Annotated in this window: 56 protein-coding genes (2 of these 56 only partly in view); 2 read left to right on the forward strand and 54 right to left on the reverse strand. The window is 64.3% G+C overall.

The features are described 5' to 3' along the window. From AzCIB_RS22515 to AzCIB_RS22680, 34 genes are all read right to left on the reverse strand, one after another. Positions 1–281: the start of an acyl-CoA dehydrogenase family protein gene (locus AzCIB_RS22515; RefSeq protein WP_050417946.1), read on the reverse strand. It extends 940 nt beyond the left edge of the window; the window shows 281 of its 1,221 coding nt (coding positions 1–281); the start codon lies at positions 279–281; its stop codon lies beyond the left edge, outside the window. Positions 282–333: 52 nt separating this feature from the next. Then, a complete protein-coding gene (locus AzCIB_RS22520; protein ID WP_232299295.1) occupies positions 334–618 on the reverse strand; it encodes a hypothetical protein in 285 nt (94 codons plus the stop codon). A 79-nt stretch (positions 619–697) separates the two neighbouring features. Then, on the reverse strand, positions 698–1,927 hold the full coding sequence (locus AzCIB_RS22525; RefSeq protein WP_050417947.1) for a CaiB/BaiF CoA transferase family protein: 1,230 nt from the start codon (positions 1,925–1,927) through the stop codon (positions 698–700). Next, entirely contained in the window at positions 1,911–3,143 is a 1,233-nt protein-coding gene (locus AzCIB_RS22530) for a CaiB/BaiF CoA transferase family protein (protein WP_050417948.1), read from the reverse strand. The genes AzCIB_RS22525 and AzCIB_RS22530 overlap by 17 nt, the downstream gene beginning before the upstream one ends. Before the next feature lie 42 nt (positions 3,144–3,185). Next, positions 3,186–3,932, reverse strand: coding sequence for an SDR family NAD(P)-dependent oxidoreductase (locus AzCIB_RS22535; RefSeq protein WP_050418517.1), 747 nt, complete (start codon positions 3,930–3,932; stop codon positions 3,186–3,188). Positions 3,933–3,946: 14 nt separating this feature from the next. Further along, a complete protein-coding gene (locus AzCIB_RS22540) occupies positions 3,947–4,699 on the reverse strand; it encodes an SDR family NAD(P)-dependent oxidoreductase (protein WP_050417949.1) in 753 nt (250 codons plus the stop codon). 13 nt (positions 4,700–4,712) lie between these two features. Further along, positions 4,713–5,882, reverse strand: a complete 1,170-nt coding sequence (gene bbsB / locus AzCIB_RS22545; protein WP_050417950.1) for a benzoylsuccinyl-CoA thiolase subunit BbsB — start codon at positions 5,880–5,882, stop codon at positions 4,713–4,715. Positions 5,883–5,902: 20 nt separating this feature from the next. Next, complete coding sequence (bbsA, locus tag AzCIB_RS22550) at positions 5,903–6,337, reverse strand: benzoylsuccinyl-CoA thiolase subunit BbsA (RefSeq protein WP_050417951.1); 435 nt, start codon at positions 6,335–6,337, stop codon at positions 5,903–5,905. Positions 6,338–6,601: 264 nt separating this feature from the next. Continuing rightward, positions 6,602–7,915, reverse strand: a complete 1,314-nt coding sequence (locus tag AzCIB_RS22555) for a DUF1329 domain-containing protein (protein WP_050417952.1) — start codon at positions 7,913–7,915, stop codon at positions 6,602–6,604. Between the two features lie 27 nt (positions 7,916–7,942). After that, positions 7,943–9,988 carry a DUF1302 family protein gene (locus tag AzCIB_RS22560; RefSeq protein ID WP_050417953.1) on the reverse strand — a complete coding sequence of 682 codons (2,046 nt, stop codon included), beginning with the start codon at positions 9,986–9,988 and terminating at the stop codon, positions 7,943–7,945. A gap of 67 nt (positions 9,989–10,055) precedes the next feature. Then, positions 10,056–12,479 (reverse strand): efflux RND transporter permease subunit, encoded by a 2,424-nt coding sequence (locus AzCIB_RS22565; RefSeq protein WP_050417954.1) that lies wholly within the window; start codon positions 12,477–12,479, stop codon positions 10,056–10,058. 13 nt (positions 12,480–12,492) lie between these two features. Beyond that, positions 12,493–13,473: a WD40/YVTN/BNR-like repeat-containing protein gene (locus AzCIB_RS22570; protein ID WP_050417955.1), complete on the reverse strand. Its 981-nt coding sequence runs from the start codon at positions 13,471–13,473 to the stop codon at positions 12,493–12,495. A 283-nt stretch (positions 13,474–13,756) separates the two neighbouring features. Continuing rightward, entirely contained in the window at positions 13,757–15,115 is a 1,359-nt protein-coding gene (locus tag AzCIB_RS22575; RefSeq protein ID WP_050417858.1) for an IS1182 family transposase, read from the reverse strand. A gap of 212 nt (positions 15,116–15,327) precedes the next feature. After that, positions 15,328–15,531, reverse strand: a complete 204-nt coding sequence (locus AzCIB_RS25030) for a transposase (RefSeq protein ID WP_198149585.1) — start codon at positions 15,529–15,531, stop codon at positions 15,328–15,330. Further along, positions 15,515–15,973 (reverse strand): transposase, encoded by a 459-nt coding sequence (locus AzCIB_RS22580; protein WP_198149586.1) that lies wholly within the window; start codon positions 15,971–15,973, stop codon positions 15,515–15,517. Before AzCIB_RS22580 ends, AzCIB_RS25030 begins: the two co-directional genes overlap by 17 nt. A 291-nt stretch (positions 15,974–16,264) precedes the next feature. Continuing rightward, the gene (locus AzCIB_RS22585; protein ID WP_050417956.1) at positions 16,265–16,483 is read right to left on the reverse strand and encodes a hypothetical protein; all 219 of its coding nucleotides are present in this window, start codon (positions 16,481–16,483) and stop codon (positions 16,265–16,267) included. A 95-nt stretch (positions 16,484–16,578) separates the two neighbouring features. Next, positions 16,579–17,328 carry a TIGR03747 family integrating conjugative element membrane protein gene (locus AzCIB_RS22590; protein ID WP_050417957.1) on the reverse strand — a complete coding sequence of 250 codons (750 nt, stop codon included), beginning with the start codon at positions 17,326–17,328 and terminating at the stop codon, positions 16,579–16,581. Continuing rightward, on the reverse strand, positions 17,325–19,481 hold the full coding sequence (traD, locus tag AzCIB_RS22595) for a type IV conjugative transfer system coupling protein TraD (RefSeq protein WP_050417958.1): 2,157 nt from the start codon (positions 19,479–19,481) through the stop codon (positions 17,325–17,327). Before traD ends, AzCIB_RS22590 begins: the two co-directional genes overlap by 4 nt. Before the next feature lie 24 nt (positions 19,482–19,505). Next, complete coding sequence (locus AzCIB_RS22600) at positions 19,506–20,042, reverse strand: integrating conjugative element protein (RefSeq protein WP_050417959.1); 537 nt, start codon at positions 20,040–20,042, stop codon at positions 19,506–19,508. Continuing rightward, positions 20,039–20,626 carry a lysozyme family protein gene (locus AzCIB_RS22605; RefSeq protein ID WP_050417960.1) on the reverse strand — a complete coding sequence of 196 codons (588 nt, stop codon included), beginning with the start codon at positions 20,624–20,626 and terminating at the stop codon, positions 20,039–20,041. The genes AzCIB_RS22600 and AzCIB_RS22605 overlap by 4 nt, the downstream gene beginning before the upstream one ends. Next, positions 20,611–21,336 carry a TIGR03759 family integrating conjugative element protein gene (locus AzCIB_RS22610; RefSeq protein WP_050417961.1) on the reverse strand — a complete coding sequence of 242 codons (726 nt, stop codon included), beginning with the start codon at positions 21,334–21,336 and terminating at the stop codon, positions 20,611–20,613. Before AzCIB_RS22610 ends, AzCIB_RS22605 begins: the two co-directional genes overlap by 16 nt. Positions 21,337–21,345: 9 nt before the next feature. Continuing rightward, a complete protein-coding gene (locus AzCIB_RS22615; RefSeq protein ID WP_050417962.1) occupies positions 21,346–22,005 on the reverse strand; it encodes a hypothetical protein in 660 nt (219 codons plus the stop codon). Further along, a complete protein-coding gene (gene pilL2 / locus AzCIB_RS22620; RefSeq protein ID WP_444541841.1) occupies positions 22,002–22,421 on the reverse strand; it encodes a PFGI-1 class ICE element type IV pilus protein PilL2 in 420 nt (139 codons plus the stop codon). Before pilL2 ends, AzCIB_RS22615 begins: the two co-directional genes overlap by 4 nt. A 502-nt stretch (positions 22,422–22,923) precedes the next feature. Then, positions 22,924–23,238: an integration host factor subunit beta gene (locus tag AzCIB_RS22625; RefSeq protein WP_050417964.1), complete on the reverse strand. Its 315-nt coding sequence runs from the start codon at positions 23,236–23,238 to the stop codon at positions 22,924–22,926. A 165-nt stretch (positions 23,239–23,403) separates the two neighbouring features. After that, on the reverse strand, positions 23,404–25,677 hold the full coding sequence (locus AzCIB_RS22630) for a helicase-related protein (protein ID WP_050417965.1): 2,274 nt from the start codon (positions 25,675–25,677) through the stop codon (positions 23,404–23,406). 98 nt (positions 25,678–25,775) lie between these two features. After that, positions 25,776–26,081: a hypothetical protein gene (locus tag AzCIB_RS22635; protein ID WP_050417966.1), complete on the reverse strand. Its 306-nt coding sequence runs from the start codon at positions 26,079–26,081 to the stop codon at positions 25,776–25,778. A 101-nt stretch (positions 26,082–26,182) separates the two neighbouring features. Next, positions 26,183–27,292, reverse strand: coding sequence for a DUF6094 domain-containing protein (locus tag AzCIB_RS22640; protein WP_050417967.1), 1,110 nt, complete (start codon positions 27,290–27,292; stop codon positions 26,183–26,185). Between the two features lie 67 nt (positions 27,293–27,359). After that, positions 27,360–28,016, reverse strand: coding sequence for a hypothetical protein (locus tag AzCIB_RS22645; protein ID WP_050417968.1), 657 nt, complete (start codon positions 28,014–28,016; stop codon positions 27,360–27,362). A gap of 665 nt (positions 28,017–28,681) precedes the next feature. Beyond that, the gene (locus tag AzCIB_RS22655) at positions 28,682–29,851 is read right to left on the reverse strand and encodes a patatin-like phospholipase family protein (protein WP_050417970.1); all 1,170 of its coding nucleotides are present in this window, start codon (positions 29,849–29,851) and stop codon (positions 28,682–28,684) included. Beyond that, positions 29,848–32,133 carry an anti-phage 6A-MBL system cap2_3 protein gene (gene cap2-3 / locus AzCIB_RS22660; protein ID WP_050417971.1) on the reverse strand — a complete coding sequence of 762 codons (2,286 nt, stop codon included), beginning with the start codon at positions 32,131–32,133 and terminating at the stop codon, positions 29,848–29,850. Before cap2-3 ends, AzCIB_RS22655 begins: the two co-directional genes overlap by 4 nt. Further along, on the reverse strand, positions 32,121–33,287 hold the full coding sequence (gene mblB / locus AzCIB_RS22665) for an anti-phage 6A-MBL system MBL-fold protein (protein WP_050417972.1): 1,167 nt from the start codon (positions 33,285–33,287) through the stop codon (positions 32,121–32,123). Before mblB ends, cap2-3 begins: the two co-directional genes overlap by 13 nt. 195 nt (positions 33,288–33,482) lie before the next feature. After that, entirely contained in the window at positions 33,483–34,310 is an 828-nt protein-coding gene (locus tag AzCIB_RS22670; protein WP_050417973.1) for a DUF932 domain-containing protein, read from the reverse strand. 89 nt (positions 34,311–34,399) lie between these two features. Further along, entirely contained in the window at positions 34,400–35,005 is a 606-nt protein-coding gene (locus AzCIB_RS22675) for a DUF3275 family protein (RefSeq protein WP_050417974.1), read from the reverse strand. Between the two features lie 54 nt (positions 35,006–35,059). Then, positions 35,060–35,614 carry an STY4534 family ICE replication protein gene (locus AzCIB_RS22680; protein WP_050417975.1) on the reverse strand — a complete coding sequence of 185 codons (555 nt, stop codon included), beginning with the start codon at positions 35,612–35,614 and terminating at the stop codon, positions 35,060–35,062. Positions 35,615–36,165: 551 nt separating this feature from the next. Here AzCIB_RS22680 and AzCIB_RS22685 point away from each other — a divergent pair. Continuing rightward, on the forward strand, positions 36,166–36,624 hold the full coding sequence (locus tag AzCIB_RS22685; RefSeq protein WP_050417976.1) for an H-NS histone family protein: 459 nt from the start codon (positions 36,166–36,168) through the stop codon (positions 36,622–36,624). A gap of 80 nt (positions 36,625–36,704) precedes the next feature. Here AzCIB_RS22685 and AzCIB_RS22690 read toward each other — a convergent pair whose 3' ends face one another. The 17 genes from AzCIB_RS22690 to AzCIB_RS22775 form a co-directional block, all read right to left on the reverse strand. Further along, a complete protein-coding gene (locus AzCIB_RS22690; RefSeq protein ID WP_050417977.1) occupies positions 36,705–37,070 on the reverse strand; it encodes a DUF3085 domain-containing protein in 366 nt (121 codons plus the stop codon). A 65-nt stretch (positions 37,071–37,135) separates the two neighbouring features. Continuing rightward, on the reverse strand, positions 37,136–37,489 hold the full coding sequence (locus AzCIB_RS25100) for a hypothetical protein (RefSeq protein ID WP_444541840.1): 354 nt from the start codon (positions 37,487–37,489) through the stop codon (positions 37,136–37,138). A gap of 560 nt (positions 37,490–38,049) precedes the next feature. Continuing rightward, on the reverse strand, positions 38,050–38,442 hold the full coding sequence (locus tag AzCIB_RS22700; protein ID WP_050417978.1) for a hypothetical protein: 393 nt from the start codon (positions 38,440–38,442) through the stop codon (positions 38,050–38,052). A gap of 1,065 nt (positions 38,443–39,507) precedes the next feature. Next, positions 39,508–41,523, reverse strand: a complete 2,016-nt coding sequence (locus AzCIB_RS22710) for a DNA topoisomerase III (RefSeq protein ID WP_050417980.1) — start codon at positions 41,521–41,523, stop codon at positions 39,508–39,510. Between the two features lie 285 nt (positions 41,524–41,808). Next, entirely contained in the window at positions 41,809–42,192 is a 384-nt protein-coding gene (locus AzCIB_RS22715) for a single-stranded DNA-binding protein (RefSeq protein WP_050417981.1), read from the reverse strand. Continuing rightward, positions 42,189–42,737 carry a DUF3158 family protein gene (locus AzCIB_RS22720; RefSeq protein ID WP_050417982.1) on the reverse strand — a complete coding sequence of 183 codons (549 nt, stop codon included), beginning with the start codon at positions 42,735–42,737 and terminating at the stop codon, positions 42,189–42,191. The genes AzCIB_RS22715 and AzCIB_RS22720 overlap by 4 nt, the downstream gene beginning before the upstream one ends. Further along, a complete protein-coding gene (locus tag AzCIB_RS22725; protein WP_050417983.1) occupies positions 42,734–43,501 on the reverse strand; it encodes a PFL_4669 family integrating conjugative element protein in 768 nt (255 codons plus the stop codon). Before AzCIB_RS22725 ends, AzCIB_RS22720 begins: the two co-directional genes overlap by 4 nt. A 200-nt stretch (positions 43,502–43,701) precedes the next feature. Continuing rightward, on the reverse strand, positions 43,702–44,454 hold the full coding sequence (locus tag AzCIB_RS22730; RefSeq protein WP_050417984.1) for an OST-HTH/LOTUS domain-containing protein: 753 nt from the start codon (positions 44,452–44,454) through the stop codon (positions 43,702–43,704). Positions 44,455–44,737: 283 nt separating this feature from the next. After that, entirely contained in the window at positions 44,738–45,940 is a 1,203-nt protein-coding gene (locus tag AzCIB_RS22735; RefSeq protein ID WP_050417985.1) for an STY4528 family pathogenicity island replication protein, read from the reverse strand. 3 nt (positions 45,941–45,943) lie between these two features. Further along, positions 45,944–46,504 (reverse strand): DUF2857 domain-containing protein, encoded by a 561-nt coding sequence (locus AzCIB_RS22740; protein ID WP_050417986.1) that lies wholly within the window; start codon positions 46,502–46,504, stop codon positions 45,944–45,946. Between the two features lie 15 nt (positions 46,505–46,519). Further along, positions 46,520–48,211 carry a ParB family protein gene (locus tag AzCIB_RS22745; RefSeq protein ID WP_050418518.1) on the reverse strand — a complete coding sequence of 564 codons (1,692 nt, stop codon included), beginning with the start codon at positions 48,209–48,211 and terminating at the stop codon, positions 46,520–46,522. Next, entirely contained in the window at positions 48,204–48,461 is a 258-nt protein-coding gene (locus AzCIB_RS22750; protein ID WP_050417987.1) for a hypothetical protein, read from the reverse strand. The genes AzCIB_RS22745 and AzCIB_RS22750 overlap by 8 nt, the downstream gene beginning before the upstream one ends. Next, positions 48,445–49,323, reverse strand: coding sequence for a ParA family protein (locus tag AzCIB_RS22755; RefSeq protein WP_050417988.1), 879 nt, complete (start codon positions 49,321–49,323; stop codon positions 48,445–48,447). The genes AzCIB_RS22750 and AzCIB_RS22755 overlap by 17 nt, the downstream gene beginning before the upstream one ends. A 41-nt stretch (positions 49,324–49,364) precedes the next feature. Then, complete coding sequence (locus tag AzCIB_RS22760) at positions 49,365–49,580, reverse strand: AlpA family transcriptional regulator (RefSeq protein WP_050417989.1); 216 nt, start codon at positions 49,578–49,580, stop codon at positions 49,365–49,367. Positions 49,581–49,701: 121 nt separating this feature from the next. Beyond that, entirely contained in the window at positions 49,702–50,433 is a 732-nt protein-coding gene (locus AzCIB_RS22765) for a hypothetical protein (RefSeq protein ID WP_050417990.1), read from the reverse strand. A gap of 738 nt (positions 50,434–51,171) precedes the next feature. Further along, positions 51,172–51,702 carry a superoxide dismutase family protein gene (locus tag AzCIB_RS22770; protein ID WP_050417991.1) on the reverse strand — a complete coding sequence of 177 codons (531 nt, stop codon included), beginning with the start codon at positions 51,700–51,702 and terminating at the stop codon, positions 51,172–51,174. Between the two features lie 126 nt (positions 51,703–51,828). Continuing rightward, entirely contained in the window at positions 51,829–52,329 is a 501-nt protein-coding gene (locus AzCIB_RS22775; RefSeq protein WP_050417992.1) for a flavin reductase family protein, read from the reverse strand. Between the two features lie 144 nt (positions 52,330–52,473). Between AzCIB_RS22775 and mutY the strand changes: the two genes are divergently transcribed. Next, positions 52,474–53,568 carry an A/G-specific adenine glycosylase gene (gene mutY, locus AzCIB_RS22780; protein WP_050417993.1) on the forward strand — a complete coding sequence of 365 codons (1,095 nt, stop codon included), beginning with the start codon at positions 52,474–52,476 and terminating at the stop codon, positions 53,566–53,568. A gap of 117 nt (positions 53,569–53,685) precedes the next feature. Here the strand turns inward: mutY and AzCIB_RS22785 are convergent, their stop codons facing one another. The 3 genes in view from AzCIB_RS22785 to AzCIB_RS22795 are tightly spaced (at most 26 nt apart) and all read right to left on the reverse strand, a layout consistent with a single transcriptional unit that may run on beyond the window. After that, positions 53,686–54,318: an LON peptidase substrate-binding domain-containing protein gene (locus AzCIB_RS22785; RefSeq protein WP_198149732.1), complete on the reverse strand. Its 633-nt coding sequence runs from the start codon at positions 54,316–54,318 to the stop codon at positions 53,686–53,688. Then, positions 54,318–54,950 (reverse strand): flavin prenyltransferase UbiX, encoded by a 633-nt coding sequence (locus AzCIB_RS22790; protein WP_050417994.1) that lies wholly within the window; start codon positions 54,948–54,950, stop codon positions 54,318–54,320. Before AzCIB_RS22790 ends, AzCIB_RS22785 begins: the two co-directional genes overlap by 1 nt. Before the next feature lie 26 nt (positions 54,951–54,976). Further along, positions 54,977–56,114 carry the 3' portion of an ABC transporter substrate-binding protein gene (locus tag AzCIB_RS22795; protein WP_050417995.1) on the reverse strand. The gene runs 23 nt beyond the window's last position, so only the last 1,138 of its 1,161 coding nucleotides appear in the window; its start codon lies off the right edge, out of view; the stop codon is at positions 54,977–54,979.

Consider the following 56,114-nt stretch of genomic DNA (forward strand, 5'->3'; position numbering starts at 1 on the left):
ATCAACGACTTCGACATTTCCTCGACAACGAGGGTCTTGGCGAACATGCCGAGCCCCTGTCCACCAAGTTTCTCGTCGACCTCGATGCCCCAGAAGCCCATCTCCCTGGTCATGTTCATCAGCCGAGCATGATCGGCGGCCGGCAGCAGCGTGTACCCGTCGGTCCACATCCGCATCTCCCGCTCCAGCAAGACCTTTTCCAGCGGCATCAGCTCGTTGGCGGTGAACCGCCGGGCCACCTCCTTGAGCATCATCTGTTCTTCGGATAAGGAAAAATCCATTTTTTCGTCTCTTGTCCTGTAGTTATCGGGGCCGATCCGTCGAACTGCTTCTTCATTCGGCGTCGGAGCGCATCAAAGACTCGAACATGTCCGCGATCGACGTGCTGCCGTTGTTGCGGCATTTCTCGGCAGCGGCCTTGACGCCGTCCTCGAAAACAGCCATCAGCGCCTCGCGGATCATCGCCGAGTCGTGACAGCCGCCGACCATGAGGCAGGCCGCATAGGGGTGGTATTCGCCCATGGCCACCGTCATGCCGCACTCGGGGCACTCGTGATGCGAGATACCGGCTGGCGCGGAATTGCCGACGCTGGCTTGTCGCAGTTGTTGCTTGTACATGATTCGTCCTCCTCCTGGCTCGATCCGCGTCCGTCACGCGACTGCCTCGACGGTCGCCCGCATCACTGGTCGTCAACAGTCACACCAACACCTCCTGACTGACCAGATTCTCGATTTCGTCCTGCGAATAGCCGAGCATCTCGCCGAGCACATCGCGGGTGTGCTGCCCGATCGCCGGCGCAGCGGTCTTCATTTCCAGCGGGGTACGCGAGAACACGATCGGTGCGCGGTTGTAGAGCGTGACGCCGACCTCGGGGTGATCGAGATAAGCCCAGAAGCCGCGGCGTCGCATATGCTCATCCTCGATCGCCTCGCGGGCATCCCGCACCTCGCCTGCCGGGATCCCCACCTTCAGCAGCGCCTCCATCAACCAATCGCCGTACTGCTGCGCAGTCCAGCATTCGATGCGCTCGTTCAGCTCGACCTCATACCGGCGTCGCATTGCGGCAGTCGCGAAACGCTCCTCCTCGGCCCACGGCGGATTGCCCATCACGCGCCGCAGCGCCGCCCACTGAAGATCGTCGAAGACCGCGATCGCGATCCATTTGCGGTAGCCCAGGGTCGTATAGATACCGTGCGGGACTGCTTCCGGATCGCCGTAGCCGAGCGGCCCGAGCGCCTCGCCGTTGGCGGCGAAGGCCATTGGCGCGCTCGGCGTCATGCAGATCGCCGATTCGAGCTGCGACAGGCTGACGGTCTGGCCGCGCCCGCTGACCTCCCGCTCAAGCAGCGCCCCCATGATCCCAAACAAGGTATGTGTCGGTACCATCACGTGATCCGTATAGTTCGTGCCGGTGCCGAAGGGCAACTCGCCGGGGAAGCCGGCACGCGCCGTCAGCCCGCACAGCGCGTTGAGGTTCACGCCGTAGCCCATGTAGCGGCTGTGCGGGCCATCGGTGCCCTGCATGCTCATCGTCACGTAGATCGCGCGCGGATTGATCTTCTGCACGTCCTCCCAGCCGAGCTTCCATTTCTCCATCTGGCCGACGCGGAAGTTATTGATGACGATGTCGCTCTTCGCGATCAGCCGGACCGCCACCTCGCGCGCAAGCGGGTTGTTCATGTCGAGCGCGATGTCCCGCTTGTTCGCGTTGCGCGCGGCGAAGTAGCCGCTGCGGTCGAGGCCGGTGCCGATGCCGTCCTTGAACGGCTCGCCACGGCGCAGTATGTCGGGACGCTTGACGCTTTCGATTTTGATAACGTCCGCGCCGCATTGCGCCAGCACGCTCGTGGCGATCGGCCCAGCGCCGACCCACGAAAAATCGCACACGACAATGCCCTCCAGGGCACCCTCAACGCTGTTCAACATATACCGCCCCCGTTCGCACGAGTTCATCGATCTCGAGTCCCGAATAGCCGCATTCGGTTAGTATTTCCCGCGTGTGCTCACCGATGCGCGGGGCATTGCGTCCGAGTTGCCATTGCAACTCGCCGAACTCGTACGGCGCGCCCGGGTAGGTAATGTCCGCACCGAGCGTTTCGTTGAACTGAGTCTTCCAGAATTTCCGGTGCAAGAGCTGGGGGTTCGCGAGCAGATCCCGGCCGTTACTGACTGGCGTCACCGAGACGCTGAAGCGCTGCCCCATTTCATACAGGTAGGCCTTGCTGCGGGTTCTGGTATAGCGCTCGAAGACGCGGCAGAAGGTCGCGTAGCCCTCGGTCGAGCACCGGTACGCGAAATCGATCCACTTGTCGTCGTCGAGAAGCTTCCATTCCTCGACCCCTTCGGCCTCGAGCCAGCGCACGAAGGGCGTCCACATGCCCTTGTTGCGCCCCATGATGGCGACCAGCATGATGTAGCCGTCGACGCACGGATGCAGTGTCCCGCAGCCCGCCTCGCGCCCGCGTCCGCGCCGGATTTTGCCCTCGAGGTCCCAGAACTGCGCCGCATTCTCGAGCGCCATCGCCTCGGCCTCGATGCAGGCCACGTCGACCACCTGGCCCCGCCCGGTACGCTGCGCGCTGAACAGCGCGATCGCACTACCGACGGCCGCATACGCCTCGGCCATCCGGTACGCCTGGTTGTCCGGCGCGCGCACCGGCTTGTCGCCATCTACGCCCGCGAGATAGAGAAAGCCGCTCAGCGCAGAACACGTCAGATCCGAACCGGGATAAGCCGCCAGCGGCCCGGTGCGCCCGAACGGAGTGACCGAGGTCTGCACCAGACTGGCGTTGTCGCGACTCAGCACATCGTAGGACAGGCCGAGCCCGTCCAGATAACCCGAGCGGCAGCTCTCAACGAGCAGGTCGGCGCTGCCGCATAGCCGGCGGAACACCGCACGCCCCTCCTCATTCTCGAGGTCCACCGCGAGGCCGCGCTTGCCCGCGTTGTAATAGAGGTACGGTAGACTCGCCTGCACACCGGGTTCATTGCGGAAATAGGGGCCGACGCGGCGCATCGGATCGCCCGCGGGCGACTCCACGTGGATCACGTCAGCACCCAGCCCGGCGAACATCTTGGCCGCGTACGGCCCGAGTTCGCCGGTCAAGTCCAGCACCCTGAATCGCGAAAAGTCCTGTCCCATCTCACATTTCTCCTGCCCGTCGAGGGTCGCGCGCACCCGCCGTCAGCCTGCGAACAGGCTTCGTCCGCCGCACACGTAGAGCACCTGGCCGGTGACGAAACCCGTCTCGTCGTCGGCGAGGAAGAGCAGCGTGTTGGCGATGTCGTCGGGATCGCCCAGCTTTCCGGTCGGCTGCCGCGACAACAGGAACTGCCGATCCTTCTCCGGCAGTTCCTCCCACATCGGCGTGTGGATCAGCCCCGGAGCAACGCAATTGACGGTGATCCCGGCGCGGCCGAGCTCGATCGCAAGCGTACGCGTCATGCCGACGACGCCGGCCTTCGCCGACGAATACGGAGTCTGCCCCGCGCCGCCGAGCCATGCGCGGGAGGCGATGTTGACGATGCGCCCGTGCTTGTTCTCGACCATGTGGCCGTGCACCGCCTGCGAGCACAGGAAGGTGCCCTTCAGATTGACATTGAGCGTGACATCCCAGTCCGCCTCGCTAAGCTTGCGCAGCGCGCCGGCCCGCTCCATGCCCGCGTTATTCACGAGGATGTCGATGCGGCCGAAGGCATTCACCGTCTGCTGCACCATCGCGTCGACCGCCGCCTTGTCGCTAATGTCGGCGACGGCGCCGAGCGCGCGATGTCCCTTTCGGCTGAACTCATCGACCGTCGCGTGCACCTTCTCCGCGTTGATGTCGTTGATAACGACGGCCGCACCCTGCTCGGCGAAGCGCAATGCCGTCTGCCTACCCATGCCGCTCGCCGACCCTGTGATCAGCGCGACCCTGTTGCGAATTCCCATTGCCGCCCCCGTGATCAAATCGACATCGAAAAGTACGCGCTCTTTCCGCCACAGACGAAAAGCGTCTGCCCGGTCACGTACTTCGAACTATCGCTCGCAAGAAAGCCGACTGCGTTGGCAACGTCAGAGGGCCTGCCCAAGCGCTTCACGGGAATGCCGGCGGCGAGCTTTTCCCGCTCCGCCACAGGCGTCGCGTCGGTGTCGAGATCGCCCATGACGACCGTGCTCACCGTAACGCCGTCTCGCGCCGATTCGAGCGCGAGCGCCCGTGTGAGCCCGAACAGACCCGCACGCGCAGCGGCGACGTTGGCGCTCGCCGCGAGGCCGAGATAACGAATATCGCTGATATTGACCACGCGCCCGAAGCCACACTTGCGCATCAGCGGAACGACTTCGCGCAGGTAGTGGAACGGGCCCGCGATGCCGGCGCCGAGCGCCGCGCCGACGTCCGCATCGGAAATGTCCTGCAGCGCCTTGGCGGTCAGTACGCTTTCGTTCTGCACCAAGATGTCGATCCGCCCGTAGCGCGCCATCACCTGCGCGACCGCATCGCGGATCGAACCGGGCTCGACTGCGCCCGTCACCACCGCGATCACCGCCACCCCCTTCTCGGCCAGCCGCGATGCGAGAGCGTCGAGCCGGCCGGCGTCCGCGCCCACGAGCGCGAGTTGCACACCCGGCGCGGCGAGCCGCAGCGCAACCGCCTCGCCCACCGCATCGTCGGCATTGACGATCAGAGCCACCCTTTCTTTGCCTTTCGATTCCATCGCCGTCTCCCAGTTACCAGCCGCGCACCAGCATGTGCATCGTGCAAGCCGCGTGTTCCGTGCCAGACAGCCCGCCACCCGTAACGTGCGTCATCGCCACACGCGGCACCGGATCGACCTGATAGCCGGGACACTGGTTGCGCATCTGCTTGACGCTCGCGGCGATCTGGGCGGCCCCCGAAGCGCCGATCGGGTGACCATACGAGAGCATGCCGCCACGCGGACTGACGACACACTTGCCCCCGTGCGTCGTGTTGCCGTCGCGCAGGAACTTCAGCCCTTCGCCCTTCGGACACAGGCCGAGGCATTCGTAGTACAGCAGCTCGGCAATCGTGAAAGCGTCGTGCAGTTCGACGATATTCACATCCTCAGGACCGATGCCCGACTCTTCATAGAGCTGCGCTGCGGTTTCCTCGGTGATGTCGTCGCCCGTTATGTCGCGCGGCCGGTTGTGGTAAGGCCCCGACCGCACGACCGAGCCCGCCACCAGAATCGGCTTGTCGATGCCCAACTTCTTCACCATCTCTTCCGAGCACACGACGACCGCCCCGGCGCCATCGGCGATGCCACAGCATTGCTGCAGCGTCAGCGGAGACGCGACGACGCGCGAATTGACGACCTCCTCGACCGAAATCTCACCCTTGAACCACGCATACGGATTGTTGGTCGCGTGGCGGCGGTTCTTCACGGTGATCATCGCCAGATCCTCGGCCGTGGCCCCGGTCTCGTACATGTAACGCTGCGCGCGCATCGCGTACTTGCCGGTCATGACCGCGCCGTGCACCGTTTCGATATCCGACATGGCCGTTGCAAAGGCAGTGCCTTGCGCCATGTGCAGCGTGTGATTCTCGCAGCCGATGCCGATCGCGACGTCGGCAAGCCCCATCGCCACGTCCCGCACCGCCAGATGCACTGCCATACCCCCTGCGGAGCATGCGCTTTCGACTGTCATGATTGGAAGATGTCCGCACATGCCCAGATCCTTGAGCACGGTTTGACCGATCACCATTCCGTTGGTGCCATTGCCGACGTAGGCGCTCTGCACCATCGTCGGACGGTCGATATTCGACGCCTTCAGCGCCTCGAATGCCGCGGCACGGCCCAGCACATCGAAATCGACCTCGTGCCGCCCGAATTTCGTTTCGCCGACCCCGGCGATATAGACCTTGCGCTGCAGTTTCATTTTCTTTCACCCACCGAGATTTATGCCTTGCGGAACTTGTAGCTGATCAGCGGAACGCCGTCGCGGTTGTCGCGAACGGGCCCCACGGTCAGTTCGACCTCCTCGTCGCAGCGGAAGCTGCCGGGCTCGCCTTCCAGCTGCGCGAAAATCCGCAGGTTCTCGGGCAGATCGATGTAGCCGAACGAATATGGCGTTTTCATTCCCGCCTGACCAATGAAATTGTCGCTGAAGCTGTAGAGCTTCCCGCGTCGGCTTAGCGGCACGACATCGAACTCCTCGCCCCAGCAACTCGGGCACGGACTCAGCTTGGGGAAATCCAGCTGGCCGCACCCCTTGCAGCGATACCCCTTGAGATACGGCGCGCCGCCGTCCGCGGGCACCTCGAGCAGGTCCGGATGAAAGAATGTGATATCCGGCTTCTTCTCCGGTTTCTTGTTCGGCTTTTGATCTGACATGACGCCTCCGCAGCATTTGTTTCATTTTCAACGTAGATCCAATTAAACGCGCCTGGTTGCGGCGCAACAATTGGTGCGGACACCTAACTGTTAAGGGTAACCCCCACCCGCACGCGCCAAGGCGGAAATTCACGTCGAGCGGCGGTGTCGACAATCTGGCCGCACAGGCGCGGATACCCTGCCAATTTCGGCTGTAAAAAAAACGCGCCGAAAGGCGCGCAAAGTTCCCACGGGAGGAGAGGAACCCCGAGAAAAATCTTCTACTCAGTTTCCGCCACGCATGTTCTGGACGTTAAACAGGCTGACCGGGACCATCTGAGCGTCCAGTTGCGCCTTGAGCTGTCCGGTCGTGCAGTGCTTCGCCTGGATATCGATCATGGTGAACGCATCGAACGGAGTTATGCCGCTGCCCTTGTTCTTGGCCAGGTGGAAGTCGGGATGCGTCCATCCGACAACATACGTCTTCCACAAATCACCCTTGCGGTCATGCACAAGCGACATGCTAATTACCGAGGTTTGCGCGTCCATGTAATGCACCCGTCTGCTCACCGGATGATTGGTGTCGATCGGAGACGATTCGAGGATGTGCACCTTGCGCAACTGCCACGTGACGCTGGGGAAGCACCCGCCCTTTCCGCCGAAGGCGACGTACTTGTAGCCGTCCGGCTCTTTGTATTCATCGGACAGCTTCATGTCGTTATGGTTGTAAAAAGGCATCAGTATGTTCGCCGTGCCCTGGTACTTCCAGTTCATGTCCGAAATACGGCCGTTATAGCCCTCGAAGTCCTCGATCATGATGTCTGAGCCGAGAAAGGCGTCCGTAGTCTGTCCGGTCGACAACCGGCGCACGCGGCGCTGGAAACCGAGATAGAGATAAGCGTCGTCCAGCTTCGTGTCGTCCTCGTAGCGCTGGATCAGCAGCTGTGTGTTCTTGACATCCTGCGGTTCATATACTTTCACGTAGGTCGCGCGATACAGTTTCGACGGGTTCGGCGTAATTTCCGGCACCGGAGCCTGGCTTACTCGATGCGTATACTTTAAGAAATGAAAACCGAACAGGATATTGCGCTCGACCTTGCCGCTGTCCATGTTAATGTACTTCCAGTAAAACGGCGAGATCGCCAGGCCGTCGTACGCGTTCATGCCATAGCGGTTGTTCCACGCAAGCTTCTCGCCGGCCCGCGGGTCCTTTGCATCGGGTTCTTCAGGGAAAGGACGCCCTGCGACATAGCCGACCAGCTCACCCGGTTTTGCACCGAGCTTCACCTTGCCGGCGTTCACCTTGGTCGCGTCGACATAGCTCTTATTGGTGTCGAACGAGGTCGTTGCTCCGACAGTGATCTCGACCGCCCCTTCCCGAATGTACCGCTGCATTCCCGGGTCGAGGACCCCCTCGAAATTCGCGACGTTCCCCTGGTTGATCACCGTTCCGGGCGCAACACCGGGAGCCGTCGGCAGGGCATGCATGTACGGGAAGAAGGATTTCTCGATATCCGCTTCGGTCGCCGCGTGCGGCGTTCCCGCCGCACAGGCCAGCGCCACTACGATCACCCCATGCCCTGCAATATGTCTGGTCATTTCCACTGTCTCCTCTTAAATGGTGCGTCAGAACTTGTAGCGAACCATCACGTAGATATCGTCTTCCGCAACCGCTGTTCCGATCGGTCCGGCGCGGAAGCGTGCGGTCGGCTCGAAACCAGGCAAGCCCGCCGATCCCGGGACAAACGGCTGGCCCGCGGCCGTATAGGTCGTGAAGGGCGGATAGGGGTTGAACGAACGGGCGTCGTCGAACTTGTAGTGGCTACTCCCGTTCGTATATTTAAAGTTGGCACCGAGGGTGACCTTGAAGTCGTCGGTGACGCTCCACTCGATCTGAGGCGCGACGGTGAGTGCCTTGGCACGGAAGTCGCGTGCCACCATCACCTGCGGGCTGACCCGATCCCCGGCGAGGAATCCCTTGATCAGCAGCGTGCCGATGAAGTTGTCTTCCCAATCGACGATGCCCACCGTACCAAGCGGGCCATCATGTCGTTCGTGATCGATTATGTGCTGCCAGAACAACTGCGCAGAAATCTGCGTTGCCCGCGTCGTGCTGATGAACGGAATGAAGGTCGGCCGGTCGACTCCGATAACGGTGCGCAGCACCCTGTTCTTCGAGTACAACTCGCGCCGCGCGGTGTTCACGAACTCCTCGCCATGCGTCAGCGCGCCTTCCATACGAATGGCTGCATTCGCATCGGGAATCTGGAAATCCAGCGAACCGCCAACGAGGTTCACCCGCGGGTAATGGATGTCGAACGCGATCAGGTGGCTCACCGGAACACCGGCCGCCGGAGGGGTCGTATTGCCCGTCCCGCCGGTGAAGGGGTTCACGGCGCCAGCGCTGAACGCATGCAGGCTTGGAAGTTGCGAACGGTAGGTCAGCGCATTCAGGGAAAACGCGAGGCCGCCCTGCGTGATCCCCTCGTACTTGACGCCCAGTTGCGTGTTCGAGAGCGACCACGCGGGCAGATGCACTTTGCGGACGCCGATCTGATGCGGCCCGAAATCCGTCGCAGCCCAGGCGCCGGCAGTCCCCGCCGGAACGGGACTGAAGTTCGCAACGGTTCCCCCGTTGTCCCACAGGTTCGCGAAGCCGCGGAAGAAACAAGCCGCGTCGAGCATCACGTTCGGAGTGCCGCACTGTCCGAGGTTGTTCGGCCGGAATTTGTCGAAATTCCACACTACCTGCACGTTGCGGTCCTGCATCGACTCGCTCGCGCCCATACGGTACTCGGCCTGCGCGATCCACATCGGGATGCGGATATCCTGCAACTCATCGTAAATATTGTTGCGCGAGTAGTCGACCGGATTGATGACATCGAGCACGCGGAACAGATCGGTGCGCCCCCACACCACCTGCTGCCGACCGAGCTTCAGGAAAAGCTCAGTGCCATCGGCGAGCGGAAATGTCTTCTTCGCATAAAATTCGCGCAGGAAATCGAGCCGATCGTTGAACTCCGGCGTCTCGAGTTCCCGCAGATTCAGATCCCCGTAGCCGCCGAAGTCGCGGCAGCCTCGCGAATCGCGGTCGCACGGCCGGACTGGGACGCCGAAGACCGCGCCCCGCTCGGGCCTGTGCCAACGGTCGCCCAGCACGCGCATGCCATCGTTCGGATTCGCCGCCAGATCGAAGCCCAAAGCGTTAGTCGGCGGCAAGCCGATCGCTGTGCCGATCGGGTTGTTGATCCCGCCGCCGTGCGGCACCTGCGTCAGGTTGAGAGGCGTGCCGGCGGTCGTCGGCACAGGCGGCAACAACGGTGCCGCTGTGTTCTCGAGCGTGATCGCGCCACCTGCGTTGCGCCCGTACTCATCCTTGTTCAACTGATACACGCCATCCCAGCTACCGCGCAGGATGCCGCGAAAAGCCCAGCCGTCTCCCATCTGCCTGTCGGCTTCGACCTGCAGGGTGTTGCGGAACTTCGCGAGCCCCGCCCGACTCCGCCGCGCGGTGTGGTTTTCGTAATACACGTCGGCGACCCATGGCGTTGTGCTGCTAGCCAGATCCGGAAGATTTTCATCCGCTGCCTGCACCGCCCCACCCACTGTCAGCGACAGTGCGGCGGCGAGAACGCTCAATTTCGGGCGCGAAATATCCCTTGCTGTCTTCATACCGCTTGTCCTCCCCTGAAAGACCGGATTCGAGTTGGGTTCGAGTCTTGCACCGGATCGGGCGCCGTTACGCCGGTTGTGCGATCAATGTGCAGTCCGCTTTCCACCCCCGCTCGCGGACCTGGAGAACCTGGTCCTCGTCGAGATAGACTGCCGTGATGAAGCGCGGCTTGAAGATCATGACCCACGCCGGCACGAGCAACGTAGCGGCCGCCACGTTGAAAACCAGCATCAGGCACAGCAGAAGAGCGGCGTCGGATTGGAAGCGCAGATCCGACAGCACGATCCACATGACGACGCCGGCAATCAGCGTCATTGCCGTGAAGGAGACCGCGAAACCGGTCGTCGCGATCGCCTTCATCACCGCCTGCGCGAGATCCTGCAGAGCCGCCATTTCCTCGCGGATCCGGTTCATGATGTAGATTGCGTAATCGATGCCGACGCCAATACCAACCGCGATAACCGGTACGGTATTCACGTTCATGCCGATATGCATCACGCTCATGTACGCATAGGTCAGCACCGTGGCGAAGGTCATCGGCAACACCATCAGCCATCCCGCGTGCAGCGATGCGTAGAAGGCCCAGACGAAGGCGAACGAGAGCGTCAGCACCAGCGGCACAATGAGGAAGTTATCGTGCCTGACTGCGTCGTTGATCGCCGCGTTGACCCCGATCGCCCCCCCGGCGAGCTCGATGCTCAGTCCTGGGGCGGCATTCCCCGGCGCGCTGATGGCCGCCTCGGCCAGCGCTATCGCACGCTCGATCGTCTGCCCCTGGAGATCCTTGTAGTAAAACACCACGTTGGCGAGGTTCTCGTCGGAATTGGTGTACTCGTTCAACGCGCCCGGGATCGGGCTTGCTGCCATGAAAGTAAACATCAGGCCCCCGATCTCGTTCGCGTCGGACGGAATCTGGTTCCAGCGCGGATCGGTGTTGTGGATGAGGCCATTGACAGAGCGGATCAGCCCCGGCAGCGCCTTCGTACCACCGACGTTCGGATCGTGCAGCATCGTGTTCTGGAACGATTCGATCGCGCGCAGCACCTCGGGATTCTTCAGCCCCCCCTTTTCGGCCGTGCGCGCCACGACGTAGAGCTCTTCCGAACCCGGAAAGCGCTCATTGATCGCACGCGACGACGCGTTGTAATCGTGCTCGGGGTAGAGCAGCGGGCTTCCCGGCTCGGCCTCGCCAATCTGCACACCGAGGCTCAGCCACGATCCGATCGCAACAAGCACCGCTGCGCTGACGAGCACCGCTATCGATCCGCCACGCGAGCCGACCACACCGAAGAGTCCGACAATCACTTTGCGCAGGACGCTCTCACGCGCTTCTGCGACGCGCGGCGGCGGCAGCACGTGCAGCAGCAGCGGCACGACGAGGAGCACCGTGAATATCACCGAGAAGCTCCAGAAGCCCGCGTAATAACCCATCTTCGTGTTGATCGGCGCGGCACCGAGCGTCAGCACGAGTATGCCGACAGTATCGACGATGATCGCCAGCGATCCCGGCCTGAACAGATCGTCGAACGCATCGCGCGCAGCTCGCCGCGAATCGCCCGTCCGGCCAAGCTCAAAGTAGTAGCGTTCGACCAGTTGGATGCTGTGCGACATCGCGCGAGCGGCAATGAGGAACGGAATCACCAAGTTCAGCGGATCGAGATTCCAGCCCATCAGCGAGACGAAACCGAGGCCCCAGATCGACGACAATGTCACCCCCAGCAGCGGCAACATCACACCGTACAGACGCCGGAAATAGATCACCAGCAGCGCCACCATCAGCGCAAGCGTGTACAGGAAGATCTGAATGATCTGAGACAGGTACGTGTAAACCCAGCCGATCAGCACCGGACTGCCGGTTGCATAGATCCTCACCCCGTCCGCGGCCTCGCTCGCCCGCACCGCCTGAAGCTCGGCAAAAGTCTTGCCGTAGTCGATATTGTCGGCCTCGTTCAACTGCGCCTTGATCAGCGCGGACTTGAGATCCGGCGATACCATCAGGCCATAGACGCGCGGATTGGCCATGACGTCCGTCCTGAGCGTCGCGAGTTCCTCGCCGGTCAGTTTCGGCTGCGCCGGATCGTAGTAGAGCCGCGAGATCATCTCACCGCTCTCGGTCAACCAGATCTTGCGCACCGTGCGATGCGCGAGGCTCGACACCTGGTTGTGATTGACGCCTGGCAGGTTGTCGACCGCCTGTGTGAGCCGATGCAGGCGCGACAACGTCTCATTGGTGAAGATGTCCCCGTCCTCGACCTCGAGCGCGACGACGATCTGGCTCGCACCGCCGAAGCTGCCGCGAATCTCGTTGTGCAGCTTGATGTAGGGGTGGCTTTGCGGCAGCAGGTCTTCGAACGCCGAGTAGATCTGCAGTCCGGGAACCTTGAGCGCAAAAAAGACCGTCACCAGGAAGATTGCTGCGAGGATCGCACGCGGAAACCTGAAGACGATAGTCTCCAATTCATGGACTGCATGGGTAATACGATGACGCATCACGTAACCTCGCTCAGTTGTTCGCCGTAGCCTTGTGGTCGCCGACGAGCGTCGTCACCTCCACGCCCCCTGCCCCACCCGCGAGAAGAACCCGCCCTTCGCCGAGCTGCATCGCGGCGCGCAAATACGTCGTCCTGCGCGCATCGGCGACCTTCCACTGATCGCCGCTCAGCCGGAACACGAGACCGTTGATCCCTACGCCCACCGGCGCGCCACCACCGTCCAGCGACAAACCGTATATCGGCGCACCCGCCTCATTGACCTGCTTGATCCAGCTCTGTCCGCCGTCGGTGGTCTGCATGACCACCCCGGCGAGCCCCGCCACCCAACCTCGCTGACGGTCAACGAACACAGCCGCATACGGATAGAACTCGTCACTGATCTTCGGCAGTGCCTCCCATGTCGCGCCGCCATCGACGGTGCGGTAAACCGCACCGAATTCACCGGTAACGAAACCTTCGCGCTCGTCGAGGAACTGAACGCTGGCGAGCATTGCGTCGTCGCCGACAACGGTCATATTCCAGTTCGCGCCCTGGTCGACACTCGATGCAATCGTGCTCCCGCTGCCGACGACCCAAAGGCGGTTCGTCGCGTCGCAGGTGATCGCGAGCGGGTTGACGGGTTCGTCGATCGCGCGAGCCAGCCATTCACCACCGGCCGCGTCGGCGGCCCACACGCGATGAAAGAAATCCAGCGCAGCAAAGCTCCCGTCCGGACAGGCTGTCACACCAATGAACGAGCTACTCGAATCCAGTTGTTGTCGCGTCCAACTCACGCCACGATCATTGGACGTCAGCACAACGCCGTTGGCGCCGACCACGATGGTCGTCTTCCCGTTGTCCGCAACCGCCTGAAAGGCATCGGACCGCTTGATTACGGCAGAGCTGGCGGCGCTGATGTTCGACGTACCTGCCGATACACCGCATCCCGCAAGCATCATGCAAAGCGATACCTCGAGAATCGTGGGGTACCATGGCTTCGCCTCGATATTCATAAGTTTGTCTCCTCCGTTCGGGTGTCGTCGGCGCGCCTAACGCGGCCCCTACTCTTGCAACGCGAAACCATCCCCCGACGGTCGGAATGTAGGCCTCGGATATCGCGCCAACAATTGGTGCGGACACCTAACGAATAGAGAGTTGTTCCCTAGCAGCCTGTCGGACTTCAAGCTCGCGGGCACCGCGGCCGAGGGATTGATTTCACATTGTGAGAGACGATGGGCATTTCAGGCTCCAATCGGCGGTTTTTGTTCGAAATCACAATGCCCCTGTCCTTTTTTCTCACTGCGGACGCAATACGGCCATGCGCTTGAAGTTCCACGCCAGGCACACCAGGGTCCATTCGTTGCACACGTTGTCCAAGCCCCGCAGCAGAAACTGGCGGAAGCCCATCACTGACTTGATGATGCCGAACACCGGCTCTACCGTCTGTTTCCTGAGCGCGTAGGCCGCGCGGCCCGCGCGGGTCTTGAGGGCGTGCTTCATCTGTTCGACGTGGCTGGCTGAGCGCTCGAGCGGCGCGGGTTCGTCGAAGCGGCTGCGCCAATCGGGATGGTGCTCATCACGCCCCACGGCGATCAGCGGTTCGACCCCGGCGTCCTGGCAGCACTGGACGTTGCGTTCGCTGAAGAAACCGGTGTCGGCCAGCAGTTGTTCGGGCCGATTGAGCCCTTCGGGCAAGGCGCCGATGCGCGTCAGCATCGGTTCGACCTGCTCCTTGTCGTTGCCCGCCTGGGTGACGTGGGGGACCATCACCAGCATCGATTCGGTATCGACCACCGCCTGGGCGTTGTAGCACTGCTCGAAGCCGCCGCCGGCCACTTTCATGATGCGCGAGTCCTCGTCGGTGAGATTGATCTGGTCCTCGGCGCCCGGACCCGCCTGGGGCGGCTTGGGGGGCTTGCCACCGGGCTTCTTGCCCGTGGCCGCCTGCTTGGCTTGGCGTTTGGCCATCTTGGCCTCGTACTCGGCCTGCTCGTGCGCGAAGCGTTCGGCGGCGCGCGCCTCGATCTTGGCCTTGGCGGCGGCGATGGCGGCCAGCCGCGCTTCGCGACGCGCAATTTCCGCCGGCAGATCCACGCCTTCGGGCACGCTGCTTTGATCGGCCGCTTCGGCCAGCTTGAGCATTTCCTGCACTTCGGCCTTGAGCTGGGCTTCGATCTTTTCGGCGTGTCCGTAGGAGAGCGCGCTGTGCCGACTGGCGTGGGCGTGGATCTTGGAGCCGTCCAGACTCACCGTGCCAAAGCGCGAGAGCCGATTCTCACGCGCCACTTGCAGTACCTGCACGAAGATATCGGCGAACTGCTCGCCGAAGCGGCGCCGGAAGCTCGCCAAGGTGTCATGGTCCGGGTGCTGGTCGCAGGCGATGAAGCGGAAGGCCAGCGAATCGTAGGTGGCCCGCTCGATCTTGCGGCTCGAGTGCGTCCCCGTCGCGTAGCCGTAGATCAGCAGCGACAGCAGCAGCGCCGGATGGTAGGCGTCGCTTCCACGGCCGGCGTAGGCTCGCTCCAGTTCCGACAGGTCCAGCCCGTCGACCACATCGACCACGTAGCGCGCCAGGTGCGATTCGGGTAGCCAGTCCTGCACCGACGGCGGCAGCAGGTAGTCCGTTTGGCGGTCGATCGGGCGGAAGCGGCTCACGCAGTCAGGCTCCAAGGGTGACACGGCATTTTACCGGGCGATAGTCCGACAGGCTGCTAGGAACCTCTTATATGGACGCCTCCCAGAGTGACAAGTGATTCTTGCGCCTGGCAGTCAAGGTAAGGATGCAGTCTTATATCCGGCCTGTCTGTGCAAGCTGTAAGCCTGCTGGCCCTGATGGAATCCGCTGACGGGGGCCTCATCTGATTCCCTCATTGCGCATACCCGTGGTGCGCCAGTTTCTCGATGTTGTGCACCAGACAGTAAAGCTTCCATTGCCCGTCGACGCGGGAGCGCCCGCGCAGCGTGAACCGGTGCAGGCGCTTGTTGTTTCTCAGCGCGCTTGACGGCTGCTTCCATTTTGCCCGCCTCGCGTTCGAAGTCCGTGCGGGTGCCGCTCTACGTCTTGCTCGCATTCGCGGGGAACTTCACCCCGTCGATGGCGAAGAGCTCCCGCCCGATGAGCCCTTGGCGATCGCAGATCATCAGTACTTGGGTGAAGACCCTGGCGACCTCGTCGCCCAGCTCGGCGATGAAGGCGGCGATGGTCGTGAAATGCGGGGCGCTGTCTCCCGACACCGCCATGAAGAGCACGTTGTGGCGGCAGGCCGCGGCGATCGCGCGCGAGCTCACCAACCCGCGCGAGTAGCCGAGCAGAACGATCTTGAGAAGCACCGCGGGGGAGAAGGCCGGGGCGCCGGCGGCGTCGTTGCGGTAGCGTGCCGCCAGCCCCGCCAGATCGAGCTCGTGATCCACCAGATGACACAGCGCGTGCTCGAAGCTGCCCGGAATGACTTGCCGGTCGAAGTCCACCGGGATCATCTTCAGCCCGTAGTCGGGTGTCTTGAAGCGGGGCATCGGTCAGCTCCGGGAGAGGATGAGCAATTATCCCAGAGGCATCATGTACCGCGCGGCGGGAGTGGGTTTTTCTACAGCCTCAACGCACGACTACATGCGCCACGGCACACGTGTCGGCGCGCATCCAAAATTACCCCCGTGCGCGTTAAATTTTACCCAGGGGCTTTAGCCACGCGTCATTGTACGAACTGCTTTTCAGTGAAGCCCAACGGACCGGTTTTTTTTGTTCCGCTGATCGGTCTGTCAGCGTGCGCGGAGGGAACCCGCGCAGGGCGTAGCGATCGGCGGTGGTCATGGTGTTTTGGTCCTGTTCTTGGTGCGCTTTGCGCTGAGGGAAGCCTCAGCCGCTTCGTCTGATGGCGTGCGCTCGATAATGATGGCCTTGGTAGTGGCGTCGAAGTACAAATCCACTGAATCGCCCTCCTGGATGCCGGCATTGCGCAGCAACGCTTCGGTGAGGGCAATCCTTCCCATTTTCTGTACTTTTTTCGTACGGAAATGAATCTTCATGAAGTACCCACCTGAGCGGAAGCTAGTCTTGAATCTGGGTGATATTAGCCCAAGGATGCCCTCCGCCGATACAAGGCATGAGTACTATATATGATCTATAGGTACTTCTTGAACGTTGCCGCCGCGATGCACACGGCCACGCTGAGCAGCGCAGCGCTGGGCAGCAAGATCGGCAGCGGATTCACGCTCACCGGCAGAGCGAGGTAGACCACCCACGGCAGCACGGCCAGCGGCATCAGCGCAGCCTTCGCTCGGTGATAGACAAAGCCGGATTCCCGCCCAGCACCGAACTTGCGGATGTCGCGCCGCACCAGCCCTTCGACCAGGCCGACGAAAGCCGCGAGCAAGAGCAGCGGCAGCGTCAGCACAAGGACCAGCAGCCGGAGGATGAAGGTCAGCGTGGTGAAGGCGGCAGCGATCAAGTAGCCCTCGGTCCAGACGTAGGCCCGGCTGAGGTAGTAGCGGAAGTCGCGGCCGCTGCTCCGGCTAGGAGCACTGGCCTGGGCCGAGGCGTCGCGTATCCAATCGAGCAATCCGCTCTTCACGAACAGCCAGTCGTAGCCCTGCTCGACCAGCCGGTGCGCGGTGCGCCCCGGCTCATCCACCAGCGCGCTGCGCGTGAAATGCGTGGAGAGCTGATCCAACTCGTAGTGCAGCATGCCCTGTGCGTGGCGCCAGCCCTGATCGGGCCAGAAGAAGTGCATGCCGACGCACTCGATCAGGATGCACAGCAGCAGCGCGCCGCACAGCACGCCGAAGAAGCGGAACGGCAGCGTGACCAGGCCGGCGATCAGCCCCTGCTGTCGTTGCTGCTGGCGCTGTGCCGCGACGGCCGGATCGCTCATGCTTCGGCCTCTTCAGCGGCGGCCATCTGCCTGAAGTCGTCCAGCAGGTCATCTGGCAGCGCCTTGTCCTGCGGGCCTGAGATGCCCTGGCTTTCCCACCAGTCGCCGGCCTCGACGTAATGCTGCCGCATGTAGCCGGCCAGCTCCTGCAGATCCTTTGGCATTACCTCGTCGGGGTCGGGCGCCGGCAGCGGCATGCGGACTTTCCAGAGGTTTCCGCCCTCGATCAGCGCGAAGCACTGCCCCTTGGGCAGGCCCACCACATGCGCTGGCTCGATCAGCGGCACGCTGTTGCTGCTGATTCGGTCCTGCGTGTTGGACGTGAACGCGGTATTGCCGTGCGGATCGGAGCTGTCGGTGGCGCCGCTCATCAGTGCCGTAGCGTACACCTCGACCTTGGGCAGTTGTCGCGTCAGCAGCTCGGCGGTGGCGGTCTCGCGCACACGCAGCATGAACAGGTTGTTGAAGTTGCCAACCACCTGGCCGGCCTTGGCGCGGTTGCCGATGCGCGCCTCGATGTCGCTCAAGGTCTGCGTGTAAGCCGTCACCTGCACGCCGGCACCGCCGCCCTTGTTGACCATCGGAATGAACTCGTCGCCCATGAGTTCATTGAATTCGTCGGCATGGACGTTGATCGGAATCTTGGCGCTCACTGCGGCGCCGGGCAGCCCATCGTCGATGCCGAACTTGTAGATGTGGCCGGCGACCGAGACCAGATCGCTGAACATCGAGTTGCCCACCGCCGCCGCGACTTCGGCGTCGGACAGCGCATCCAGTCCCACGTAAACCACCGCGCGCTTGCGGATGATCTGCATCCAGTCGAAGATCGGCCGCGGGTCTTCGAGATCCGAGTAGTTCGGGGCGAGCAGTTGCGCGATCTTGCCGGTGGTGAGCTTCTCCAGCAGCGGCAGCAGGCTCGCGACGATCTTGTCGAAGTAGGTGCGGTCATAGCGCACCGCGCTGCGCAGGCCATCGAGCACGGGGTCGTAGATGCGCACTTGGGAGAGGTACTGCTCCAGTGCCACGACGCGCTTCTCGCGGCCGATCATGTTGCGCGGAATGTTCTTGTCGTTCAACCGCGCTTCGAGCTGGACGATGACCTCCCAGGCCTTCGGTTCGTTCTTCTCGAAGTAGTGCTGGGCGTACTCGATGAATAGCGCATCGATGTTGATGACGTGACGCTGGATCAGCAGGTAGTCGGGGCGCTGCCCCAGTTCCACCAAGGCACGCGCGATGATGTTGACGAAGCGCCAGGCAAACTCGCGGAACGCGGCGCTGTTGCCCTCGCCCGAGAGCTGGCCCGCGATACGGGTGGCGACCTCGGAGATGCGGCCGAAGCGCCCCACGGCGTTGTAGCGCGCCGAGATGTCCGGCCAGCCCAGATGGAAGACGTAGAACTCGCCCTCGCGTCCGGCACGCCTGGCCTCCACGTACATGCGCTTGAGCAGGTCGGCGTCGCCCTTGGGGTCGAAGACAATCACGACCTCGTGCTGGCCATTGACCTTGCGCCGGATGTCCTGGGTAATGAACAGCTCGGCCAGGCGAGTCTTGCCCACCCTCGTGGTGCCCAGCACCAGCGAATGCCCGACCCGTTCGCCCAGCGGCAAGGTGACGTCGACCTCGTGCGGCTCGATGCCGTGCAGGCGTGGCAGTCCGCCAACAGGCGGCAGGGGCCGTGTCGGATTGAGCGGGCTGTCCCAGGCCAATGTCTTCGCCAGCTTCGAGATCGGGAACGGCGCGAACTCCAGCCGTTCCTCGATTCGCCGCGCCGCCCGATAGATTGCCGTCGGCTCCACGTAGCGGCGGAACTCCGGCCGGTAGGTTTGCATGAGTCGGTGCGTATGGCGCTGATCCCACCGAAAACCCCGGCCGATGAACAACCGCTGTTGGCTCACCGGAACGTCGCGGCTGGTCATCACGTAGCGCGGCAGGCGGCGGATGTTGCGCCGATAGCGCAAGATGGCCCAGGCATCGCGCAGGCGGATCACGCCGAAGGTGAGGAACGCCAGCGCGCTACCGAGGCCCAGCAAGGGGCTCAACGCGAGCGACCACGGCGCCACCAGGCACAAAAGCGCGGCGCCGGCACAAACCGCGACGGTGTACAGCTCCACCGCTGGCCGCAGCAACACCTCGACGGTCTGGGACTGAGCCATGGCGGGCGCTTCACCTTAGCCACTTCAGGGTTCGATGCCGGTGGAGGTGATCAGCACCGGGTAGTGACGGATGCCCAGCCGCTGGGCCAAGTCGTCGCCCGAGGCTGGCGACAGCGTAAGGCCCGGCGCGAGGCGGCGCAGCGCGGCCAGTGCCTCGGGCGAGGTCACATTGACTACCTGCCCCACCGCGCCCAGTTCCTGCAGCGCCGTCCGCCGCTGCTTGAGCCAAGTGCGCGAGCGGTCGTCGTCGCCGACCAGGAACAGCGGCGTCAGGCCCGGAGCGCGGACGACGCGGCGCGGTTCATCGCCCGGCGACAGCCGTGCCGAGCGCACCGGCAGCATGGCGGCCTCGACTTCGGCCGGGCTGCCGATGCGGGGTGCCGGCAGCGGCGCGGACGACTCGTCCGGGCCCGCATCCTGCGGATTCAATGCTTGGTAGTACGGCAGCGCAGAAGCGCCGCCGCGGTCCTCGACGACGATCAGCCGTTCGGTAGTCGATTGCGCCGTGGCGGTGGCAGCAGTGAACAGCCCCAGGGCAGTGGTGACGAGCATGCGGTTCATGGCGTGGTCGCTTTGGTGGTGAAAAGAGTCGTGCCCGGCCCCAGCACGCGGACGAGGTGCTGGTGGACGTTGCGGCGGTAGCGGGCGGCCGGTGCGCCGCCGGCAGGACGGTGGTAGCGCCCGATGGCTGCCAGCCAGTCCTCGCCCTCGACGTACTGCTCCTTGAGGATTTCAGCGGCGATCGCGAGATTCCGGTATGGGTCGAGCAGCTCGCAGGGATGGCTGTAGCGGTGCGCCTGGTAGCCGAGATTGACCTGCCCGAGGCCGGCGTCGATCCGGCTGGCCGGGGTGTGGGCGAGCGCCCTGCGCAGGCCGGCGCAGGTCTGGGCCCGCGTGGCGTAGCGCTCGGGCCTGCCGGCGACATTGAGCGTCCACGGCCAGGGAATCAGGCGGCCGCGCAGCCGGGTGCCGCTCTCCTGCAAGGCCACCGCGTACAGCACTGGCGACGGCACGCCCGCTTGCTGCGCGGCGATCTGGTAGGCCGGCGGTGGCACTTCCTGCGCGGAAGCAGCCGATGCCCAGACGCAGGCGCCGAGCAAGAGCGCGGCGCGCAACGCGGATGGCCGGCTTACTGCCGCTGCCATTGGCCGTTCACCTCGCGCACCACGGCCGGCAACTCGCCGGGCATGCCGAGGGACAGCCAGCGCCCGGCATCGTGGTTGAGCGTGATCGTGCGTGCGCGCACCCGGGCCGGGTCGATGCCGGCCAGGGTCGCCCACTGGCGAATGCGCGCATCGTCCTGGCGGCTGCCGACCATGTAGATATCGAAGGCCGTGCCCGCCGCCTGCAACTGGCGCACGCGCTGGTCGCACGGCGCGCAGTCGGCCTTGACGAAGACGGCCAGGCGGCCCGAGCCCTTGTTCCCGGCGCTGGGCACCTGTGCGCCCTGCAGGTTGACGCGCAACTGGCCCGGATAGAGTCGCTTCCAGGCCGCGTCGTAGGCCCGCTGGTAGGCCAGCGTCTTGTTCACGCGCCGCGACTCGGCCTGCACCTGCAGCTCCGCGTAGCGGTTGCGCTCCTCGTCGCTGCGCGCCTCGATGCCCAGGGCCGTGAGCGGGTCGAGGTTGGGGGAATAGACGCCGAGTGGTCCCTGCATCAGCTCCCGGTAGCGCGCCCAGTCTTCGGCACTCAGCCCCCAGTCGCGGCCCAACAGCTCGTCACTATGGACGGTCACCACCGGCCGCTCGCGGCCGGGGACGGTGTCCGACGTGGCGGTGTGCTGGGCAACCGCGACCGGGGTCGAGCCAGTGAGAAGCGCGACGGTCAAGAGGGTGACGGTCCCGTACTGCTTCACTTGCCCCTCCTATCGCTCGGGTACGGTCAGGCGGCGGACCTCGTCGCCGTGTCGGAAGACGGCGATGCCGTGCTCGATCACTTCGAGCTGCCAGCCGGCCTCGGTTTCACCAGCTCGCAGCAGACGGGCCGGTGCGAGCGCAGCCGCATCAGCAGGCAGGATCGACAGGAAGCGTTCGCCCGCACGCAACTCGACGCCGATCACCCGGAACGCGGGCTCAATGGGCCGGGGCTTTGCCGGCGCGAATACGGGGGGACGGGAAGCGGCCATCGGTGCCGACCGGACGGTGGCAAGGCGTACTTCCACCCGTTCGATGCGGGTCTGCAAGGACTGCAGATCGGTGGTTGGCAGATCGTCGAGTGCCTGTTCGAGCGCTGCTAGCCGTTGATCCAGCACCAGGCGCTCGGATTCGTAACGTACCAAGGGCAGTGCAGCCGGCCCTTTGCGGTGCTGCTCGAGTTCCCGGGCGAGTTCGGCCAGTCGCGCTTCCAATACGGCGATCTGCATGCCAGGCACGCGGTCTTCGGCCTCTTCGGCCTCTTCGGTCAGTGTCGACAGGACGACGTGGTCGATCACGACTGCGACGCTGATGAGTAGCAGCCAGGTGGCCGCGGCCACGTGCAGCAGGGTGGTGCGACGCGACCGTTCGGTGTACGGTATCCTTGTCATGGCTGCGCCTCCTCGCTAAGCGGGAATGTCTCGGCCGGGGTGTCGGCATCTCCAGCGGGAGAAGGTAGTGGCCTGACCGGCTCGGCAGGCATTGCGACCGGCGTGAAACACACCACGCGCGCAGCCTCGTCGGCGTGCAGGTTCCAGGCCGGACCGGTGAGGGTCAGCAGGGCATCGCGCAACACCATCGGCCCGAGCCGGTAGTGCGCCGCCGGCAGCGGAAGGGCATCGATGGCATCGGTTTCGGGGCCGCTGCAGAGTTGGAAGCCCGAGCGTTGCAGCACGTGGCGCAGCGCGTCGCCGACCGTCGCGTGCAGGGTGTCGGGCAGGGTCACGTCGATCACCTGCAGCAGCAGATCCCGCTGGGCCTCCGTCGGCTTGAGTTCGACCAGGGTGTAGCGGCCGTAGCGGACCACTGGGATGTATTGCGGCGGTGAGCTTGCAGGTTCGACTGCCCGGGATGAAGCGGCTGGCGGGGAAGACGGCGCGGTCGTCGCGCAGCCGGCCACCAGGGAGGCGGTCAGCGCCAGGCAACCGCAGGCTGTCCGGCAATACGGGCGGGCTGATGGCATGGATCGGCTCTCTGCGATGTGGAGCCGATACCATCGCCATCCTGGGATGCTGCATCAGCAAACAATGGGAATCGCCGCCTTGCCGATTCCTGGGGGAACGGTCTGCCCGCTGGTCAATAAAGCGTCACAGCGTCCAGATGCCTGAACGCCGGGTGGTGATCGAGTTATCGAGAGGGTTATCCACAGTTTTTGTGGAAAACCGAAGGGCCACGTTCGGGTACGCGTGCGCTCGGGGCGTTTTGGGGATACCTGAGGGGGATACCTGAGCTTTCTTGCTCCGCACACTCGGGCAGTCGCAATGTACCGCGTCGTCGGCCCGTTGCGCTACCGATGCCGGCAGTCCCGTTCAGGCGGCTTTCTTGCGGACGGCTGCCGGCACGGGGGCAACATCCACTCGGTCCCGCAACTCCTTGCCCGACTTGAAATGCGGCACGTATTTCCCGGGGACATGCACCGTCTCGCCGGACTTCGGGTTGCGGCCTACGCGTGGCGGCCGGTAGTTCAGCGAAAAGCTGCCGAAGCCGCGAATCTCGATTCGGCCGCCATGGGTGAGCGCATCGGTCATGGCGCCGAAGATCACCTTCACCGCCTCTTCCGCATCCCGTGCGACAAACTGCGGGAAGCGCTGTGCGAGACGGTCGATGAGTTCTGATTTCGTCATCCGCCGATTATATCAATCGAAACAGCAACTTCACGCTCGAGCAAAATACCGTGCTTGGGACCGACCCCGGAACACGTGGGGGCGATTGGCCATGGCTCCATCTTTACGATGGGGCACGGGAGAAAAATACGGCGACCCACTGGGCCGCCGGCACGTGTCAGAAAATCACGCCGCAACCAGTTGCCTGGCGAGCGCGACTTCGACGGAGTCACCGTCCTGGTTGAGGACATCCAAGCCCGACTCGGGCACGTCGCCCGAGGTGCTTTGCGAGACCATGATCTTCTTGGCCATCAGCCCCAGGCAGGTCATCTGCGAGGAGTTGGCGTAGCCGAGGTAGATCACGCGCACCGGCTGCTTCTGGCCGATGCGCCATGAGCGCCGCGCGGCCTGCTGCAGCGAATACACGTTGTAGCCCGACTGCATGAACACGATGGTCGGGAACTCCAACAGGTCCAGGCCGGTTTTGACCAGCTCGGGATTGGTGATGAGCACGTCGATGCCGCGGTCCAACTGCTCGGCGATCCAGTCCTCGCGGCGGGAGGCATCCACGCTTGCGCGCAGCACCGCCACCTTGAAACCTTCCTGCTCCAGCAGCACCTTCAGGCGCGACGTGGTATCGCGTGTGCCCGTGTAGACGGAATAGACGAGGGTCTTGCGACCCGCTGCCTTCTCCTGCTTGCAGATCTCGATCAGCTCGCGCTCCTTGGGCATCACCTCCAGCTCGTTGAACTGAGCCGGGACGAAGGCCAGGGTGTGGCGCGTGCGCGGATGCACCACGGTTTCCGACCGGAAGCAGCAATCCGGCCAGGCCAGCAGCACGTTGAGGACCACGCCGAGCAGTGTCGTGTCGCGTTTGGCCAGGGCCTGCTTCAGCTCCTGGGTCAGGCGACCCGCCAGATCGCGGTAGGCTGCGGCCTGCGCCGTATCCATCGCGACTTCGCGGAACTCCTCGTCGTAGGGCGGCAACACGTTGCCACCGATGTCCTTGAGCTTGAGGAAGACGGTGAACGGCAGGACGCAACGCAGCACGCCCTTCGGACCGAAGCCCGGCGCCTTGACCGTGCGCACCGATACCTTGGTGCCCTTGGCCGTCTTGTGCGCCGTACCCGTGCTCTCGGAATAGATGTCCTTGAGGACACCGTGATCGCGCATAAATGCCATCGCAGCCGAGGTCATGCTGCCGCTCTTCGTCGGCCGGTAGCCGTCTTCGATTATCCGCCCCGGCAGGGCTCGGAACAGCAGGTGGAACAGGTCGTCGCCGTAGCCGCCCATCAGCGTGCCGGTGAGTAGCAAGGTCTTGCGCGACTTTGCCGCGAGCACGCCCATGGCCTGGCCCTGGGCGCTTCCGCCGTTCTTGTACTCGTGCGCCTCGTCGGCGATGAGCAGGTCGAACGTGCCTTGCGGCAGGTAGCGTTTGATGTACTCGGACGGCTGGTAGCCGCCCTCGCCGAAGCCAAACTCCATGTTCGCCATCGCGCGCTCCATGCGGTGCGCCTGACGATCCGAGAAGACCAGCTCACCCCGGTCGTCCATCAGGTTGATGAACTCGTGGATGTTGTCGCCCAGCATCGAGGCCAGGAAGGCGTCACCGAACTTCTGCATCAGCTTCTGCGCGGTGACTTCCCCAATGGTCGGGATGCGCTTCAGGGCCTTGAGCACGGCGGAGGACTGGTCACCGGCGGACAGGCTCCTCGGGCGGATCAGCGTCCACAGCGGTGCGGCGCAGTGGCTGCACTTCCTGCGGTACTCCTCGGCTTCCAGCTCGACCGGGTTGACCGGCTCGCCGTCGAGGTCGGTGATGACATGGCCGCAGTCCGGGCACGCCGCCACGTCGCCGTGGCGGGTGCGATGCCGGGTGAAGACGGGTTTCCAGTGGAACCCCATCCGCATCCGCACGCGGCCCAGGACGAAAAACTCCTGACCCCATGCCGGCACACCCAACTGCTCGCGCAGCTTGATGAGCTTGAGCAGGGTGTCCGGGCCGTTGAGCACCCAGACCTTGGCACCGGCCACCGTCTCCTGGATTTCGCGCCGCCACTTGTAGACCAGGTGGGGTGGCGAGAGCACCAGGGTACGGCGGTAGCCTTCGGCGTTGAGCACAGCAGCCGTGGCGATGCCGACGGTCGTCTTGCCGCATCCCATCTCGCCGTTGACGATCGCGGCACGTTCGCCGCGGTCGACCAACAGTTCGGAAACCGCATGGACCACGTCGGCCTGCGCCTGGAACAGCTTGCGCTTGAGGCTTGCGAGAACGATCTGCCGATGCGCCCGTGGCTGGCCGGTGTAGACCGGCGGATTGGCGCGGTTGAGGGAATCCAGCAGTTCGTCGCCGAACTCGGAAACGAAGTCCTGCAGGCTCAGCGTGAGGGGAGAAGCCGCTGCTTCGAGCAGGTCGCCCTGTGCAGCGGTTTCGGGAACGGTTTCAAGATCGACGGACATGGTGATGCTCCAAGGTGAAGGGGCAGGCACCTCCCCCACGGGGCGATGACATGCCCCAGGGTGGGAAGAAAGGAACGGCGCAAGGCCGTCGAGGTGGATCAGTACTCGCTGGGCAACAGCAGCGTGGTGACGCTGCGATCCCATTCGGTGATGATCCAGAGCTTCAGGTCGGGCGTGACCTGGTAGGACGAGAACAGACGATCGTCGCCGGACTTCAGGGCGGCGTCGTTCAGCCGCCGATCGTCGTCGCTCAGGTCGCCCCAGTCGCCATGAAGATGGCGGCGCAGGTACGGCACGGGGTTGAGCCGGCCCTGCCGGACCAGTTCATCGACGCCGATGGTCATGACAACCTGACCGGGCGAGAAACGTGTTTGTGACGTGAGGTTGAGGACTGCGAGTGCCATGGTGGTATCTCCTTCTGGAAGAAGGGGCCACGACACCCCATCGGGGCGACATGAGCCCGGTGGGTGGATGAAAGCGACGGCGAACCGTCAGGGAACAACGATCAGCGGATGGTCAGCACCTCGCCCCGCGTCGGGGAGCCTGGCGTCATGTCCCAGGCGCGGATGACCGGCACGAACTTGTCGGTGAGGATGCGCGTCTCGGCCACGGAGCCGTCGTCGCGTTCGGTGTATTCCGTCTGGAGAGTTTTCTCCTTGTGGGTATCACCTTTGACGACGAGCACCCGCCCGGTTCTGGACCTCACCACGCCGGAGATCGCGCCCGCGGCCAAGGCCAGGGCGAGATGCCAGTGTGACAAAGCCCGCGCCGGTGGCCGCAGCGATTGCTGTGCGGCACCCAGGTGCGTATCGAGCGCCGGCCAGAGTCCTTGCAGCCGGTCGACTTCGTCGGCGAACTGCTCGGGTTCCATCGTCACGCGATAGAAGTGCTCCGGTTCGGCCGGGCTGGCGGGGAGCATGTAGGGCAGGAACGGCCATTCCCGCGGCAGCTCCTCGGCTTCGACGTCGCCCTGCCCGATCTGCAGCAGCAGGCCGCGCACGGCTTTGACCGAATCCGATGCCTGGTCGCGCTGGCGAACCCGGCGGCCGAAGACCACCACCTGCTTGAACTGCGTCTCCACCGCACGGTAGATGCGCAGGTCGGCGAAGTGGCGCATCAGCCATCCGACCAGCTCGGCGTCGAGCACGTAGGACGGCACGATGAAGATCAGCACGCCGCCGTACTGCAGCAGCGGCAGCGCGCGCTGGTAGAACAGTTTCTCCAGCCTGGCGCGGCCCTGGCCCTGGTAGCCGATGTTGCCGTTGGCGTCCTTACTCAGGTCGCCATAGGGCGGGTTCAGCCACAGCAGGCCAAAGGTCTGGCGTGAGATCAGCGTGTCCATTAGGTCGCCGTGGATACAGCGATCGACGAGTCCGCGTGCGTGGGCCGCACGCCCGGCGTCGTACTCGACGGCGAAGGCCTTGACCTGCTCGCGCCCGAGGGCGTGCGCGGCTTCGGCGATCGCCACGCCTTCGCCGGCGCAGGGATCGAGGATGCACATCGGGCCGTCGGCGGGAGCCAGTGCGGCGAGCGCTCTTTCGAGTGTGGGTTCATCGGTGGGGAAGTACCCGTTCTTCACGAAATTGCGGGCGAGCCGCGGGAACATGAGTGCCATGGGAATCTCCTTGGCATGTCGATGAAGGGAAGCGGACATGCGCGTGGGCATGTCCGGTGCGAAGACCTCAGGCCACCGCTTCGAGCGATAGGTCAGAGGTGATCGGGTACCCGGAGTCCTCTGTGGTGAGCACGTTGCTACGGATCAGCCCGCCCAGCGCCAGGGTCAGCGCCGGTACGTCAATGGCGAGGCGATGGCCTTCCAGTGGCCCGAGGGCGAGCGGAAGGCGGGTCAGCATCGACCGCGCCTGCAGCAACTCCAGCACGATGTCGCGCCAGTGATCGAGCAGCGGCAGCGGGCAGGTATCCCGCACCAACGACCACAGCCGGTCGAGCCGGTGTGCGGACTCGCGCGGCAGAAGCGCCAGCGCGCTGGCGTTGGCCTTGTCAGGCCTCACGGCGCGATGGTCGAACAGCCACACGTTCGTCAGCGCACCGAACAGCGTACGGCGGTAAGCGCGGGTGATGCGCTTCTCCAGGTTGTCGACGTTGCCGACGAAGACCGGAAGCGCGCCGCCCTGCTCGGTGACGACGTGGAACTGGTCCAGCCCCTGCTCGTCGCGCCCGAGGGTCAAGCGAGCCAGGAACTCCTGGACGGCGGTGTCGCGCGCCCAGACGGACAGGAAGACTAGGTTGCCGTGTTCGTCACCCACGCAGCCGTCGGCCATGAGGTCGGGGCATTCGTCGATGCGATACAGCGTCTTGGAAGAATGGGTGGCAGGCATGGTGTTGTCCTCGAAGAGATCGGAGACAGCACGGCCCTTGGGGCAGTCGCTGCCCCAAGGGGTGGAAGAAAGCGCCGGGAACGGCTTGGCGAAGAAGAACGACCTGCGCGTCGCAACGCGTCGTAACCTTGAAGGTCTTGGCTACCTCGGCATGTTGTCGGCATCGCCGACGGACATAGCAGTAGAGTGCTTCAGGTGACCGACGGGCGGGCGCAAAAAACCGTTGTGCTGCACACCCCTGTTTGCCCGAGTAGTTCCTACTGTGGGGGGACCTGCCGACTAATCCTAACTCCAGACTGTGGGGTTCGAGATGCGACGAGTATGAAGGGATAAAAGCAGAGTCCGACCACTATGCGGACGTTTCGAGTCTGAGCTGCTTCCAGACATTTGGGAGTACCGGTTCTCCTTATTTGCGTAGCTCAGCAGGGCCAGAGTCCTCGCTAGCTAGACACCGCACCGCCTCCAAAGCAGCAGAGAAGATTGGTCAGCGCCGAGACTCTCAGAGCGTTATCGGAATGGGACCGTCGTAGCCAGCACTTACAACATTCTGGTTCGAGTTGGCGACCGCCGGGGACACTTGGACAAGGGTCAGCGTCCACGCATTTCGGACCTCGGGTTCGTGCTCGCCCTCCCGGCCCGCGGATCCGCGCCCCCCTCATCGTCACTCAAAGTTCGGGCGCATAGGTATCCACAAGGCAGCGAGTCAGCTGCTCGCCCCGCTTGCTGAGCTTTTCGATGTTCCCCTTCGACATTGGGTTGAAATTCGTCGGGTAGTCGATAACCTGATCACGACTGACCAGGTCGGCAGGCCGGACCGGCAGCGCGCTATCCCGCTGGCCGAGATACGGCATGAGAAACCCCTGAATCTCCCCGCTGGCCGCCATCCGGTGGAGGAGACTCTGTGTCAGCGTCTGCGTCCGCCGGTGGATAGTGATGACCGTCGCCAGCATCCGCGACATCCAGAATGTCGGCCGCCTCGCCCCAGACGGCATCCCCTGGCCGGCATCACACGCAATGATGAAGTCCACCGGGAACACATTGGTACTGAACTCGCTTGAGCGCCCAGGTAGCATGCAGGACACACCAAGATTGTCGTAAACACCCCCGTCCGTGACGATGACGCGATGCTTCGTTTCGACACCGTTCTTGGTGAATGTCAGGTAGTGATCGAGCGCGGGCAGGAATGCAGGGAATGCCGCGGAAGCGGCAACCGCGGTGGCGACGTGCGGGGTATCGGTCAGCCTGCCGAACCGCCAACATCCGCTCTCAACGGAGCCATAGCGGAATGCCGTCTCGGTACGGAGCTCGGCCGCATTGATGACAACCGAGAGCTCTCGGCGCCCGACAGCATCCATGCGCCGGTCGCCGAAGTAGCAACGAACGAGGTGGCGCTCGAAAGCCGTCGTGAAGCTCGCAAACCGTGGGGCAAAGTCGAGGATCTGCTCGGCGATCGTTACTAGCCACTTAGGCCGTAGCTTTACGAGGCTCAGCAACCATCCCGTGAGCTGGAGAGTCCGCGCCAGAACGGCAGCCGGGCCGGCGAGGATCGTGGCGACCACAATCTTAGGCAGTTCGAACGACAAGAGCGTCTCGCGGGCAATTCCCCACACCATGCCGCGCGAGAGCGCCGCCTCGACTCGACGCGCAAAAGCTTCGAATGGTTCATCGCTGTAGGCATAGAGCGCCGCGATGACACTGCCGCCCGAGACCCCCGAAAGCACAGCGACCTTGTCGAGAATTCCGCGGTCGTGAAGCGCACGCAGGCAACCCAGGTGAAAGGCGATGGCCCGAGATCCGCCACCCGAGAGGGCCAAGCCGATTCTCGAGGAGCTCATTGTTGCCCTCCATCCTCTTCCTCGTGCCGCGCAATGAAGACGAATTCGTTGCGCCGGTAGAGGTAGTAGTTTTCTTCGCGCCTCGTTGCGGCGTACCCTACGATGAGCATGACCACCTGGCGCGGCGGAAACTCCTGGAAGTGGAGCAGCTCCAGCATCGCATTGAGGTCGTCTTGGCTCGGCCGGCCGCGACTGATGGGGTGCGTATGCCAGATGCCGATGAAGCGGCTCGACTTCCCACTCGCCACCGATTTGAACGCGTTCAGTTCCTTCGTGCCGGCAGTCCCGCACAGAAACTGCATTTCAGTCGCGGTACTATCCGGCGGCGGCCCGCTGACACTATCGACCCAGATTACCTGATGAGCGTCGTCAACTTCACCGAAGATGAGGCCGCCAGTTTCGACCCTGTCGGAACGCGTGCGTGCGATGCGCCTCAATTCTGACGCCATATCGAGCGCGGCAACATCCGAGCGCAGCACAGCGTAGCCGTGCCTCTGCTCGCTATGACGAGCGTAGCCCTTGAACGTGTAGCTCAGGCGCCGCTTACTATCGTCCGCCCGCAACCACGATGCGGCGACGAGGTCCAGACTTGCCGCATCGGGCGCAAGGCTTTCGATGCGAGACAGACCGATGTTCAAGAGGCCCGCTGCGTGGTGGTCAATGTCGGCCGCCGAGCCGATGAACGTCGGCGCCGAGCAGCCTGGCTCCGGCTGAAACACCGTTACCGTCTCGCGCTCTGGCCAGAACGCCTTCGCCAGTGAATGGCCAGCATCCTTTGCTAACGCCTCTAATTTGGCCTGTCGCGCAATGTGATGCGGACCCCCACGGTACTGAGGCATCTTCACCAGCACCGATCCGTTTTCGGCCGCAGCACTGACCGACATCGACAGCATTGGAATCGGAAGGCTCTGTGCCTTCAATTCCTCTTCGATGCGATGGGTTGCGCTCGCTGACGCCGTGGCGTCTATGACCAAGTCCCATTCCTTGAAGTCGAAACGGGACAGCGCCTGATTGGCGAGGTTACCCTTGCCCACAGTGACCAAGCATTCAAGGCCAATGGCCTGCAAATGCGCTTGCAGCGCGGTGGCCTTTTCCGAGCCGATGTCGCTGTCCGCATAGCGCTGCCTGACGAGGATTCCAGGCTTCACTATGCCGTAGTCGACGAGATGCAGTTTGGCGGCGCCAGAGCGCAGAACCATCTCGGCCACCGCCGACCCCAGTGCTCCGCAACCGAGGAGCAGGACCCGTTTCTCAGAGAGGGCAGCGAGCAGCGTTCCGCCGTCTCGCCGGTTGACGATCTCAGGCCGGTCTTCGAGGACGTCGCACCACCTGACGCCTGCCTTAACCATCCACTTGACGAGCTCGTCTCGCGCGGCTTCGTCTTCCCCCTTGCTCCGCACCATGGCGCGGAGCGTCTTCAGCGTGTCCGGACCAATTTCCCAAACGGTCAGGTGCGGCTTAAGCGGCTCGCCGGCCGCCTTGCGCCGCATCGGAGCGCCAAGGACGAAATATGCGGGCTCCTCCTCTGAGCCGACCAGGGAGAAGAGTCTCAGGAGGGAGTACAGCAAGCCGAACGACAGCCCCGCGTTCTCGACGAGTTCGATGAGATCGTTGACCTTCGTCGGAAATTCGGTCGCGAGCGGCTTGTCGAATAGGATGGCGGCAGCGATCGGATGTCCAGGGTCGGTATCGCCCCAATCATCTAGCTTGGTCCACCCGACGAGGTCGAAGCGGTCACCCCTGACTTTGCGCAAGTCCGCACGCCCGATCCAAATCCCGTCGTCCGCCATTCCGGCAGGTGTATCAGCTCTGACGACGAACGTGGTCGAGGACGTGGTGTAGGCGACGGGCGGATGCAGAGGCGCATCATCAGGGTCCAGCTCGCCCTTTCCCGCCGCGCGCATCCACTGCTCTACCCGGTCAAAGAAGCCGAACATGCCATCGGACGGCTCGTACTCCGTCTCGCCCGATTGATAGAGGCAGATCGAACTGCCCCACTGAACGTGCGGCGTTCCGATGAACCGCGTGTGCTTGAAATAGATGTCGGGTTTCTTGAATGGGAAGTCCGGATGAACGTGCAGGCTTATTCGCTCACGGTCTCGAAATGCGAGACCGTTTCTGGTTCGGTAGTCCTTCGTTTCGAGCGATAGGTGGACCCAGACGTAGCCCTCCGATTTCGACTCGGCCGCTAATTCAAGAACCTCCAGAGCACCGTTCGAGTTGTCGGCGATATCGGCGAGTTGAAGAAGGGCGAGCTGCTGACCTCGACTCAGTTCGGGCATCCAAAACCTACCTTGGTCGAAGGCGTCGCGTCGCTTCCGCGGGCCGCGCTGACCGCCGCCGACAAGGCGCTCGTTCCCTTTTCCTGGCTCTTCGTCTCAGCGTAGTCGATGTCTGAACCGTCCACGGTGAACTTGAGCGGTTCCGCATGCCCGCCATCGTCGTGCGTGCAGACGAACCCGCCGGCCGCGAGCTCCTGATAACGGGCCTTCGCTTTGGCATGAGGCGGGTTGTCCCCGTCCTTGTTCGACGCGGGAATGCAATTCGCGCTGGCCACGACGTAACCCGCGCTGACCTGATATGCCCCTAGGTCGTCGAGGATGTCCTGTTTAAGGAGCTCCTTGCCGTCCTCGTCCTGGTACATCACGGACTTGCTGCAATGGTGAGGCGCGAGCAGCACCTGCCACCGCAGATTCTCCTCCTTCCCGTGCTCCTTGGTGACATCCAAGATCTTCCGGATGACGGGGTATTTGTGGTCGCCGAAGAGCAGCACCCCTCCCACTGAAGGGTCATCTCCGAGCACGACCTGCATAGCCAAGCTCGTGTCGTTCCGGTCCCCAACATCCTCGTCCGAGCCTTGCTTGAAGGGGCCGTGGATGAACGCGCGGAATTCGCCGGTCAGGTCTTCGCCATCGAGCGATTCCACGACGTCGCCAGGCACGCTAAAGAACTCGGACGGAAATCCCTGGTAGTGTTCTTCATCGAGCAGATCGTCCCAGCCGACGAGACGCACCCGGTTTCCAGCGCCAGGGTCGCCACCCGCCTCAACCGTGGCGGTTACGCGCCGGTGCGCTTCGTCGCGGAACGCCTTCGCATCGTCGCCGAGGCTGTCGGGGTCGTCGTCGTGTTCACGGAAGATGCGCGGGGAAAACCACAGCTCGCCGACCGTCACCCGCTCCAGCAGTTCTTCGAAGCCTTGAATGTGGTCCTTGTCAGGATGCGTGATGGCGAACGCCGAGAGGTAGGGCTTTCCATCCACCTTCGGCAGATGTTCCTCAAGGTAGTCGATGACCGGAGCGCAGTCCGTCTCCTCGTCTTCCGACTTCTGACTGTGTCGGAGGTCAACCTGGAACACGACCTCGTTCGGACGCACCACGAACGTCGTGCTGTCACCCGTGCCGACCGGCCAAAAATATACGCACTTCTCGTCGAACATCTCGTCCCCCCCATGTTCCAACGTAAGGCTACCTTATATGCCCTAAGTGCAAATATCATAACAAAACCAATGCGTGCAGGATGAACACTACGGCAACGGCCGTCACGGGTCGTCTTGAATTCTGATCTCACCTTGTAGGTCAGCACACATGGAAGAGAGCGGGCCACACCCATCAGGGCATGGTCCGCTTGAAGATCAGGCTTTCAATTGACGCAAGCCTTCCGCGAGCAGCCAGAGCGCCCGGTTGAGCCGGACGTTCTGGTCGATGCCCTGGACAGGCCGGGTGCGCTGCTGGCGCCCATTGGCGCTGCGGCCAGTCAGGCCGCCTTTGACGAGGTTCTCCTGGACCCGGTTGAACGTCGACCACAGGTCCGCATGGTTGTCGTCGAAGCGACGGGGACGCAGGATCTGGCTTTCCGTGATCGGCAGGGTCTTGCCAGGTTCGTCGTACTTGAGGACCAGGGCCGATCTCGCGAAGACCTCGGCCTCGCCATCGTCGAGCGTGATGGCACGCATGGCGTCGCGCGAGTCCTGCATCTGCTCGAAGCCATGCAGTACCTCGTAGGCGCCCTCGATCACATCGTCGGTGACGTTGCCCTTGTGAGGCACACGGACGTCGGCGAACGTGTCGCCGCACACCAGGCCGTTCTGGCAGACGAAGCGGAACATTCCGGCCAGCATCTGGTAGCTGCTGGTGCCATCGTGCGAGTTGAGCAGGATGATCTCGTTCGCCTCGGTGCCGTTGATCTGGCTCGCATGGCGAAGGCGCAGCATGTGCTTGGTATAGTCGCGGTGGTCCTCCTGGCGCACGCGAGTCTGGCACACCATGAAAGGCTGGAAGCCTTCCTTGCGCAGTTCAGCCAGCACAGCCGCCGTGGAGATGTAGCTGTACCGCTCGGAGCGGCTTTCGTGCGGGGTGTCCGCGAAGATGGAGGGCGCGACGGTGCGAATCTGGTCATCCGACAGTGGCTGATTCGACCGCAGCACCGGGGAACAACAAGCGAAACGGGATGCGAGTTGCATGACGATCTCCTTGAATAAGAGACCGGGGCCCCGCCCACCGGGGAGGAACCCCGGCGGTTGGTGGAACGCCGCTGACGCGGCGGTGGGAATCAGGCCTTGACGAGATGCCAGTCCTGGGACAACGGAGCGAACGCGTAGCCCAACACACCGAGACGGTCGCACTGCTGACGCAGGATGCGGCGATCGACGGTGGCGTCGAGTTTGACTACATCGCCCAGCGGCCAGAGCGAGCCGAACAGTGCAGCATCGTCGGCCGAAACCTCGGATGCCGCTGCGGCCGGCTCGCTGCCGAACGGCGTGGTGTCGACCAGGGGGTCGCGCGAGGAACGCGACTTCGACTTGGCAGTGGCCTTCATCGAGTCCGGTGCGGGCGCCTGCGTTTCCTCGTCGATCGGATCGACCTCCTGCGGACTCAGCCGGCGGGCTTCGTCGCGGCTCAAGGCGTCGATGTTGGACAACGTCATCCCGCCCAGGAGGGCGCGAATTTCAATGACCATGCGGCCGTTGGCGCTGTACGTAGAGGGGCGAATCTCAGCGATGACGAAATCGCCCTCGTACTTGCCTTCGGTGTACTGGTCGAGCTCGGCGTTCTTCACGACGAACTCGCCGATGGAGGTCGCGAGGCGGCCGACGTTGAAATCGCCGTTGCGACCGTGGATAGTCTTGATGGCCAGTTGGCCGGGGATGGTGATCATGAAGGTCTCCTGCTGACGATGAGAAGACAAGACCCCGGTAAGGGGCCTTGTGGATCAGAACGACTCGGCAACGGCCAATGCAGAAGCATCGGCAGAGTCGTCGTCAGCAGCATCCGCGGCCGGCTTGGAAGGCTCCGCTGCTGGGGCTTGCTGTGCGGCGGGCACGTCGGTCGTCACAGGGACTTCCGGAGTGCACTCGTCGGTCTCGGTCGGCTTGGACTCGGCCTTGTAGGCGAGCTTGCCGTCGACTTTGATCCAACTGACGAACAGCAGGCGGGCCTTGAGGCTCACCCCCTGCTCGCCGGCACGCTTCCCCTTGGAGTAGGTGAAGGTGTCGGTCCACAGGTCGCCCAGACGGAAGCCGATCATCACCTTCTTCTCGGCGTCGACCGCCTGGATGCAGCGGCGCACCAGGTGCTGCGCTTCCGAACCCGATACGCGCGTGTCGAAACGCACGTACGAGACGTCATCGCTGGGACCGTTCAGGGCCGCGATGTCGCAGGCCAGGAACGCATCGCCTTTCTTGGGCTTCACTTCGCGGATGCGATTCAGATACCCGAGGCCGGTGATGTGCAGATCGAAGTAGGACTTTTCGGTGGAAGTGGTCATGGCGGATCTCCTGAAGGACAAAGAGGCGGAGACACACCCGACCCAGGCGGGGAAGGTGTGGAAACCCCCGCGTGGGTTGATGGAACAGCTTGGTGGCATCACCATCGGAAACCGATGGGCGTTCGCGCGTGGATGCCGGTGCGAACTGGGATGATCAGCGCGGTCGGAACCGCGCCGTAGCCCTGAGGATCGTGGCTACCTGGGCATGTTGCTGACGGGAGTCAGCGAAACATGGTGAGAAGCGTGGCACCAACACGGCATCTACGCGAGCGGATATCGCGATTCGTCAATGTCCGCATTGGTGGAACTTCCGTCATCAAGCGTCCATGACACGGAGGATGGCGACATGTTTTTTCTGGGCTGGACTCGGCTCGAAGCGGTCGTTCCTGTTGCTTCGGGCTGAAAGGCTGCCGACGATTTATTCGAGCCATCCCACCCCGAAAGGCGCGCAATCGCAATTGCGGTCCGGCGTACAATCGGACGTGACAGCGAGCGGCACGGTCGCCGCGACGCGTCGTTATCCTCTTTGCCCCCGGAGAATTCACGTCGTCATGGATCTCAGCCAGTACACACTCCCTCAGCTTCAGCAGCTCCGCACGAAGATCGCCAAGGAAATCGACAAGCGCCAAACGTCGACTAAGAGCGACTTGCTGAAACGCCTCACGAAGATGGCAAAGGAACACGGCCTTTCCCTGACCGACGTCGTCAGCAGCGCCGCGCCGGCAGAGTCAAAGGCCAAGAGCGTCACCGCGAAAGCGCCAATTGCCCCCAAGGAGCCGCTGCCGGCGAAGTACCGGCACCCGAACAATAAGGATTTGGCATGGTCGGGCCGTGGCCGTCGGCCGCAGTGGGTGGACGCATGGTTAGCGCAGGGTGGCTCGCTGGATGGGTTGGAAATCGCTGCGCAGAAGATGGGGAAGAGGAAGGCCCGTGCCGCGGCGCCAGCGGCCGAAGCGAAGGCAGCCAAATTCGAGCAGCAAGCTGAGGCACCGGCCGCCGCTACCGAATGACAGCTTCGTCACTCAGGGCGCGCTCATTCAACCTCTGGCGATGAAACGCCCCCGGAGCGGGGGCTGGGAATGTGGGACCGTCAGTTGCCGTTCGGCGTTGAGGCCACGGCCTGCAGCGACAGGTGTGTCGGGGTGGCGGACACGTCGAGGTCGTTCGCGTTGTGCAGGATGAGCGCAAAGACACCGTCGTGCGGATCGAAGAACTCGCCGAAATCGTCGCCGCCAAACTCGGCGCGCGCCAGTTCCCACCAGTCATCGAACGCATTGACATCCGGATTGCAGCCGACAGCGTAGGCGATGAGCTTCTGGCACCCATCGGGCCTGCGCTCGCCACGCTCGGCGAGGAAATACACGCCCTGATCCTTGACCAGAACGACGCGACATTGGTTGACCACCGCTTCGAGGAGCACGGGCCGCAGCTCGGTACCTTTGAATCGAACAGACATGGATGGGACCTCCGGGGAAAGGAATGAAGGGCCCCCCGTCGAGAGGGCGGGAGGCCGTATGGCGGTCAGTGCTGAACGGACTTGTGGCCGGACAGGCATTGCACGCGGATGCGCCGCCAGTTCCCGTCGTCGATCAACCGTTCCAGGGTCTCGCCGAGAGCATCGAAGAACACCTCATCGACCCGTTCGACGAGCTCGCCGTCGCGGTGCAGTTCCAGCGCGTACAGATCGAGCCCGCGCTCGTACAGCACGGTGACGCGTCCCTGGAACTTCGCCGTGGCCACCGTGAAGCCAATGGCCGGCGGCGTCGCGATGATGTCCTCGGGCAGCGGGTCGACCCAGGTGAAGTCCCGCGCGCCGGCATCCACCAGCAGGTGGGTGATGCGCCGGAAGCCGTCGGGAGCGGGAAACTGCTCCATCTGCTGGATCAGCTAGCTCGGGGCAACGGGGCTCGGGGATAGGCAGCTTCGCCGGCGCGGAACCGAGCACGAGCGTCTTCACCGTGTAGGGCTGGCCGTCGGCGGTGAACTCGATGCGTTCCGCGGGCGTATCCGCGCGCTGCCCGTCGAAGCGGCGTCGGGCGTAGGGTTCGACGTGCACCTTGGTGCCTTCGTCAGGCACCTCGGTCACGAGCGCCCGGTCGAGCACCGCGAACTCGCCCCGCCCCGTCTTGACGATGACGGCCTCATCGGTGGTGGCGATGACCTTGCCCTCGAACGGCTTGGGATCGATGTGGAAGCCCAGTGTCGAAACCTTGGGCTGGCCGTCGAAGATGTTGAACTTGAAGGTGCGCACGTTGGAAGGTACGTGGCCGCGAACGAGCAACGGCATTTGTGCGCAGATGGATTGGGTGTCCATGGGAGACTTCCTTGTGGCAACCAAGGGACTCCCGCCCGCAAGGGAGGTATGTCCCTTGAGGGTAAGGCGGATAGACGCGGCATGCGTCCGACGGAAGAGACGACCAGGGCGGTGAACGGGCTCACCAACCGCTGTAGTTCAGCACCAGATCGGCAATGATTTGGCGGCGCTCCAGATCGAGACCTCCCAGATCGGAAAGCCCCTCGAATCCGCAACGCTTGAGCATCGCGCCACCCTCGCGGGCGTTGTAGAAGCTCACCATTGCGGACAGGAACATGCGCTGGCCGCCGCTGAGGACGTCAAGGGCGTCGTTGAGCATCAGCACCTTGGGGCGCAGATCCCACTTGCTTGTGGCGCGCTGCAGGCCTTCGGGCGTGCCGTCGCCGAACCATTCGGCACCGGCAATTTCCGCACCGCGTTTCCATGCTTCGAAAAATGCCTGCGGTGCCTCGGCGAAATGCCGTTCTTCCGCGGCGATCTGATCAAGTACGTCTTGGGGCAAAGACCGGTTCATGAAATGGCTCCTGGTGAGTGGAAGTCAGGGGTGGAGGCGTTGCTGCCAGCGGCCTGTTGCCAGGGCGTGCTCGGCGGCGTACTGCGAGCGGAAGTACTCGACGGACTCTCGGGACACCGGGCCGTCTTCGTCGGCGGTGCCGATGTAGTGGCCGGCGGCGCTGTGGCGCACCTGCAGAGGCAGGCGCTTGCCCGTGTGGCCAGGGCCAGATAGCCAATGGCTTCGGCACGGGCCTGTGCAGCAATCAGTGGCGTCGATGTGAATGCAAGAGACATGGGGCTCTCCTGGTTGAAAGACCGGGAGCCCTACCCCCAAGACGGGAGCGGATACCTCCCGAGGGGTTGAAGGAAGAAGCATCGGCGTCGGGAATAAGCTCATCCGCGGTGGGCGATGCGAAGCGGACTGGTTCGATCCACGCGGCGAATCGCGTTGCAGCCTTGAAGATCGGAGCTGCCAGGGTATGGTGCTGACGACCGTCAGCAGCGCATGACCGCAGGATGGACGCGACGCATCGCTGGCGTCTTTGGGGAATGCGCATTGCACAAGGGCCGCTTTGAGGCAGCGCGACACCGATCAGGATCAAATAAAGACCAACAGGCCGAAGGCCCTTGAGCCTTCAGCCGGAGAAGAGAGAAACCACCTGTGGGCTGTGGCAGTCCCGGCCGTCGTCAAAGCCGCTCGCTGCGTCAGCAATCGCACCCGACCCGTGTCGTGGCTGGGGTCGACATCCTTCGGCACACATCCGCGCACAAAGGGAGCCCGTTGTTCCACCGGCGGGCACCGGCACCGAATACCGTCGACCCGAGGGGTCTCCTGACGGCTCGCCACAGCACAGGTCAGCCAGACGTCAGGAGACCGCTCGTCATCGACGGAAGCATCTCGATCAACGGAGTCGCGGCAGACGCGATTCGCAGAGGAACCGCCTTCTCGTCTCGCTGACCCGTCGCGGGGCAGAGAGACGCGCACACCGTTGCAGAAGGAGGCGTGTGCTGGGGAATCCCGCGGGGTGCGGGAAGTCGGCCCCGCCGTTCGGAACGGTCGGCGTGGCGAGGGGATTCGTCGGCGTCAGGATGCCTTGCGGGAAGCCCGCTGCTTGCGCGGCGCTTCGCGCTTGCCAGTCGAAGTGTCGACCGGCAGCGTTCCCTTGCAGTCCGGGTAGCGGTTGCACGACCAGAAGGCACCGCTCTTGCCCGTGCGCTGGCGCATCTGCGCGCCGCACTGGGGGCAGGACGGAGATGGTGGCAGCTTGATGGCGAGCGTCACACCGCGGTACTGCTGCACGAGCTGGGCCATCCAGGCGGATTGCTTGGCGATGAAGGTATCCAGCGTCATCTGGCCGGCCTCGATCATGTCCAACGCCTGCTCCCAGACCGCCGTCGTGCCCGGATCGGCAATGGCGGCCGGCACGGTGTCGATCAAAGTGAAGGCGGCATCCGAGGCACGGATGGCACGGCCCTTCTTCAGCAGATAGTCGCGCCCAAGCAGGCCGCTGATGATGTTGGCGCGCGTGGCTTCGGTGCCGATGCCTGTCGTGTCCTTGAGCTTCTGCTTCTGGCGCGGGTCGGTGACGAGCCTGGCGACGCCCTTCATGGCCTTGACCAGTTCGCCCTGCGTGTAGGGCTTGGGCGGCAAGGTCTTCAGCGCCTTCAGATCGACATGGCCGACCTGGCAGGACAATCCTGCTTGCAGTGCCGGTAGCACCTGGCTGCGCTGGGCGTCGTCGCCATCCGCATCGCCTTCCTCCTGCGCCGACAGTACCTGGCGCCACCCGGCCACAGCGATCTGCTTGCCCACGGCATGCAGCGACTGCCCGCCGCACGCGAACTGCGCCACCGTCCGGTCGAACTCGTGGTGGGGCAGGAACTGCGCCAGGTAATGCGCGCGGATCAGTCGGTAGACGGCCAGTTCCTTGTCGTTCATCGCCGAGAGGTTGGCCGGTTCCAGCGTCGGGATGATGCCGTGGTGCGCCGTGACCTTGCTGTCGTTCCAGGCGCGCGAGCGCTGAGCCGGGTCCAGGCGGTCGATCAAGGGGCGCAGGCCGGGATCGGTCTTGACCAGGCTGTCGAGAACGGTCGGCACCTCGGCCAGCATGCTCTCGGGCAGGTAGCCGGAATCCGAGCGTGGATAGGTCGTCGCCTTGTGCGTCTCGTACAGCGCCTGGGCGATGTCCAGGGTTTCCTGCACTTCCAGGCCCAACTGCTTGGAACACACCTCCTGCAGCGTGCCCAGGTCGAACGGCAGCGGCGGACCTTCGCGCACGCGCTCCGTCTCGACCGACACCACCTGGGCGCTGCCGGCGGCGCGCATGCGGTCTGCGGCCTGCTGGGCGACCGGCTGTTGCAAGCAACGGCCAGCATTGTCCATACACCCCTGCGACGGCGTCCAACTTGCGATGAAGGATTGGCCGGCATGGGACAGCGTGATGTCGATCGCCCAGAACGGCACCGAGACGAAGCTCGCAATCTCGCGGTCGCGATCCACCACCAGCTTCAGTGTTGGCGTCTGCACCCGGCCCACCGACAGCACACCGGTGTAGCCAGCCTGCCGTCCCAGCAGGGTGAACAGCCGGCTCAGGTTCATGCCGATCAGCCAGTCGGCACGCGAACGGGCCAGGGCCGAGTAGTACAGCGGCAGCGTCTCGGCCGACGGCTTCAGCGCGCCCAGTGCCTTGCGGATCGACGCATCGTTGAGCGCTGACAGCCACAGCCGCTGGATCGGCCCGCGGTAGCCGCACAACTCGATGATCTCGCGGGCAATCATCTCGCCTTCGCGGTCGGCGTCGGTGGCGATCACCAGCTCGCTGGCTTGACCGACGAGCTGCGTGACGATCTTGAACTGCGTGGCGGTCGCAGCCTTGGGCTCGACACGCCAGCGCTCGGGAAGGATGGGCAGTTGCTCGAGAGTCCAGCGCTTGTAGCGCTCGTCATAGCCCTCGGGCGGAACCGCTTCGACCAGATGACCGATGCACCAGGTCACCACGACACCCGCGCCGCTGTAGCAGCCGGAACCACGCTGGCCAGCCCCCAGCACACGGGCGATGTCCTTGCCTTGCGAAGGCTTCTCGCACAGGAACACGCGCATGCTGAAGCCTCCTCGGGAATGTGCGGTTCATCAGATGGACGACAGCATGGCTGGGCCAGGTGAGACCGGCCGCAAGGAAGCCGGACGGCATGGACACCGATTTGTGATCGGCTGGGGAATCGCTGCCGCGGCCGTATGCACGGATCGCGGCGGTATGAGAGGCGGGAGATTGGTGTCGGGAGGGCGACTGGAACTCGGTGGACCGCAGTGGAACTATCCCCAGGGGATAGCCCGCTGGTGCATGGCGGGCGTCTGACGGTTGCTACAGCCGCCCGCGATGATCGGCTACTGGCCCCCGGCCGGTTTGGCGCCGAGCATCACCGTCTCGATGCGATACGGCAGGATGCCGACGCGCCGGGCTTCGATCTTGAAGGTGACGCGCTCGTTCTCGTCGGCGTCCTCCCATTCGTCGCGCACGGTACGGCCTTCGACCAGAACGCGCATGCCTTTCTGGTACAGCGACTGCCAGTGCTCGGCATCGCGGTGCCACAGCTCCACCGGCGCCCAGAAGCCGCCGCGGTCCTCGTACTCGCCATCCCTCTTCGGGATCGGATTGTCGAAATAGACGTTCAGCCGCAGCAGCCTGCGCGGTTCGTCATTGCCGTTGGGGAATTCGCGGTAGTCCGGCGCAGAACCGATGTTGCCCTCGCCGACGAAGTGCGTGCTCATGGTGACTCCTTGGGGGTGGAGGGAATGGATGCGACATGCCCATGGGCACGCCGCAGATACGTCGCCTCGGCCCGCGCCATCCTGCTGGCGCATTCCAGGGCGTGGCGGGCGATGCTGTGGGTCAGGCTGATCTGCATGTTCAGCGCGATGCGCTGCAGTTCGATCGCATACAGGTCGTCGATCAGCGAAGCCGATGTCGCGGGGCGCGCAAGCAGCGCCTCCCACAAGGCCACGCCCATGGCCGAGCGGTCGAGGTTGCGCCAGCGCAGGAAGGTCGTCCCTGCGCCAGTCGCCTGCTGGGCCAGGTGCACATCGAGCACGCTGAAAGGATAGGCCCGCGCCTGCGGTAGCACCTGCCGTTGTGCCAGGGCGATCAACTCGTCGCGCAGCGCCATGCACTGGCTGGCCCAAGTCTCCAGACTCCCCTTACCTTTAAAAGGCTGTAAAAGGCCTTTTAGGTAGCCGGCGTGTTCCAGCCGCTGGAAGTCCGCCTGTCCCAGCGGAATGAAGCGCGCCGGACGGCCGGAAGAAGAAGGTGCCGTCATGCCTTGGCGTCCTCGTCTTGCGCCGTGGTGTCGGCTGCGCCATCGGTGAGGCCTGGCTCCGATGCGTCAGCGGACGGTACCTCGGGCCGGTTTCCCCGTCGCGCGATGGGTGGCGCAAAGCGCGAACGGCGCGTGCCTTCGAGCACGTCCTGCGGCAACTCGCCAAACTTCTCCTGTGCCGCCCGCGCCGCGGCGCTCTTCGCCGCGAAGTCGTCGCGCGTCGTGCCGGAGTAACGGTACTGCTGTGCCAGGGCGAACAAGCTGCGCAGTGCATGCGCACCGTCGTTGAGCCAGCGCTCCAGCGTGCTGCGGTCGATCAGCGCGGTGTGGTGCGCCAGGATCAGCTTGCGCGCCAGATCGTCGTAGTCGGCCAACAGGTATACCGCCATGAAACCGAGCTGCGCATTCACAAACAGCGGCAGCTTGACCGGCTGCACGTTCATGTTCTCACCCAGGGACAGCGCTGGCGGCACGTCGGACAGGGCTTGCTCCACCTGTTCGCGCAAGGTCTGCAAGCGGGTCTTCGTATCGGCCAGCTTGTCCTCGATGCGCAGCATCCACCAGTCCGAGTAGGGATCGTCCTGCTCGGCGCCGCGCTTCATCTTGTTCATCACGCTGAGGTAGCCGTTGAGGCCGATGATGCCGGGGCGCCCCTCGGTCGGTGCGCGACCGTGCCAAATACGAGAGGCATGATGCGTATGCATCGTCAGCGACATCGCGCTGCGCAGCGATCCGAGATTCAGTTGCAGGGGTTCGTTGGCCATGGAGACGACTCGCGGGGAATGAATGTGTCGCCAGCATCGGCATCAGGCGGAAGGCTGTCAGTCATCAAACCGCCGCCGGTGTCCGCCCGGTTTGCCTGATGCGGAAGGCCGCCTGTGCCGGCTATCCCCTGGGGATAACGCGGAAGGCAAAGCAAGGCATGAGCTGCTGGCACAGCGTCATGCAATGTCGTCGCGTAAGGCTATGTCTCTCGTGCCCTGAACCAAGCGGCACGCCGACCATCCACATCGCGGTAGCGAAGCTCGAACAGGCGGGACTCATGCACCACCTGGCGCCAACTGCTGCATCCATATTTGGCGGGCAGTTGCTCGGGATGCCGTTCGGAAATCCACCGTCCGGCCGCGGCGACGGGCGTCCATCCCTCGACGGCCAGTTCCCCGGCCGCCTCGCGCAATGCGCGAACGATGCCGGCCGCCGGCCAATCCACCGTTCCGTCCGGTGCAATGCCGTTGACCACCAGGTCGTGAAACACATCCGACTGGACGAACTCCGCCGCCAGGCTGCGCGCCTGATCCATGTGTTCGGCCCAACCACGCAGTTGCTCGAAATGCTGATCGATGCGGGTGTAGGCGGTGGTCAGCGCATCGTGCGCGGTGTGGCACCCCTTGATTGTCCAGAGGTCGTGCTGGTCGATGAAGTGGTGTACCAGGGCATTGCGCAGCGACACCAGATCCTTGAGGTCGGCCTGCGTCCTGACGTAGTCCTCCGCAGACAGGCTCAGTTGCACCCGCGTGCGAAATGAAATCACGTCGGCGGACAGGTCCGGGCCCTTCTCGCTGACGTCACCGCCCTCCGTGACGACATACGATCCGAACAATTGACCTACCAGCGTACCCAAGGTCTTGGTCGCCGTGTCCTCGATGCGCTCCGCACGAATGGCCTCCAGTGAATGCGCAGGCCCCGAAATGTCATGATGGGCCACGATGGCCTTCATCAGGCGTTCGTATTGCTGAAGGCGCAACACGCAGCGGCCCAGCAGGCGCTGAACTTCTCGCTGCTGTGCCTGAAGTTCGTCATCGCTCGCGGGGCGGTGGGCTCCGGGGTGCAGCAATCCTGAGTCCAGACCATGCGGGTCGGAAGCCGTCGAAGGTATTGCTTCAGAGATCAGGTTCATTTGTGCCATCAGGCAGCAGTTTCGCCCATGGGACAACAGGGAGCAATCAAGAACGGAAGGAAGGCAGCCTGTGCCGGCTATCCCCCGGGGATAGCCCAGTCGATCAGGGATCGCGCATCATCGACCGCAACTGCGCCAGGTAAGCGCGCGCCATCTCACGGTCGGGGCCATTGGACGCAGCAGGTGACGACGGCGCAGGAGCCGTGGCTCGAGGCGGTGGCGGCACTGGGCTGCCTTCGCCCGCCCAGGCCTTGAACTCCCCGCGAATCGCCTTCTGGATGATGCCGAATAGGTAGCCAGCCGGATTGCGCACCGTGCCGCCGCGGCAGCGCGCCGCCCACTCGTCGAGCACCGCCTGCCGCTGGGCTTCGTCCACCTGCTGCAGAGCGATCAATGCACCTGCCTGCTGCTCGTCCTTCAAATTCAGGAAGCGCTCAGGCAGGCGCAGGTTCTGCAAGGCCTTCGCGCGCGGTATTGTACATACTTCATTTATACGATCCTTACGTACGGTACGGTCTTCCTTCGGATTCCGAAGAGAGCCGTCCGGCGCGGGTTTTGGTCCTGCTCCGGATTCCGAAGACGGGTGTTCTGCATTCCGAAGCAAGCCCTCCCTGCCTCCTTCGGAATCGTGATCGGTGCCATCCTGTGGATAAGTCTCTGGCATCCAGCCATGCCGGACCATGCGCTGCGCGAGCACCTGCAGGCGTGTCGGCAGCATGCGACCGCTGAGCAACGGGTCTTCGGCGATTTCCTTCAGCGTGTGTATGCCGACGATCTGCACCGCCTTGGCGGCATGGGTGAGGGCCTGGCTCACCAGACCCAAGTAGTCGGGGTCGAGTTGCATCGCCTCGAAAGGCGTCAGCGGTTCGTCGTGCAGAACATAGAGGTTGCCCAGGATGCGGCCGGTCTTCGGATCGCGCCGTCGCCGCACCAGACTCAACCAGCGCGTCAGCCGCAGCAGCGTCAGGGCACGCGCGACGGTTTCGTGCGATGCCAGCGCCGCGCACGGCATCGACGCCAGGTAGGGCCGCAGCTGGTCGTAGGTCGGGAACGCGGTCACGCCGTCGTCGTTGAGCTGCAGGCGGAACACCTGCCAAGCGTTGCGCTCCAGCGGCGTCAGGCGCCGGTCGAGAAACAGCGCCCGCGGCACGCTCTCGTGGCGGTTGCCGCTGTAGAGGAATCCATCGGCGGCGGGCGCCGAGGCTTGGCTTGATCGTGGGTCCGGTGCCAGCTCGCGCAGCGCATCGTCGAACAACGCCGACAGCACCAAGGGACCATCGCGCCGTGGCGCGCCGCCCGTGGCCATGGACTACACGACTCCCTGGTCGATCCAGTTCCGAATCGCCGCCCAGATCACCGACATCGGCAGCATCAGGGTTTCGGCGAGGTCCATGGTCAGCGCCAGCATCGCCACGTCGTCGTCCAGCGCGATGTGACGCTCGGTGATACCGGCCTTCCAGTGCTCCCACAAGGCAGCGTCCTGCACCTCGTCCAGCACCGGATGCCGCCCCTTGCGCTTGGGCAACCCGAGGATGTCGCGCCGTAGGGCGACTTCCTGATGCGTGAGGCCGTAGAAGCGGCTCACCATCTCCGTGCTCGCACCCAGGCGCAGCATGCGATCCACCGTGGCGATTTCCTGCTCCACGTCATGCACCTGGTTCAGCAGCCGTTTCAGCACCTCGCGGTTGACCGAGACCGAGCACCACGACACCGTGGCGTTGACCAGCACGCTGACCAGCGCCGGATGCTTGAGCGCATCCAGTTCCTCGTCGCCAAAGCCCATCGCCTTGCAGCGACGCAGTTGGCCGTTGCGCAGATCGTGCAGCGCCTGGGCGATGACGGCCTGGTTGAGCGGATGGGGTGACGACATGGTGGCCTCCCACGCTCAGGGTTTGTGGCTCGGGGCGACGGATGCCACACCGGTCTCCAGGTCCAGCAGGCGACGCGCCAGGCGCAGCAGCCGGAACAGCTTCACCAGGCCGGCGTCGCTCAGGCGCATGGACGTTCCGCCGCCGCGCAGCAGCGGCGCCAGGTCGTTGGCCAATCGCTCACGATCCAGGCCCGGCGCAGGTACCCGCGCCGCGCTCAGCGCATGCAGCAGCGTCAGCACGGCACGAGCGAAGGCCGGAAAGTCCTTTGTCTGGCAAATGGCAGTAGTCGCACAGATAAAGCCGATGCCGCTCTCACTGGGCTCGATGTGCTCGGCGACCGCAGCCTCCTCGGCGATCTCGCGAGCGAACTGTGCGATATGCACCCGGAGCCGGTCCGGCCCATCCAGTCCGGGCTCGATGTACCAGACATCTGAAATCGGGTAGAGCCCGCCGACCTGTACAGGAATCGCACGCAAGGCATCGGTCTCGAAATCGGGCAGCTTGTCGCCCATCTGATCCGCCACCAGGCGCTGAATGGATTGCAGGCGTTCAGTGGTCAGCGCCGGAGACACGATGTGTCCCTGCAGACGCTCCGCATCGCGATCGGCCGGTTCTGGTGCGGCGCCTACTCCCTCACCTTGCTCATTGCCAAGCGCGAGCGCCGTAGCAGTCTGTGTCGGGGGAAGCTCGGCAACGGGTCCAGCCGGTGCGCCAGCCTGCTGAGCAGGTGTCGCCGCCGGAGGTGGCGATGCAGGCCTCGGCGTCGCGGGCACGATGGGTGCCGCCGGGCTCACAGGCGCCGGCTCGCGGGTCAAGGCCCGATGGCGGATTTCGCTGTCGTCGATCTCCAGGCTCAGCGTGTCATAGTCCGCTTCCAGGAAGTCGGCCATCTGACCCACCAGTTCGTCCTGCACCCGCTGGAACGAGAAGTCATCCGGCTGCGAGTCGAACTGCGACAGCACATCCTGGAACAGCGTGGCGAAGTCCACGGCGAGGTGACGGCCCAGCGCTCTCCGTTCCCAGGTGCGCTCGCACGCCTTGCGCAGCACCGCGAGCCGTTCCACCTGATGCCGGCCCAGCCCGCCGTACAGCACTGTCGGAATCGCCGGCAGCAGGTAGCGCACCGAATCCTGCATGCGACTGATGTGGGACTGCTGCACCGGATAGCCATCGCCCGTCAGGCGCCGCGCCAGCTCGGACTGAGTCAGCGTGCTGCCGGTTTCCTGTTCGTAGAACTCGCGCGCCTTCTCCACCCCCAGGGCGCGCTCGATGAATGTCAGGCCGCCGCGCAGCTCGTTTTCGGCGAGGTGGCCCGTCAAGGCGACGATTTCGCCCCGTTCTGGCCAGGGGCGGAACAGGCAGGAAATGCGGAAGAACCGTTCCTGCTTGGTCTCGGTCCACAGCTCGCGAAGAATGGCCAGTCGCGTATTGCCGCCATTGCGAATGATGAAGTGTTCTTCGCCGGGCCTGCGTGTGATCGCCGGTGAAGCATCCAGCCCGCGCTCACGGATGGACGCCTTGATTTCCTCGTACGCCGGATTGCGCTTGACGCGAGGGTCGTGGTCATAGGGGCGCAACTGGTCCAGCGTTACGATCATCGGCGTATCGGCGATGGGGTCGCTCAAGACCGTTACCGTCGGACCGCTCCGCTCGAAGCCGGAGGCCATCAGCTTGGCGGCCATGTCCTGCGGGGTCAGATCAGCCAAGGCCATTCTCCTGGGCCGGTATCCGGCTGATGGCTGCCTCCCGATCGGCACGACGAAGCTGCGCGCGAGCATTGAGCCCGGCACGATGGTCGCTCGCCGTCGAACTGGTGTAGATCGATGCGCGACCTGGCTTGGTGAACTTCAAGTGGCCGCCTGGCGTGCGCACCACATGCCAACCTTCACCCAGGGCAAAGTCGATCAGCGCCCGCAGCCGCTTGTGGCCGCGCGCCAGGTCATGCGCGTTCGCCATCGCCCTCGCTCCTTGTCACGCCTCTCGCATCGGATCGGCCGGTCACCTGCGCAAAGCGTTCCCGCCACTGCGGAAACAGCTCGCCGGAAAGGGCGCGCATCGTCGTCAGCGCCGAAGGCGCGACACGACCGGCGGGCTGGCGGTGCTCGACCTGATGCACCGGCAGGCCTCGTGTCGCCGCACGCGGATAGGCTTCAATGGCTGGTACGTCGGTGTCCAGCACCTGCACGCCTGCCTGTCCTTGGAACATCTGCCGCAGCGTCTGCTGAATCAGCCGGGCATTCGACGAGACCGGGTGTACCCGGTTGATGAGCAGGTGCAGCGGTGGAGGCTCGATGCCGAGGAGCCGGTACGGCCCGATGTCCTCGATCAGTTGCAGCGTGCCGCGCCGCAACTCACGTGCCGCCAGAATCTCCGGCGTCACCGGCGACAGCGCCATGTTCGAGGCCAACACCGCCATTTCCAGCAGCACGCTGCGAGCGCCCTGTGTGTCGATCAGCACCAGGTCATAGAACGGCGCCAGCGCGGGTAGCAGGTGTCGGAGCCGCAGGCGCCCGTCCGGCGCATGCAGCAGCAGCGTGTTCAGTTCTCCGCGATCGTCGTTCGACAGCACCAGGTCCAGTCCGGCAATCGCAGTGCGCGACACCAGTTGATCGATGCGACGCTCGTTGAACGCCAGCAACTCGTAGATGCCGGCGGGCGCACGCGCGCTCAGCGCGAAGTAACTCGACAGCGTAGGTTGCACGTCCAGATCGAGCAGCAGTACGCGCAGCCCTGCGTCGGCGACAAAGGCGCCCAGGTTTGCTGCCGTTGTCGTCTTGCCCACGCCGCCTTTGGTCGAAATGATCGAGATGACCAGCATCGTCAGGCTCCTCGTCGCGTTGTCGGAGTACGGAACGAGGATCAGATGCGCTCACTGCGGCGCTCGGCGATCCACTGCTCGATCTCGAGCGAGTCCCACCCGACAGCACGAATTCCAAGACGTATGGCTTTCGGAAACTTGCCCGACTTCATCAGGTTGTAAATGTGGGCGCGCTTGAAGCCGGTCTTGGCTTCGACTTCCTCGCGGCGCAGGATGCGGTGCTCACCCGCAGGCAGCGGAAGTGGCTTATCCGACATGAGGGGCACTCCTTAGCGCTTACTGGCGCATGTTTGGCGTAACCCGTAATTGACAGGAACCCCGGGGGAAAGAACACCGCAAATGCGGTTTCTGCGACCGCAGATTGGGGCTTGACGCCCTTCAGTGGCTCGCTGCCTGCAACCTGCGGCGGGCCTGAGCAAACTTGGCCTGCAGCGTGCGCTCGGTGATGCCCATGAGGTTGCCGTGATGGGCGATCAAGGCGCTGATGATCGCGTCCTGGCTGTTGAAACTGGAGTATGGAGCCCCGGAAGGGGTGCGTCCGAGCATCAAGGCCAGCATCGTGCCGATGATGTTCAGATAAGTGGTCTCGCCACGATCACTGAGGGGGCACAGGGTGCAATTGAGATTCGGAGATCCTTGCTTCTTCTGCTGCTCTTGAAGCTGATGCAACTGATGGCGACATTGCTCGAGCTGGGACTTCAGCGCTTCCCGTTCGACCAAGAGCGCATGACCCGCCTCCAGGGTGATCACCGGGTGGGCGATCCTCTCGTGACGGGAGAAGAGGAACGCCGGCCGCTGCTCCGGATAGCTTCGTAGCATCCACCGCTTGAGGTCGACGTGGCGAACGGTCAGCTCAGGCGAGTCCCACAGGGACTTGTCGCTCATCGTAATCCCGTTCAGTCCGTAAGGCAGCTCGCCGTGGAAGATGGCATCGTAAATGCGATCGGTATACAGGCGGAGTTCATTGCAGCGCGGGCAATTCAACGTCTCAGGCAAGCGCCCGGACCTGACAGCCGCGAGGATGTCATCCCTGAACCGATACAACCCAGCCCATCGGATGGCTGCATCGATGGGCCGGTAATACACCTCCGAAAGCGAACTCCCTTGCATGTAGTTGCTCCCTTGTAACTGCTACCCCCACAAGGGCTCCTGGCTGCCCCGGCCGTGGCCAGTGCTTTGAAATCGCGTCAGCGGTACGATGACGCTATGCAGCCCTGCGCGGAAGGATCGGGCTTCATCGCGAATACCGCGACCAGATCGGGCTCGGTGTCGGCGTTGCATCCGGTGCTACCCCGGGGTAGCCAACGTAGGACCTTGACGAGTGGTCGGTAATCGCACGCAGGTCGACTCCGGCGTCCGCAAGATGGGGGGCTACGCCTCTGTTGCCGCGCATGCAATCATCATGATCGCGCGAAGCGCCGGCAAGACCGGCTGAGAATGAACTGATCTCGCGGCGATCTATGACACTGCGATATCCCGCAATGCGAAGCTTCACGTCGCCCAATGTCAGGCAAAAGCGCCGTGGGTCAGACCTGATCGGTATGCTGATAGCCTGAAAAGGAATCGCGCCGCAGGAGGTATGAGCGTTCAACGGGGGGCCAGGAAGGCAGCCCGTGCGCTGGCTGTCCATGGCTGAGGATGGCCCGCCTTGGAGCGAAGACGTTGCCTGCTTTCCGACTAGCGGGGTAAACTAGTCCATGAGCCAGTCCAATGGCTGGTTTGGGTTTGGAAAAATCGATTATGACTCAACAACTTGGGAGTCGGATTCGATTCCCATCGCCCGCTCCAGATTCCCCAGGAAGGGCCCGGCAGTTGCCGGGCCCTTCTTCATTTGGATTCGCGCTTCGCCTACTTCAGGCGCGCGATCACGCCGCACGCGACGCGCGCGCCGGAGTTGCCGGTCGGCTGGGTGGTGAAATCGTCCGGGGCGGCGTGCACGATGAGGCCGCGGCCGACGATGTTGCCCTTGGCCTTGCCGCTGATCGTCAGCCCCTCGAGGATGGTGCCGAACGTCGCGTCGCCGTTCGCATCGGCGACCAGCATCGGCATGTCGCCGAGGTGGTGATCGCCTTTCGCCGGGTCGCCGTGCGGCTTGCCGGTCGGGTTGAAATGGCCGCCGGCGCTGGTGGCGTCGGGCGCGGAACAGTCGCCCTGCTCGTGGATGTGGAAGCCATGCTTGCCGGGCGAGAGGCCCGTCACGCTGGCGTCGATGACCACACCGCCATCGACTTCGGTGAATTTCACCATGCCGGACGCGCTATTGCCCTTGGTCGGCGCGAGGGACGCTTCCGCGGTGATCGGCCCGCCAAGGCCGAGGTTGCTGCAGGCGGCGATGAGGAGGCTTGCTGGCAGTGTCGGGATGAGGGAGCGGAATTCCATGTTCTTCTATCCTTTCTCTAATGGAGGATGTCGTGCGTCCGGAATTCATGCCGGCCACAATTCATCATGGACCATTAATACGCCGAAAGGAATAGCGCCCCGCCCGCAACGGGGGAGGGGTTCGGCTCAGCCCGTGGCGAGGCGGCGGTAGGCGCCGCCGTGGTAAATCAGCGGGGCACGGTCTTCGCGGTCGAAGCGCACGACTTCGGAGATGAAGACGAGATGGTCGCCGCCGTCGTGGCGCACGGTGTTGCGGCATTCGAAGCGCGCGCAGCAGTTCTTCAGCAGCGGCACGCCATACAGGCCGTCGTCGATGTCGAGTCCGGCGAACTTGTCGTCCGAGCGCGTCGCGAAAAGCTGCGACAGGTTCTGCTGGTCCTCAGCGAGCACGTTCACCGCGTAGTATTCGCAGGCTTCGAACACCGGCAGGCTGGCAAGATTGCGCGACAGGCTCCACACGATGAGCGGCGGGTCGAGCGACACGGAGTTGAAGGAGTTGACCGTCAGGCCGATCCCTTCGCCGCTGGGCGCGCGCGTCGTGACGACGGCGATACCGGTGGCGAACATGCCGAGGGCATCGCGAAAGGCGCGGGTGAAATCCTGATGGGTGACGGGCGGCTGGGACATGGGCGGTTCTTGTAAGCAACGCCAGCCCTTCTCGGGGCGGGCGGGGAATTGGATGGAACCGGCGATTATCGCTGCGCGCACTGCGCAGGGCAACGCGGCGGGGGCGGAAACGCAACCGGGAAAGGGAAAAGGACTGGGGAAGGAATGGACGGGACGACGAGGGACAGCGACTTCGCGCTGCGGCTGATCGCATGGCACCGCGGGTACGGGCGGCACGACCTGCCGTGGCAGAACACGCGCGACCCGTACCGCATCTGGCTGTCGGAGATCATGCTGCAGCAGACGCAGGTGGATACGGTGATCCCGTACTACGCGCGCTTCCTCGTTCGCTTCCCGGACCTCGCGCGCCTCGCCGCCGCGCCGGTGGACGACGTGCTCGCGCTATGGAGCGGGCTGGGCTACTACGCGCGGGCGCGCAACCTGCACCAGGCTGCGCAGGCGGTGATGACGCGGCACGGCGGCGAATTCCCGCACTGCGCCGCGGAGATCGCGGAACTGCCCGGCATCGGCCGCTCGACCGCGGCGGCGATCGCGGCCTTCGCGTTCGGCGAGCGCGCGGCGATCCTCGACGGCAACGTCAAGCGCGTGCTGTGCCGCGTGTTCGGCATCGACGGCTTTCCCGGCGAGCGCGCGGTCGAGCAGCGCCTGTGGACGCTCGCGGAGGAGCTGCTGCCGCAGACGGAGATCGGCACCTACATCCAGGCACAGATGGACCTCGGCGCGACCCTGTGCACGCGCGGCCGCCCCGCCTGCGGACGTTGCCCGATGGCGGAGATCTGCGTCGCGCTGCGTGAGGACCGCGTCGGCGAATTGCCCGCGGCGCGCCCGAAGAAGGCCGTACCGCAGCGCCATGCGCGCGTCGCGGTGATCGTGACCGACGGGGAGGTGCTGCTCGAACGCCGGCCGCCGACGGGGATCTGGGGCGGATTACTCGCGCTGCCGGAGATTCCGGAGGGTGCCGCCGATGTGGCGTGCTGGGTCACGGCCCGCCACGGCCTCACCGCGCATGCAACACGCCCGCTGACGGTGCTGAACCATGCCTTCACCCATTTCCGCCTGGAGATGACGCCCGTGCTCGTCGAGGTCGACGGCCGCGGACGCGTCGCGGCGGACGAGGGCCACCGCTGGCTGGCGCTCGACGCGCTCGCGGACGCGGGTCTGCCGACGCCGGTGCGGCGCATCCTCGCGGATTTCGTCGACGGGCCGAAGGAGACGCCGCAGCGCGAGCTGCCCTTGTGAGCGCCGTAGGGCGGATGAGCCGAAGGCGTTATCCGCCGAATGCGCAGTATCCACGGTATGCATGCGGCGGAAGGCGCTTCGCTTTTCCGCCCTACGACTCAGCGGCGCCGCCGTGCCTCAGCTGCCCTTCCCCGGCTTCATGCGCTCCGCGAGCAGGCCGCGCTGATCGAGGAACTGGCGGACGATCTCCAGCCGGTCGCCCGGGTTGTCCAGCTCGAGCAGCGCTTGCTTGGCCTGTGCGGGGATCGGCAGCACCTCTGCAAAGCGCAGGCCGACCCAGTTCGCGTCGTCGAAAGCGTGCGGGGCGGAAAAACGTCCGGCGCCGGCATCCTCGACGATCGCGCGCAGCAGCGCGACCAGCGGCAGGCAGTTGTCTGGAATGGCCCGGTGCGGCGCTTCGGCGAGCCATTCGACTTCGCCGAGCAGCAGGTTGTTGGCGCCGAGTTCGGAGCGCAGGACACGGTAGCGGCACTCGCCGCGCACGACGAGGTCGAGCGTGCCGGGTTTGGCCATGTCCCATTCGACGATGCGCGCGCTCACGCCGACCTCGTAGGGCCGCGCCGGCGCACCGACCTCGCGGCCTTCCGCGATCAGGTTCACGCCGAACACCGAGCCGTCCTTCAGGCAGCGCGTCGCGAGGTCCATGTAGCGCGCCTCGAACACGTGCAGCGGCAGCAGCGCGCCGGGGAAGAGCACCGTCTGCAGCGGAAAAAGGGGTAACGGCGGCGACAACAGCCCGGCGTCCTCCATCACGCGCCCTCCCCGCCCGTCTCGCCCCAGCGCTGCATCAGGCGGTGCGGCACGCGGATCTGGTCGAGCACGCGCGCGACGACGAAATCGACCATCTCCCCGACCGTCTGCGGGTGGTTGTAGAAGCCGGGGCTGGGCGGCAGGATCACGACCCCCAGGCGCGCGAGCTTGAGCATGTTCTCCAGATGGATCGCCGAGAACGGCGTCTCGCGCGGCACCAGCACGAGCTTGCGCCCTTCCTTGATCGCGACGTCGGCGGCGCGCTCGATGAGGTTCTGGCTGAGGCCGGCGGCGATCGCGGCGAGCGTGCCCATCGTGCATGGGCACACGACCATCGCGTCGGCGGGGTTGGAGCCGGAGGCGAGCGGCGCGAACCATTCCTCGCGACCGAACACGCGCAGCTGGCCTTCCGCGGCCCCGAAACGCGCGGAGAGCTGCGCCTCGACCTCGGCCGGGCGCGAGGGCAGCTCGAGGTTCATCTCCTGGCGTGCGACGATCTGCGCGACCTGCGAGTACAGCAGCCACACCTTGCAGCCGGCCGCGAGCAGGCAGTCGACGAGACGCATCCCGTAGGGCATGCCCGAGGCGCCAGTGAAGGCGACGGCGACGGTCTGCGGGACGGGATGGCTCATCGGGACGGTGTTCTCACTGCGGGTACTCACTTCAGGTAGTCGGTCAGGATCACCCAGCGGCCATCCCGGATCTGCGCGATGCGGCCGTGGCGGTTGCCGAGATGGTCGTCGCGAGTGAAACGATACTCCGGGCCGCCGAAGAAGTCGCGCGGGGTGTGCAGCGACTCCAGCGCGGCGGTGAAACGCTCGACGGTGAGCTCGCGCCCGGCCTTGTCGGCGGCTTTCACGAACAGGTCGGCGACGCCGTAGCCCATCACGCTCCACACGTTGGGCGCGGCGCCGAAGCGCTCGCGGTAGCGGCGGATCCAGTCCGCGAGCTGGCCGTTCGCACCGGCCTCGTAGGGATGCGGCAGCACGGTCACGCCGTACAGCCCCTCGACCGCCTTGCCGCCCAGCTCGTGCGTCTGCGCCGAATAACCCGACGCGGTGACCAGCATGTCGACGTTCCAGCCGGTGCGGCGCGCCTCGGCGACGGCCGCGACGGTCTCGCGCACGACCGTCGCGAGCACGACGAAGTCGCAGCCCGCGCCGCGCAGGCGCGCGATCTGGCTGGAGAAGTCGGTCGCGCCGCGCTTGTAGCTGGTCTTCTCGACGAGCGGCTGCGCGAGCTTCGCCAGGCCCGCCGCGACGCCCTTCATCACCTCCAGGCCGTAGTCGTCATCCTGGTATAGCAGGCAGGTCTTGCGGTAGCCGTGCGTCTGCACCATGTGGCGCGTCGCCGCGTCCATGTAGTCCTGGTAGGGCGCGAACATCTGGAACTTCAGCGGGTGGCGCGGCGAGTAGGTCGATTCGTGCGGCGAGAACGGGAAGAGGTGCGGCCGGCCGGCGTCGACGATCAGCGGCATCGTCGCCATCACGACCGGCGTGCCGAGATTCGCGAGGAAGGCGAAGACCTTGTCACGCTGGATCAGCTTTCGCGCCGCGAGCACGCCCTTCTTCGGGTCGTAGCCGGCGTCCTCGACGACGAGGCGCAGCTTGCGGCCGTGCACGCCGCCGGCGGCGTTGGCGTCGTCGAAGCGCATCTGCATGCCGTCGCGCACCGGCACGCCGAGCAGCGCGATCGGGCCCGACAGGTCCTGGATGCTGCCGACGACGACCTCGCGCTCGCCGACGCCCGGAGCCTGCGCCGCGGCAACGCCGGCGACGGCCAGGAGCAGCGGGGCA

The organism is Azoarcus sp. CIB (genome assembly GCF_001190925.1).
GTDB lineage: Bacteria > Pseudomonadota > Gammaproteobacteria > Burkholderiales > Rhodocyclaceae > Aromatoleum.

Excerpts from the sequence above, each read along its gene's own strand:
- AzCIB_RS22580 (WP_198149586.1), bottom strand. The coding sequence starts at position 15,973 with ATGCCCCGCTTCAAGACACCCGACTACGGGCTGAAGATGATCCCGGTG.
- AzCIB_RS22710 (WP_050417980.1), bottom strand. The coding sequence starts at position 41,523 with ATGCGCGTGTTCCTGTGCGAGAAGCCTTCGCAAGGCAAGGACATCGCC.
- AzCIB_RS22675 (WP_050417974.1), bottom strand. The coding sequence starts at position 35,005 with ATGATCACCATCCCCGGCCAACTGGCCATCAAGACTATCCACGGTCGC.
- AzCIB_RS22685 (WP_050417976.1), top strand. The coding sequence starts at position 36,166 with ATGGATCTCAGCCAGTACACACTCCCTCAGCTTCAGCAGCTCCGCACG.
- AzCIB_RS22690 (WP_050417977.1), bottom strand. The coding sequence starts at position 37,070 with ATGTCTGTTCGATTCAAAGGTACCGAGCTGCGGCCCGTGCTCCTCGAA.
- bbsB (WP_050417950.1), bottom strand. The coding sequence starts at position 5,882 with ATGAAACTGCAGCGCAAGGTCTATATCGCCGGGGTCGGCGAAACGAAA.
- AzCIB_RS22560 (WP_050417953.1), bottom strand. The coding sequence starts at position 9,988 with ATGAAGACAGCAAGGGATATTTCGCGCCCGAAATTGAGCGTTCTCGCC.
- AzCIB_RS22645 (WP_050417968.1), bottom strand. The coding sequence starts at position 28,016 with ATGCCTGCCACCCATTCTTCCAAGACGCTGTATCGCATCGACGAATGC.
- AzCIB_RS22625 (WP_050417964.1), bottom strand. The coding sequence starts at position 23,238 with ATGACGAAATCAGAACTCATCGACCGTCTCGCACAGCGCTTCCCGCAG.
- AzCIB_RS22615 (WP_050417962.1), bottom strand. The coding sequence starts at position 22,005 with ATGACAAGGATACCGTACACCGAACGGTCGCGTCGCACCACCCTGCTG.
- AzCIB_RS22750 (WP_050417987.1), bottom strand. The coding sequence starts at position 48,461 with ATGGCGAACGCGCATGACCTGGCGCGCGGCCACAAGCGGCTGCGGGCG.
- mutY (WP_050417993.1), top strand. The coding sequence starts at position 52,474 with ATGGACGGGACGACGAGGGACAGCGACTTCGCGCTGCGGCTGATCGCA.
- AzCIB_RS22540 (WP_050417949.1), bottom strand. The coding sequence starts at position 4,699 with ATGGAATCGAAAGGCAAAGAAAGGGTGGCTCTGATCGTCAATGCCGAC.
- AzCIB_RS22535 (WP_050418517.1), bottom strand. The coding sequence starts at position 3,932 with ATGGGAATTCGCAACAGGGTCGCGCTGATCACAGGGTCGGCGAGCGGC.
- AzCIB_RS22565 (WP_050417954.1), bottom strand. The coding sequence starts at position 12,479 with ATGCGTCATCGTATTACCCATGCAGTCCATGAATTGGAGACTATCGTC.
- bbsA (WP_050417951.1), bottom strand. The coding sequence starts at position 6,337 with ATGTCAGATCAAAAGCCGAACAAGAAACCGGAGAAGAAGCCGGATATC.
- AzCIB_RS22700 (WP_050417978.1), bottom strand. The coding sequence starts at position 38,442 with ATGAACCGGTCTTTGCCCCAAGACGTACTTGATCAGATCGCCGCGGAA.
- AzCIB_RS22640 (WP_050417967.1), bottom strand. The coding sequence starts at position 27,292 with ATGGCACTCATGTTCCCGCGGCTCGCCCGCAATTTCGTGAAGAACGGG.
- AzCIB_RS22790 (WP_050417994.1), bottom strand. The coding sequence starts at position 54,950 with ATGAGCCATCCCGTCCCGCAGACCGTCGCCGTCGCCTTCACTGGCGCC.
- AzCIB_RS22775 (WP_050417992.1), bottom strand. The coding sequence starts at position 52,329 with ATGTCCCAGCCGCCCGTCACCCATCAGGATTTCACCCGCGCCTTTCGC.
- AzCIB_RS22590 (WP_050417957.1), bottom strand. The coding sequence starts at position 17,328 with ATGAGCGATCCGGCCGTCGCGGCACAGCGCCAGCAGCAACGACAGCAG.
- AzCIB_RS22740 (WP_050417986.1), bottom strand. The coding sequence starts at position 46,504 with ATGTCGTCACCCCATCCGCTCAACCAGGCCGTCATCGCCCAGGCGCTG.
- AzCIB_RS22785 (WP_198149732.1), bottom strand. The coding sequence starts at position 54,318 with ATGGAGGACGCCGGGCTGTTGTCGCCGCCGTTACCCCTTTTTCCGCTG.
- AzCIB_RS22570 (WP_050417955.1), bottom strand. The coding sequence starts at position 13,473 with ATGAATATCGAGGCGAAGCCATGGTACCCCACGATTCTCGAGGTATCG.
- AzCIB_RS22680 (WP_050417975.1), bottom strand. The coding sequence starts at position 35,614 with ATGACCACTTCCACCGAAAAGTCCTACTTCGATCTGCACATCACCGGC.
- AzCIB_RS22725 (WP_050417983.1), bottom strand. The coding sequence starts at position 43,501 with ATGGCCAACGAACCCCTGCAACTGAATCTCGGATCGCTGCGCAGCGCG.
- AzCIB_RS22525 (WP_050417947.1), bottom strand. The coding sequence starts at position 1,927 with ATGTTGAACAGCGTTGAGGGTGCCCTGGAGGGCATTGTCGTGTGCGAT.
- AzCIB_RS22655 (WP_050417970.1), bottom strand. The coding sequence starts at position 29,851 with ATGAGCTCCTCGAGAATCGGCTTGGCCCTCTCGGGTGGCGGATCTCGG.
- AzCIB_RS22760 (WP_050417989.1), bottom strand. The coding sequence starts at position 49,580 with ATGTCGGATAAGCCACTTCCGCTGCCTGCGGGTGAGCACCGCATCCTG.
- AzCIB_RS22765 (WP_050417990.1), bottom strand. The coding sequence starts at position 50,433 with ATGCAAGGGAGTTCGCTTTCGGAGGTGTATTACCGGCCCATCGATGCA.
- AzCIB_RS25030 (WP_198149585.1), bottom strand. The coding sequence starts at position 15,531 with ATGCGAGCAAGACGTAGAGCGGCACCCGCACGGACTTCGAACGCGAGG.
- AzCIB_RS22770 (WP_050417991.1), bottom strand. The coding sequence starts at position 51,702 with ATGGAATTCCGCTCCCTCATCCCGACACTGCCAGCAAGCCTCCTCATC.
- cap2-3 (WP_050417971.1), bottom strand. The coding sequence starts at position 32,133 with ATGCCCGAACTGAGTCGAGGTCAGCAGCTCGCCCTTCTTCAACTCGCC.
- AzCIB_RS22730 (WP_050417984.1), bottom strand. The coding sequence starts at position 44,454 with ATGAAGGCCATCGTGGCCCATCATGACATTTCGGGGCCTGCGCATTCA.
- mblB (WP_050417972.1), bottom strand. The coding sequence starts at position 33,287 with ATGTTCGACGAGAAGTGCGTATATTTTTGGCCGGTCGGCACGGGTGAC.
- traD (WP_050417958.1), bottom strand. The coding sequence starts at position 19,481 with ATGGCTCAGTCCCAGACCGTCGAGGTGTTGCTGCGGCCAGCGGTGGAG.
- AzCIB_RS22555 (WP_050417952.1), bottom strand. The coding sequence starts at position 7,915 with ATGACCAGACATATTGCAGGGCATGGGGTGATCGTAGTGGCGCTGGCC.
- AzCIB_RS22600 (WP_050417959.1), bottom strand. The coding sequence starts at position 20,042 with ATGAACCGCATGCTCGTCACCACTGCCCTGGGGCTGTTCACTGCTGCC.
- AzCIB_RS22720 (WP_050417982.1), bottom strand. The coding sequence starts at position 42,737 with ATGACGGCACCTTCTTCTTCCGGCCGTCCGGCGCGCTTCATTCCGCTG.
- AzCIB_RS22715 (WP_050417981.1), bottom strand. The coding sequence starts at position 42,192 with ATGAGCACGCACTTCGTCGGCGAGGGCAACATCGGTTCTGCGCCGGAC.
- AzCIB_RS22585 (WP_050417956.1), bottom strand. The coding sequence starts at position 16,483 with ATGAAGATTCATTTCCGTACGAAAAAAGTACAGAAAATGGGAAGGATT.
- AzCIB_RS25100 (WP_444541840.1), bottom strand. The coding sequence starts at position 37,489 with ATGGAGCAGTTTCCCGCTCCCGACGGCTTCCGGCGCATCACCCACCTG.
- AzCIB_RS22530 (WP_050417948.1), bottom strand. The coding sequence starts at position 3,143 with ATGGGACAGGACTTTTCGCGATTCAGGGTGCTGGACTTGACCGGCGAA.
- AzCIB_RS22735 (WP_050417985.1), bottom strand. The coding sequence starts at position 45,940 with ATGGCCACGGGCGGCGCGCCACGGCGCGATGGTCCCTTGGTGCTGTCG.
- AzCIB_RS22755 (WP_050417988.1), bottom strand. The coding sequence starts at position 49,323 with ATGCTGGTCATCTCGATCATTTCGACCAAAGGCGGCGTGGGCAAGACG.
- AzCIB_RS22605 (WP_050417960.1), bottom strand. The coding sequence starts at position 20,626 with ATGGCAGCGGCAGTAAGCCGGCCATCCGCGTTGCGCGCCGCGCTCTTG.
- AzCIB_RS22630 (WP_050417965.1), bottom strand. The coding sequence starts at position 25,677 with ATGTCCGTCGATCTTGAAACCGTTCCCGAAACCGCTGCACAGGGCGAC.
- AzCIB_RS22520 (WP_232299295.1), bottom strand. The coding sequence starts at position 618 with ATGTACAAGCAACAACTGCGACAAGCCAGCGTCGGCAATTCCGCGCCA.
- AzCIB_RS22635 (WP_050417966.1), bottom strand. The coding sequence starts at position 26,081 with ATGGCACTCGCAGTCCTCAACCTCACGTCACAAACACGTTTCTCGCCC.
- AzCIB_RS22670 (WP_050417973.1), bottom strand. The coding sequence starts at position 34,310 with ATGCAACTCGCATCCCGTTTCGCTTGTTGTTCCCCGGTGCTGCGGTCG.